The sequence below is a fragment of the Gemmatimonas sp. UBA7669 genome (assembly GCF_002483225.1).
GTDB lineage: Bacteria > Gemmatimonadota > Gemmatimonadetes > Gemmatimonadales > Gemmatimonadaceae > Gemmatimonas.
Genome location: NZ_DLHL01000014.1, coordinates 1 through 57,671 on the forward strand (window position 1 = coordinate 1; position 57,671 = coordinate 57,671).

The window sequence follows — 57,671 nt, forward strand, 5'->3', positions numbered from 1 at the left end:
CCTCTTGACAGACATAGAAGCATCGTCGCTGTCGAAGCGGTCACGCACCCAGTTCACATAACCCATCTCCTGAACGAAGAACGTACGGTCACATCCGCGCACCCCGCCCTGGCAATCGAGAAACACTCGCAGGGACTGCTGCAGCAGACTGTCCGGGAGCACCTCGACGGCGGGGGCGCCTGGTCTCCCGCCCGGCCCGCCCGGCCCAGCCGGTCGTCCGGTGGCGGCAGGTCCACCTGGTGGGCCACCCGGTGGTCCGGCCGGTTGGGCCAGCATGGCATTGGGAGCGAAGGCAAGCAGGCCCCCGACAAGGAGGACCGAATATGAAGAACGCATGCGGGGGATGATCAGAAATGGAGGGGTGACCGGTTCACGGCGTCCGGGGCACGTGCGAAACAGGATCCGGACGTGCACATACGCATGAGTGCATGGGACCGTTTGCGAGTTTCCGACACCCGCTGACGAAATCAGTCCATTTCATGTCAAATCAAAAGAAATCCACAATATGGAACGGGCGATGGGTCTCCGAAGAGGCCCACCGCCCGTGCGGGGCCGCGCCAATCTGGGCCGGCGCCAATCTGGCCCGGCGCCAATCTGGCCCGGCGCCTAGCGACGCTTCGTCGACTCGACCTTTGGCGGCGCCGCCACAAACTCGATCCGGTCGTTCTTGCCGAACTGGATAGCCAGCCCCGCCGCCCGGGTCAGCGCGTCCGTCGCTTCACCGCTCGACGTGAGCGGGATCCGCATGCTGACCGGTCGGTCGAGCAGGCTGCTGTCGGCGATGACGGCGTTCATGCCGAACCAGCGCACGAGTTCCGGGACCACCAGGCGCAGTGGCGTGGCGCTGAACACAATGCTGTCGCGCGTCCAGGCGAGTGCGACATCCCGCGCCCCCACGTCCAATGGCGTGATGGCCCCCGCCTCGGTGAAGCGGACGGCCTGACCCGCTTCGACCCGGTACGTGCTGCCGTTGGCGCGATGACGAATCTCTACGGCGCCCTCGGACACCGACAGCACGCTGCCCTCCTCACCCGGGAAGTGACGCACGCTGAACACCGTGCCCTGCGCGGTCAGCGTAAGCGCCCCGGCGCGTACCGCAAACGGCAACCCGCGCGGGTGCGATGCCGCCGGCGTTGGCGTGAAAGTGGCGGTGCCTTCGAGACTGATGGTGCGAAGCGTGTTGCCGAAGGCAGACGGGACGCGCAGCCGCGTGTCTGACCCCAACATGGCCCGGGTGCCGTCGCGCAGCGTAAGTGCGCCACGCTGGCCGTTGCCCGAGGTGAGTACCTGCGCGTCGGTGCTGTTCAGCGCGGCATCAAGGGCCGATTCACGGCTCATGCCGTCGAGCAGGCGTTGCCCGAAGTAGAGAACCACGGCGGCCACCAAGGCGAGTCCGGCATAGAGCATCCAGCGCGGACGATCCACCACACGCTCGACGTGTTCGCGGGCATGCGTACGCTGCGCTTCACGCGCCTCGCGCACAGCGGCTTCGTGATCAACCGGTGTGTGCAAAGCGTCCATGAGGGCCCGCACGGCACCGTCTACATCGGGAACACTCAAATGCGACGACGCGGTGGCACCGGGTCGATGATGCAACGCCGCATGCTTGCGCTGCTGCGCATGGGCCGCCTGTTTCACCGCCTCCTCGAGAAACGCGGAGATGGCGAGTGGACTTTCGAAACGCTCTCGTGCGGCCCACGTGTCCAGCATGGCCGTGTGCGCAATCTTGCCGCGATAGGCCGCGAGATCAGCGCCAAGCGCTTCTCTGGCCATGGCCAGCAGGCCGTCGTACTCCTGCCGGTAAAGCGCAATCAGCGCGTTTTCGTCGCCATGCGCGAATCGATCGACGAGCGCGGCGTCAGGGAGAGGGAGCACAACCGCCATGGAATCCTCCACGCCGCCACGCAGGCGGCCGCACGGTGCACACCAGCGGAATCCGCAGGCACGAGACTCCGCTTTCCTTTGACACTGCGATCCGTACCACGGATGCGCAAACGGGTTTCCCTGACAACCTCATGCGCGCTGTCTCCTGCCATACAGATCAGACCGGCGACTTCGGGAGAACTTCGCGGCATCTGCGGCTTCATGAATTGCGACCACATGTTGACCAGCTCGTGACAGGCCGTGCGGGATACCGTCACACGGCCGGGCGTACGTGACGCGTGCACGGCATTCCCCGTGTCCCCTTCACGTCGAACATCAGGTCAACCGATGCGCTCCACCTTTCTACGCACGTCGCTCCTCACCGCCATGAGCGGGCTGACGCTGGCCGCTTGCGGCGACGACAACGACAGCCTGGCCACGCCGACGCCGGCACCGACGCCGGTAGCCCTCAAGAATCAGTCGGTCACGCCGGCGCTGCTCAAGTCGCTCGTGCCGGGCGTGGAGATCTACAGCCTCATCAGCTCAGACGACCAGCTCGCCGGTTCGCCTTCGTTCGTGTTTGGCGGTTCGGCCGACGGTACGGGCTTCATGCGCAACAGCGACGGCTCGTTCACCGCACTGGTGAATCACGAAGACAACTTCGCGGTATCGCGCATTCGCTTCGACAAGGATCTCAAGCCCATCAGTGGCGACTACGTGGTGAACTCCACCGCTGGTCGCTACCGTCTCTGCTCGGCTACACTCGCCACCGTGGAAGAGCACGGCTTCAGCGCGTTCATCACCGCCGGCGAAAGCAGCGAAGAGTCGGAAATCCTTGCGGTTGATCCGTCGGGCCCGGCCAATACGCCCAAGTACCTCTCGGCCTTCGGTCGCTTCAACACCGAGAACGCCGTGCCGCTGCCCAAGGTGGCGTATCCGAACCGTACGGTCGTGCTGATCGGTGATGATGACTCGGGCGCCGAAGGTGGCCAGGTGGCCATGTATCTCTCGAACACCGTGGGAGATCTCGACAACGGCAACCTGTACGTGCTCGCGCGCACCGACAACAACACGCGTGAGCGCGACATGGTGGTGGGTCAGAGCTATCCGGTGCAGTTCCGTCAGATCCAGAACCAGAAGACGCTCACGGGTCGTCAGATCAATCAGGCCGGCGCGACGCTCAACGCCATTCGCTTTGCGCGCGTCGAAGACGTGGACTACCGCAAGGGCTCAGCGGAGAACAACCGCGAGATCTACTTCGTGGCCACGGGACAGAACAACACCGGCGTGAACGCAGACTACAGCCGTACCAAGTACGGCCGCGCGTATCGTTTGCGGCTGGACCCCGCGAATCCGCTGCAGGGCACCCTGGAGGTGATTGCGGACGGGGATGACAAGTCGCCAACCAACGCTGCGCGTCTCTTCCAGAACCTCGACAACGTGTACGTGGGCCAGAACTACGTCTACCTGCAGGAAGACGACAATGGCTACGGTGATGAGACGCACGACGCGTACATCTACCAGTACAACATCGCCACGCGTGAACTCAAGCCGGTGCTCGAGCTCGACCATCGACGCACGCAGGCCGACGCCGCGCTCTACAACGCGGTAAACGCCCGTCCCGCTGGCAAGGCGGGCTGGGAGTATGGTGCGATGATCGACGTGTCGTCGCAGCTTGGTCAGGACAACACCTTCATCGTGGCGCTGCAGCCGCACTCCTGGCGCGCCGACAAGTACCGCGGCGTGGATGGTGGTACGCTGCGTCCGAATGAAAATCAGGCCAGCATGCTCGTCGTCGTGAAGGGCCTGCCGCGCTGATCCAGGAGTCCTGAACCTGTACGCCGACCCGAGGCACAGCGCCCCGGGCCGGCGTCGTTCCCGAACATATGAAGACGCTTCGTCAAACATCGCCGCTGATCGCGGCGCTCCTGATCGCCAGCTGCGCGACACCGTCTCCCGACACTACGTCGGCCACCGACGCCGAGTTCGCACGTGCCACGCAGGTGGTGGGTATCTGGCGCACGCACCTCGACACGCTTGCACTGAGCGTGGCGCGGCTCGACTCTGCTGCGCAGGCTCTGCGCACCCCGGACGACGTTCCTGAGGCGCGTGCCGCGTTTGTCGAAGCCCGTCGTGCCTTCAAGCTGGTTGAAGTGGGCCTTGAGTACTACATGCCGTCCACGGCCAAGGAGATGAACGGGCCCGCGCTCCCTGAAGTGGAGGACGAAGAAGGACCCGAGGCGGTGTTTCCGCCCAAGGGATTTCAGGTCATTGAAGAGGTACTCTATGGCGACGACCCGGTGGCAGAACGTGAAGAGCTCATCACCGAGACTTCCACGCTGCGTCCGCTCGTGACGCGCGCACAAACCATGATGGCCGCGCAGCAAGCCACCGACGCGCATGTGTGGGATGCGGTCAAACTTGAGCTGGCGCGCATTGCCACGCTCGGTGTGGCGGGCTTCGATTCCCCGGCGGCAGGACTTGGCTTGTCCGAGGCGGATATGGCACTCGAGGGTGTGGTGCGCACGCTCGCGCCATATCGCAGTCGCGATAGCATCTGGGCGCATCTCGACTCGCTGCTGACTGACTCTCGTCGCATGCTCATGGCCACATCAGACCGGGATGCGTTCGACCACTTCACCTTTCTCGCGCAGCGCCTGGTGCCGCTGGGTCATGCGGTGCAACGCACACGACTTGCACTCAACATTGCGGTGCCAGCCGAGCGGCGGGCCTTTGCCATGGACGCGGCCACGGTGTTCGACAGCGCCGCGTTTGACGTGCTGGGTTTCGCGCCGCTCGATGCCGTTGCGGCAACACCCGAGCAGGTCGATCTGGGGGCGCAACTGTTTCGCGATACACGACTCTCCGGAAATGGCACCCGTTCGTGCAGCTCATGTCATCTGCCGGGCAAGGCCTTTGCCGATGGGCTGGTGTCCAATCAGGCGCGCGGTGGTGCGCCGCTTGCCCGCAACACACCCACGGTCATCAACAGCGGACTGCAGTTGGGCTCGTTCGCTGATCTGCGCACGACGTTTCTGGAAGATCAGGTGACTGACGTGATCGAGAGCGTGGATGAGTTGCACGGCAATCTCGGTACGATTGCCACGCGCCTCGCGGCCGATAGCACGCTGGCGGCCACGTTTCGAGCCGCGTTCGCCAGTAACCCTGCGCATGGCGTGTCTGTCGTCACGGCAGCTCGTATCCGCACGACGCTGGCAGCGTACCAGCGCAGCCTGTCGCGCCTCAACTCGCCGGTGGATCGTGCCCTGCGCGGTGAGGTGGACGCGCTGTCTGACGAGGAACGGCTGGGCTTCAACGTCTTCGTGGGCAAGGGCAAGTGTGCCACCTGTCACTTCCTGCCGCTCACCAATGGCACGGTGCCGCCCATGTATCAGAAGTCGGAGGTCGAAGTGCTGGGTGTTCCGTCTCGTGCGGTAGCAGCCAACGCCAAGGTTGATGCCGATGTCGGACGCTATCGCCTCACGCGCGCCGATCCGCACCGGTATGCCTTTCGCACGCCGTCCATTCGCAACGTGGCTCTCACCGCGCCGTACATGCACAACGGCGTATATCGCACGCTGGAAGAGGTCGTGGAGTTCTACGATCGCGGCGGCGGCGCGGGCATTGGCATCGCGCTTGACAACCAGACACTGCCTCCGGACAAGCTCAGGCTCACGCCACAGGAGAAGCGGGCACTGGTGACCTTCATGCGCGCGCTCACCGATATCGCGGGCACTTCGGCGCACTGAGCGGACGGCTGCCCGCCGTGCAGCGTGACCAGATCCTGCTGGCTAGATTGCCGGCATGGGTCTTTGTTCCTGCACTGAGCAACACGATGGCCGCCGCGTGGTACTCACCGGCGGCCCCGGCGCCGGCAAGTCTGCCGTGCTCGAACTCGCGCGCCTGTTCTTCTGCGACCATGTACGCCGACTGCCCGAGGCGGCCGGCATCGTGTTTGGCGGAAACTTCCCACGCAACGGTCGGGTGGATATCCGCCGAGCCGGCCAGCGCGCCATTTATCATGTGCAGCGCGAGCTAGAGGCCACCGTGCTTGTCGAAAACGCGGCCACGGTAGTCTGCGACCGCGGTACCCTGGACGGTGCCGTGTACTGGCTTGGCGAAGGTTCGCTGTGGGAAGAAGTGGGCAGCACTCGTGAAGAAGAGCTCGCGCGCTACTACGCGGTCATTCATCTGCGCACGCCCGCAGCGTCCGACTACAATCACGACAATCCGCTGCGCATTGAATCGCATGATGAAGCCCAGCAGATCGACCAGCGCATCAAGGAGGTCTGGGCCGGGCATCCGCGATACGTGGAAGTGCCAGCCACCGAGGATTTCCTCGCCAAGGCCGCACATGCACTCGCTCATCTGCGGGACTTCATGCCCGAGTGCTGTCGGGTTCGCAACGAGGCACGGCTGCGCTCGCTGGCGGTCTTTCAGTAGCAGAGCTCGTTGTCGGATGGTCGCGTACAGCGCCAATACCAGACGTCGTGTGGGGAAATGCCGCATGGCGCCGTGCGAACCAGCGTGGCACCATGAAGCATCCCCCGCACCCGACCTTGAGGTCAGGAGGCTGCCATGCCCGCATCACGCACCGCCGAAGATCTTCGCACCACCTACGAGGCCACGCGCGCCCCACTCGGCCCGCTACTCGTAGCCACCGATACCTCCACCGCGTCCGACGCGGCATTTCGTCTGGCGGACGCGATGAGTCGGCAGACGGGCGCGGCCGTGCAGGTGGTAAGCGCCGTGCCACCCAACGCCCTGCCAACCTACGGCTTCGAGGCGGTGGCCTTTCCTGGTCTGCCGGCCGAAGCACTCATGGCCGATCGTCGCACGGCGGTGGTGGCGCAGCTGGGGCACTCCGGGCCGGAGGACTGGGACTGGCCCATCACCGTGCGCGTCGGGGAGCCAGCCCGGGAGATCTCCGCGCTGGCACGCGCGCACGAAGCACGGCTGGTACTGGTGGGGCGCGGCAAGCATCCGCTCGTCGAGCGACTCTTCAGTGGCGAAACCGTGTTGCGACTTCTGCAGCAGGGCGACACGCCCGTGTTTGCGGTCGATGCGCGTCTAGAGCGCTTGCCACAGCGCGTCGTCATCGCCACGGACTTCAGCGTGTTCAGCATTTACGCAGCCCAGGTGGCGCTCGACTTTGTGGCTCCGCACGCGAGCATTGAGTTGGTGCATATCGCGCCGCGCCTAAGCGACACCGGTGCGGCCGTGAAAGACTTCGTGGCAGAGTACCGCGAGCAGGCGGCCGCCAGCTTTGCGGCGCTGCTCGATCGCATTCGTCGGCCCGGGCTGTCGTTTACCACGACCGTACTCGAAGGTCATGTCGGCAATACCCTCGTGGCTCATCTGCATGCGCAGCCGGCCGATGTTGTCGTCACGGCCACTCACGGCTACGGCTTCATGCGCCGCATGATGCTGGGCAGTGTGGCGGCCACGCTGGTACGGGAAGCGCCGTGTTCGGTGCTCTGCGTGCCGGGCAGTGCGCGCACACAGGCCGCTGCGCGGGCGCGTCAGGCTGTGCAGCGTGAGCACACGCACGTCTGGCCAGACGATACGCTGGCCGAGTCACTGGACGCGTTCACCCAGCGGCAGCAGGGGCGGCTGTGCTCGGTCGAGGTGCATCAGTACGACATTGGCGTGCAGCCGCTCGGTCATCATCTGCCGTTGCGTGGCATGACCTGGGAGGCAGACACGCGGAGTGTGGTCCTGACCTTCGGCGGCGAATCCGCCGGCAGCGCGCATCTCACGCATGCCATCGGCAACGTGGAGGAAATCGCACGGCTTACCGATCTGCACGGCGGAGACCACATGCTGCAGATCAAGTATCCGGCTGGTGAAACGCTGGTGATGCTCGAATAGCGGGCAACCACGTCCCGCTGGTCGTGACGGCCCCGTGGTTCATGACGGGCCGTCACGATCCGTGCGCGACGTCAGTCCAGCTTGGCGCGCGCTGCGGGACCGCCAAGGGCATGCGATCGCACGGAGTCCATGATGCGCGCCATGTCCGCTTCACAGCGGGCCCGTTCTTCGGGACTCCAGAGGTCGCGGTGCGAGGCCGCGCGAATGGTGGCCATCATCTCGTCCACCAGTTCACGCAGGCGCGGGTTGCGACGTCGATCGCCCTGTGGGAGCGGTGGCGTCGGCTGAGGGGAGGCTGGGAGGTCGCTCATGGCCAGAATGTCGGGCGCGCCGGGCCGGCTCACAAGGGGGCGGCGGTCGTTACTCGGGTGGCCGCGTAGGCGGATCGTCCCCCAGCACGCGCATGGCCGGCGTGTCGAGGTCGTCATACTGCCCGCTGCGTGCGCTCCAGACGAAGGCCAGCACGGCGCCGCCCACCACCAACAGGGCGAGCGGCAGGACCAGGAAAAGCACGCTCATGGTTGGGGTACCGGTTGGGGCTGCATCGCTGCAGGCGCGTTGGCTCTTGGTGTGGGGCGCGAAGAGCCACGACGCGGAAACGAGTGTCCATACCAACTGCCAAGCACCACGGTGATGGAGCTCAGCGGCATGAGCACGGCCGCAATGAGCGGCGAGAGAATCCCTGCCACCGCAAGCGACGCGCCCACGATGTTGTAGCCGATGCTGAGCGCGATGTTGCGCCGGATGACACGCAGCGTGTTGCGCGCGCCCTCGTGCAGCCCAACCAGTGCGGAGAGTCCGGGCTGTGTGAGATACACATCGGCCGTGGACAGACAGGCTTCCGCACCGCCATGCACACCCACGCCCACATGCGCCGCCGCAATGGCGGCCGCATCGTTGACGCCATCGCCCACCATGACCACCGTTCCTTCGGCCTTGAGCTGCTCCACCACGCGCAGCTTGTCTTCCGGTGATGCGCCGCCCGTCACCTCGCTGGTGGCAAAGCCAAGCGATTGACCGACGGCTGTAGCCACGTCGGGCGTGTCGCCGCTCAGCATGAGCGTGCGCCAGCCCAATGCGCGCAGACGCTGCAGCGAGGGCAAGGCGTCGGCGCGCACCTGGTCGCCCAATCCTGCTACCGCGACCAATACGCCATCGACGGCCACATGCACCGGCGTCAGCGTGGGCGCGAGTTCGGGCCAGACCATGTTGTGGGTAGGCGCCGCCTGCCTCACAAAGCGCGGCGAGCCCACCTGCACGCGATGACCGTTCACCACACCACGGAGACCACCGCCCACCACGTGCTCGGCATCCTGCACGGGGTGTACGGCCACATGAGGCCAGGCGCGACGGAATCCGTCAGCCAGCGGATGCGACGACCCGGCTTCGAGTGACAGCACGAGCTCGCGTACCCAGTCGGGACCGTGCCACGCAACCAAGGTGGTACGTCCCTCGGTGAGTGTACCCGTCTTGTCGAGCACGAGAATGCCGGGCTTGGCCAGCAGCTCAAGCGCGTCGCCCCCCTTGATGAGCATGCCGTTGCCTGCTGCGCGGCCCACCGCCACCGTGATGGCCAGCGGCGTCGCCAGCGCCAGTGCGCAGGGACAGGTCACGATGAGCAGCGCAATGGCGTCGTCGAGTGCGTGCGGCAGATTGAGCTGCGACTTGACCACAAAAATGGCCGCCGCCGCCACCAACACCACGGCCGTAAATACACCAGCCAGACGATTGGCCGTGAGTACAATGGGCGCACGCCGCGCTGCGCTCTGCTCCACCTGCTGCAGCAGGCGTGCAATGCGGCTATGTTCGCCGGCCTGCTCGACACGCACACGCACGGGCGCTTCCACATTGAGCGTTCCCGCGTACACACTGCCACCTGCTTCCACGCGCGTTGGGCGTGATTCCCCAGTCAGCAGCGCCGCATTCACCGTCGTGCGTCCGTCCAGCAACACGCCGTCGGCTGCAAAACTCTCACCGGCGCGCACGTCGAGAATCATGCCGGGCAACAGCGCCGACGCCGGAACCTCACGCAGCCGATCCTGCTCCACGATGCGCGCCGTGTCGGGCGCAATGGCGTGCAGCAGTTCGGCGGAGTCGGTGGCGAGACGTTGACCGCGCTGTTGCAGAAAGCGTCCCACCAGCAGCGCAAAAATGAGTAGTGCCAGACCATCGAAGTAGATGGGGCCGGTGCCGGTGATGGTGTTGATGGCCCCGCGGACGAGACCGGCCGCCAACGCAATGGCGATCGGCAAGTCCATGTGCAACGTGCGCGTGCGCAAGGCGGCCCACGCCCCACTGAAGAACACTCGACCCGGCCAGATGAAGGCGGGCAATGTGATGGCGAAGGTCATCCAGCGGAAGAACTGCTCGAAGCGCGCTTCCATACCGTTCACTTCGCCGGCATAAAGCGCGAGCGAGGTGAGCATGACATTGATGGCAATAGCGCCCGCAATGCCGATGCGTACGAGCATCGCGCGATCTTCGCGCCGACGCATGTCGGCCCGGGCCACGCCACGGAACGGATGGGGCGCATATCCCAACGCATCGAGCGTTCGGGCCACCTCGGAGAGCGCCACGGCCGACGGGTCCCACTCGACCACGGCCAGTGCACGGCGTACATCGAGTTCGCTGCGCAGCACGCCAGACTGCAGCAGCGGCACGCGCTCCACCAGCCATACACAGGAGGCGCAATGAATACCCTCCAGGTAGAGCTCCGTGCGCGCGCGTCCGCCGGGCAGCGACTTCACATACAGCTCGGCAAACGTTGGATGGTCAAACTCTTCATAGCTGCGGCCACTGCCGCGCACCGGGCCCTCGCGACGCTCGGCAAACCCGTAGTACGCGGCGAGACCGTGCGTGTGCAGAATGCCGAAGGCCGTTTCGCAGCCCGTGCAGCAGAACTGCCGTTCGCGCGCCTGGTCCACGAGGCCACTGGGCACTTCGAGTCCGCAGTGCGCACAGGCTACCGTCGTGGCATGCGTCGAGGTCTGCGTCGTGGCAGGCGTCGTGACCGTGTGGGCCATCACGGCTTCAGTGGACATGCTGTACTCCAGGCAGGGCGGTTCCACTCAGGTGGCCGGCCACGGTGAGCAGCCCGATGACCAGCACCACCGCAGCACTGAGCACCGGCAGGCGCTGACGCAGTGGCGCCAGTACACGCTGCGCACCCACACCCACCGCCACCAGCGCCGGCACTGTTCCCAGCCAGAACACGAACATCGTCAGCATGGCCGTTGATACCTGACCGGTGCCACCGGCCGCCGCCACAAATACATACAGCCATCCACAGGGCAGCAGAGTAGTCAACAGCCCCGTGGCCAGCGCGCGCTGCGCCGGTGGCATGTGGCGCAACGGACGCAGCAGCGAACCAATGGCGCGTTGCCAGGCTTCCGGCGCCTGCATGCGCGACAACACCACACCCTGTCGTGCGGCGATGGTCGACAGCGCCCAGCCCACCATGAGTACTGCCGCCACGAGGGCGGCGGCACGTGAGACGCCAACCAGCACCCCGAGCCGTGTCACCTGCGCACCAAGCGCACCAGCCAGCGCGCCCAACGCCAGGTAGGACAGGAGACGGCCACCATTGTACCAGGCATGATGCATGCGGTTTGGCGACTCAGCGCCCTGCGTGTACAGACACACGAACCCGCCGCACATGCCGGCGCAGTGCACGCTGCCCACCAGACTGGCCAGAAAGATGCCCGAGGTGCTGAGGATCACGGCGCGGTGTCGGTCAACCGTGTCGAACGCACCGCCTGCACACGCTGGGCGTCCTGCCAGTGCGCATCACCCATGCGTGCATCGACACGCACCTCCCACTCGCCGGCGTGCCGCACGGGCAGGGTGGTGAGATACCGGCCCGGCGCGTCTTCCCGAAGCGTGGCGGTGAGCGTGTCGTTGGCGCGCGCGTTGAAGCGCGCCATGATGGCCACCTCCGCACCGCGCAGCGGCTCCGCGTTGGCGTTGGTCAGGACCACCTGCAACTCGGCGCTGTCCGACGCGGTGATGGGTGACAGGGTGCTGCGCACCTGCCAGCCCAGTGCCAGATTGCGACGCTCCTGCGCCATGGTGGAGTCATAGTGCACGGCCTTGCGATAGTAGTCGGGTTCCACCGAGAAGGCGGGGTCGTTGCCGGCGATGCGCATGACGACGAGGTTGCCCACGATCGTGGCGCCAAGGATGCAGGCAATGCCGATGGGCCAGCCGATGCCGGGCTTCATGGCGTAGCGCTCCGGTTGGAGGAGTTCGGGCCGAGTAAACGGTAGCGCAGCGTTTCGAGATACCCGCGCTCGTCGGAGAGTGTGATGGTGACCCAGCGTTCGCCGTTCACGAAGGCCGATGGAGGCAGCAGCACAAACACACTGGTTGTGCGCGTCTCACCGGCGTCAATGCGCAGCGGGTTTTCCGGCGCGACAATCGTAACCTGCGTGGAATCCAGCACCGGTGCGTTGGGCTCCAGTGGCGTGCCTACCAGCCCCGAGAACACGATGGGGTAGGCCATGTTCTCGCCGCGACGGTTGGTGACCTTGATACGCACCTGATTGGCAATGCGTCCGTCGGCTTCGGTGGTGAAGGGCCCATCGAGTCCGCGCAGCACCGTGAGGTCTGCCGCCGGCTTGCGCCACATGGTGATGGCAAGGCCGCCGAGGAGGATGGTGAGCACCGCGGGATACAGAATGGTGCGCAGGCGCAGCAGCTTGCGTGGCTGACCCGCAATGGCATCCTGGGAGGAATAGCGGATAAGCCCCTTGGGCTTGCCGATCTTCACCATGATGTCGTCACAGGCATCGATGCACTGCGTGCAGTGCACGCATTCCATCTGCAGGCCGTTGCGGATATCGATGCCGGTGGGGCAGGTCTGTACGCAGGCCTTGCAGTCGATGCAGTCGCCGGCGCTCGGATCGCGTGTGGCGCCGGCGTGCGCGCGCGGTTCACCGCGATTCACGTCGTAGGCTACGATGACCGACTGCCGATCAATGAGCGCCGCCTGCCAGCGACCGTACGGGCAGACGATGAGGCAAGTCTGCTCGCGGAAGTAGGTGAAGTTGAACCACACGATGCCGGTGAACAGCACCACGAAGAAGAACGCCGTGGGGTGATCGGCCGGACTGCCGGTAATCCAGGTGTAGAGCTGATCGGTGCCCACGAAGAACGCGAGCATGGTATGCGATACGAACAGCGCCAGCAGGAAGAACGTGACGTACTTGGCGAGACGACGTGGCGTGAACCACGCGCCCTGCTTGTCGAGCGCCCGCGAACCGGCGTAGCCGCCATCGAACCAGCGGCCGATGGGACGGAACAGGAACTCCAGATACACCGTCTGCGGACAGGCCCATCCGCACCACGCGCGTCCAAAGAGGGCGGTGAGCAGAAAAATGCCGATCACGCCCGCGCCGAGCGTGAACATGAACAGCAGCGTGTCGGTGGGAAGAAACGTGTAGCCCATCAACGTGAATTCGCGGCGCGGCAGGTCCATGAGAAACACGGGCTTGCCAAAGACGCGCAGATGTGGCGCCGCGAAGAAGATGGCCATGAGCAGGTAGGCCACGACCCGCCGACGCTGCCACCACGGGCCATGCGCGGGCTTGGGACGGATCCAGCGCCGCGATCCGTCCTCGTTGAGCGTCGGCAGGACACGCCGACCAGCCGTTGGCGGGACGCTGGTCACGGAGTGACCAACTCTCCCTGTGGCGCCTTCGGGTTGGCAGGCGTTGACCCCTTCAGCGACGCGACGTAGGCCACCACCGCCTGCAGCTGATCGGGCTTGAGTGACTTCTCCCAGGGCGGCATGCCCTTGGCCAGCACGCCCTGCGCCACCGTCTTGTAGATGGAGCCGATGTCACCGCCGTGCAGCCAGTAGGCGTCGGCGAGATTGGGGCCGATGATGCCACCACCATCGGGACCATGACAGGAGGCGCAGTACGACGTGTAGGTCTCCTTGCCCTCTTCGAGTGCTTCTTCGTCGTCGAGCAGGGCCATGAGCTGTTCCGGCGTGGCTCCACCGCCAGCCGGCGCCGGATTGGCCGCCGCGTACTCGCGCATGGTCTTCTCGTAGTCGGCAATCCAGCCGTCACCGGCGCCAATGGGGCCGATGTTGATCACGTAGATCACCGAGAACACGATGGTGAGGCCGAATGTCGTCAACCACCAGCGCGGCATCGGATTGTCGTACTCCTGAATGCCGTCGTAGGTATGGTCAAGCAACTTGTCCTTGGGCGCCTGCGGTGACTTCTGCTCGCGTGCCCCATCCGGCGTGGACGGGGTGGAGTTCGCATCGTTGGACGCGGACATGATCAGCGATCCTCGGGGGTGCGGGAAATGCGCGGCGTCACGGCGTGGTCATCCTCGAGCGGCAGACGCGAAGCGGCCTCGAGTTCCTGCCGCCGCGACGGCAGGAAGGTGCGCACCGTGATGGCGATGAACACACCGAGAAAGAGCACCAGCGCGACTTCGGTGTAGGCCGAGAGCTGGGCGTAGGACATGATGTCGGAGAGCTTCATCAGTGCGATCCTCCTGCCGTGCCGGTACCCGTGCCGGCGCCCGTGCCGCCCCCCGGCGTTTGTGCCGTGCGGTTGACCTGGATGTCACGGCCGAGTCGCTGCATGTAGGCCACCATGGCGATCATCTGCTTGTCCTCGAGGCCGGACGGGCCACCCTGCTCCACGATGGCAGCGGCAATGCGACGTGCCTGCTCGCGCGCCATGTCGGCCGCCTTGTTGACGGCGTCGCCATACGGCACACCCACCATGGCCATGGCATCCACGCGGGCCTGAATGCCCTCGAAATCCAGCGGCTTGGTGCTGAAGTGCGCGTAGGCCGGCATGATGGAGTTGGCCGTGACCGCCCGCGGATTCTCGAAGTGCCGCACGTGCCAGAGATCCGGATACTTGCCGCCCTCTCGCGCGAGGTCAGGGCCGATGCGACGCGAGCCCCAGAGGAAGGGATGCTCGTACACACTTTCGCCCGGCTTGCTGTACTCGCCAAAGCGTTCGGTTTCGTAGCGGAACGGCCTGATCATCTGCGAGTGGCAGTTGAAGCAGCCCTCGGCGATGTAGAGATCGCGGCCTGCCAGCTCCAGCGGCGTGTACGGTTTGACGCTGGCAATGGTCGGCACGTTCGACTTGATGAGGAACGTGGGCAGGATCTCGAACAGCGAGGCGACGATGACCGCGACGGTGGTCAGCACCGTGAAGAGCACCGGCGCGCGCTCCCACGCGCGATGCCACTGCACCTGATTGAAGCGGCCCCAAAGCGTTGCGGCCGGTACCACCGGATGTTCCTCGACATACTTCGGCGCGAGCGGCGCAGCCTCCACCACCGGCACTTCGTAGCGCGCCGGGCGACGCTGCCAGGTCTTCACGATGTTCCACGCGAAGATGAACATGCCCACGATGTACATGGACCCGCCCACCACACGCATCCAGTACATGGGCATCAGCTTGAGCACCGTCTCCACGAAGTCGGGATAGGCCAGTCGTCCCGTTTCGTCGAACGCGCGCCACATGAGACCCTGCGTGACACCGGCGCTGTAGATGGCCACGACGTAGAGCACGATGCCCACCGAGGCGATCCAGAAGTGCAGCTCCATGGCGCGCTTGCTGTAGATCTCCGTCTGGAAGAGACGCGGCAGCAGCCAATACACCATGCCGAAGGTCATGAAGCCGTTCCAGCCCAGCGCACCCGTGTGTACGTGCGCGATGATCCAGTCGGTGTAGTGCGCCAGCGCGTTGACACTCTTGATGGAGAGCATCGGGCCTTCGAAGGTGGACATGCCGTAGGCTGTCACGGCCACCACGAAGAACTTGAGAATCGGATCCTGCGCCACCTTGTGCCAGGCGCCGCGCAGCGTGAGCAGGCCGTTGATCATGCCGCCCCAGCTTGGCGCCCAGAGCATGACGCTAAACAGCATGCCCACCGTGCTCGCCCACTCGGGCAGCGCGGTGTAGTGCAGGTGATGCGGACCGGCCCAGATGTACATGAACACCAGCGACCAGAAGTGCAGGATGGACAGCTTGTAGCTGAACACCGGCCCCTCAGCGGCCTTGGGCATGAAGTAGTACATCAGCCCGAGGAACGGCGTGGTGAGAAAGAACGCCACGGCGTTGTGCCCGTACCACCACTGCATGAAGGCGTCCTGCACACCCGCATAGATGCTGTAGCTCTTGAACAACCCGGCGGGCACCGAGAGGTTGTTGAAGATGTGCAACAGCGCCACGGTCACGATGGACGCGATGTAGAACCAGATGGCCACGTAGATGTGGCGTTCCCGGCGCTTGATCAGCGTCATGAAGAAATTGACCGCGAAGGCCACCCAGACCACCGCAATGGCGATATCGATGGGCCATTCGAGCTCGGCATACTCCTTGGCCTGCGTGAAGCCAAGCGGCAATGTGAGTGCGGCGGCCACGATGATGGCCTGCCAGCCCCAGAAATGAAAACTGCTCAGGCCATCCGACCACATGCGGGCCTTGAGCAATCGTTGCGTGGAGTAGTACGCGCCGGTGAAGAAGGCATTGCCGGCAAAGGCGAAAATCACCGCGTTCGTGTGCAGCGGTCGCAAACGACCGAAGGACAGATACTCGGTGCTGAAATTGAAGATCGGGTTCGCCAGTTGCAGCGCGATGAGCAAACCCGCGAGCATGCCCACGATGCCCCAGATGAGCGTCGCGAACAGGAACTTGCGGACGACCGCGTCGTCGTACGAAAACCGATCGAGTGCGATACCGGACACCCGGTGCGCCGGAGGAACTGCAGCGGCGCTCGTGGCGGAGGACATCGAGGACCCTCGTGGAGTTGGGATTTGGTGGCAGTGGGGGGGAGTCTAGGTCAATGCAATGACTGGCTCCGTCAGGCCCCTGACTGATTTACGTCGGGGAAAACCCGATGGCTACATGGGATTGGAAAACTCACGCAACAAACACGGCGCGAACCCGCCTAAGCGGATCCGCGCCGTTTCACTGCGTCCTGACGTGCTGGTACGACGATTGCGGACTGAGTTTGTCGGACTTGTCGGTCAGGCTGCCCGCAATGTGTGGTGCACCCGACCACCAGATGAAGCTCCATCCACCTCGAACCGCCCGCTCTGCTCGCGCAGGGTCTGCGCCTGTGCCGTCAGTTCCTGCGCGGCACTCGCTGACTCCTCGGCACTGGCCGCCGCCTGCTGGACGGCCCCATTCAGCGCCACAATGGCGTCGCGCATCTGATGCATGCCCTGCTGCTGCGATACCGTCGCCTGATCGATCTGCGTCATCACGCCCTGTACCATGGCGATGCGGCCGCGCACGTCCTGCCACTGCTGCCCAACGTCCGAAGAGATCTGCACGCCGCCCTCTACCCGCTGCACGGCCTGTTCAATCAGCGACGACGTCGTGCGTGCCGCCTCGGCGCAGCGCATGGCCAGCGCACGCACCTCGTCGGCCACCACCGCGAAGCCGCGGCCCGCGTCGCCGGCTCGCGCTGCTTCTACTGACGCATTGAGCGCGAGGAGGTTGGTCTGGAAGGCGATCTCGTCGATGGTGCGCACAATGCGCGCCGTTTCGTTGGCAGCCTGACGGGTGGCCTGCATGGCTTCATCGAGGCGCTGCATGTGCGTGACACCGCGCTCCACCGCCTGCACCGCATCGGCTGATGCCGTGCGAGCCGAGCTCACCGCCTGGACGGTGTCGCCGCCCAACTGCGCCATGCTCTCAACGTTGGCGCTGATCTGCTCGAGTGCCGCGGCCTGACGGCTGGTGAGCTGAGCCAGCGTCTCCGAGCCATGCGCCACGTCGCCGGCTGCGGCATCGATTTGCGCCGAAGCCACACGGAATTCAGCCAACGCTTCGCGCATGGCACAGAGGGCTTCGTCGAGGCCGGCTGCCGTGTCGGCGTATTCACGGGCCACGCCGCTTCCCACGCTCTGCGTGAGGTCGCCCTGACGCATGGCGGCAATGACCGGCGTGAGGGCCGTGAGGAACTGCGTGGTGGCTTCCTGCGCCGCCTCGTTGCGCACGCGCAAGGCCTCCACGGCACGCGCGCTCTCCACCAGGCGATCGGACACCCCGCGGAACACGCCGTGCAAGCGGTCCTGGTTCTCCACGTGCATGACCCGACGGGCGGTCAACGCACAGCCCAGTTCCACCGCATGCGCGTCGAGCGTCTCGACGGCCGCGATCACCGTGCGCACGGCAGCGGCCACGCCATCGCCAGTGGGCACCACATCCAGACGTCCGTCACCGACGGCTTCCAGCGACTCGAACACCGCCTGCGTGCTGCGCGCTTCGGCTTCGAGACTGCGGGCCAGAAACACGAGGACGCCGGTCTCGAACACCACAAACAAGGCGTGCACCACAACGATGGCATGACCACCCGTGGTGTGATTGAGCAGATACACCGGCCAGCCAGCCACCTGCATGAAGTGAAACGCCACGTGATGCACCGCCACAAACGCTGCGGCCGCCACGGGCACACGCCAATCGCGATAGGCCAACAGGAAGGCCAGCGAGGCAAAGATGTGGAAGTGCAACTCGATCATGCCATGCGCCAGATGAATGAACAGCGCGGAGTACGACATGAACGCGAGTCCAACGAGAAACCGCGTGAGGGCACCGCCGGCGTGTTGCCGGGTGAGCCAGAATGCGCCGAGCGAAAGGGGCAGGCCCACGGCGACGGCGCTCGTCCAGAGGCCGTGCAGGGACGCGATATACAGTGCGACTGGAAAGTGGGCCAGCAGCACGAATCCAAGCAGGCGATCGGCTTCGATCCGGCTGCGTCGCAGGAAAGGCGAGTGAGAGGTCATGCTACGGAGTGTCGTCTCGACCCACTGCCGGCTTGAGTGCCTATCTCGTTGTTTTACAATCATTTCCCATGTGTACGGCAGACTTATTTTCCACACAACGCCCCCCTCTGCGTCAAGCGCTTGCTGGCACTATCTTTAGAAGATGACTGATCACTCTGCATTCGAAGCGGGACGCTCACGTCGCGACTTCCTGCGTGGCGCGGCGCTGGCGCTACTGGGTGGCGCAGGCGCGGCCGCCGTGGCTCGGCAGTTGACGGCGCAGACCGCCCAACCGCCGGTCCGAAACATGGTGGTGTACAAGGATCCCAACTGCGGCTGCTGCTCGCAGTGGATCGACCACGTACGCAAGGCGGGGTTCACGGTGGACGTAAAGGACACCAGTGACATGGACAGCATGAAGTCGGCCATCGGGCTGCCGGCGGCGCTGGCCTCGTGTCACACCGCCAAGGTGGGCCCGTACATCGTGGAAGGCCACGTGCCGGCCGATCTCATTGTGAAGCTGCTGCGTGAGAAGCCGGCAGCGCGTGGTCTGGCCGTACCCGGCATGCCGGTGGGTTCACCTGGCATGGAGATGGGCAACCGCAAGGACCCGTACGACGTCTTGCTGTTTGACGCGAAGGGCAAGACCACGGTGTACGCCAAGCGGTGAGCACGCCGGTGAGCGCGTTGTCGGGCGTGGTGGACCGCGAAGAGGACGTGCCTTCCCGAACTCCGCCGGCCTTTCGGGTTGGCGAAGTCACGGTTCACCACGCGGAAGAACGGGACATCCCGTCCATTGTCGCACTCAACAATCTCTTCGCGCCCGACGGCCTGACGCTCACCCGCAGCCCGGATTTCGTCACGCAGCACCTGCAGGATTACCAGGTGGTGCGTGACGAGACTGGCCGCATTCTCGGCCAGGTGGCGCTCGACGAGTACTCGCCCTCGCTGGTGGAACTGGTGTCGCTGGCCGTGGCCCCCGACCAGCAGAGCCGGGGGCTGGGGCAGGTGCTCATTACCGCCGCCGAGCATCTCGCACGCGAGCGTGGTCACGAGGAGCTGTTTGCGATCTCACTGGCGGAGGCGCTGTTTCTGCGCATGGGCTACACGCTCACCAGCATCGAGATCTATCCCGAGAAGATCGCGCGCTACCGCTCCATCTCGCGCTCCGAGCTCTCGATCGGTCGCAAGTTCTGCTTCACCAAGCGGCTGCGTCCGTAAGCGTGGCGGCGGGCGCCTCGATCGGCGCAGCACGAATGGCGTCCAACCCCACCACCTGCACGATGGCGGCGCGCGTCTGGCGGGCCAGCCGTTGACGGGCCTGCCGTCTGGCTGTGCGTGAGTCCACGACCGTGGCGGACATGGTCGGCAGCGCGGTGATGTCCACCCGCGCGTCCCGCAGGCGCACCAGACGGGTCAGACTGCCGAGCAGCGTTTCGCGTCCCGTCCACGACAGGACCCGCGCGTTGCCACGCGCCGATGCCGTGAGTGCCAGCGCTTGTACCGGCACGCCCGGCCAGACGGCGGCATCATAGAGTGCGCTGCGAAACGGCAGTACCGCGCGGCCATCGGTGGTGGTGCCTTCCGGGAAGAGCAGTACGCGCTGCCCCGCCGCCAGTCGCTCGCGCAGCAGCGGCAGACTGCGCAGCAAATCCCGTTTGCGGGTGCGGTCAATCCAGATCACGCCAATGGCCTCCGCACACCACCCCACCACGGGCCAGCGTCGCACTTCCCGCTTGGCCACGAAGCTGCAGTCGGTCGAGGCAAGCACCGCCACGATGTCGAGCCAACTGAAGTGGTTGGCTACGAGTAACGCGCCGCCGCTGGCAGGCTCGGCGCCCTGCCACTGCACCCGAATGCGCAGCACGCGCAGCACGAATCGACAGAGGGCGCGTACCCCACGCAGGGCCAACGGGTGCGGCAGCGCCGCGGCATCACCGGTGTGTTTGACGACAGGCATGGGACCTCAGCCGAAGAAGTGGCGGGCCGTGCGCGGATCAAGCTGTTCCTTGTCGAGCCAGACGACGTAGTCGGTGGTGCCAAAGGCATGATCAACGGCTGGTGGACTGCAGACCTTGGCGCCGAGACTGAGATAGCCGTCGAAGAGCGGTGGCAGGGCGCAGCGTGCGGCGTCAGCTGAAGGTCGGGTGCGTCCATCGTCGGGGAGGGCGCGCGCCTCGGGACGTGGCCGCACGCGCACCTGCTCATCAAAGGCCTCCCGCGCGTGCAGGGTCGCCCAGCTTTCCTCCGCCACACGGCGGTCGGTGCCAGGCAGCGAGCAGCAGCCAAAGAGGTGTCGCTTGTCGTTCCAGGTGAGATAGCGGGCAAGTCCCTGCCAGAGCAGGCGCAGGACCCGGCCATTGCGATGCGCCGCTGCCACCGCCGCTCGCCCCACTTCGACGGCCTCCGACAGCAGGCTCGCCGGTACTGCTCCGAGTTCAAAGAGCGTCGCACTGTAGAAGCCATGACGCGTGGCGGCCATGACTGCCGTCTGCAGACGATAGGTGCCCACCACCGCGCCACTGCTGCGCTCGACAATCATGAGGTGATGGAACCACGGGTCGCGCGGATCACAGTCGAGCCGCGCCGCGGTCATGTCGACGGCCTTGGTGAACACGTCGGCGCGCAAGCGTTGGACGGTCAGCAGGTCCGCGCGCGACCAGGCAAAGCGCAGCGTGTAGGCACCAACGTCAACCGTGCCGGGTGGGATGAGGTCGGCGTGGTGCGGAAAGACATCGCCATCGAGCGGGGAGGGCGCATGCACGGGCGTATGCGCGGGCACATGCCTGGTCTCGAGGACACGGGCGGGGTCGGCCATGACACCTCCGGAGCTAAGGACCGTCAACGAACCATCTGATGGCACTCGTCCGGGCGGAGTCGCTTGGACATACGAAGATCCGGGGAGTCAGTGACGTCCGACCACATGACGGGCAACAGCCATGTCACCCTCCCGCATCAACTGCCACCATGGCGGCTCTGGCCTCCGGCCCGTCGGCGGGCGAAGTTGGATGGATGTCCCCACCGTTTGTCGACCCCGCCCTGCCCAAGCGCATTGATCGCTGGCGCAGTCCGGCGCTGGGTTTCGAGATGCCCATCGTCAGCTACGGTTGGCGCGGCCAGCCCGTGCTGCTGTTTCCCACGGCGGCCGCCGACTTTCTGGAGAACGAGCGCTTCTGGCTGGTGAAGGCCATCGAGCCGCTCCTGCAGCAGGGCCGCATTCGTGTGTTCTCCATCGACAGCATCAATCGCATTGCGTGGATGGATCGCGGGCTGCCGGTGCGCGAGAGTGCGCGGCGGCAGGCGCTGTACTCGCGCTACATCGAAGACGAAGTGGTGCCCTTCATCCGCCACGTATGCGGAGATGGTGGGGCACGTGCCATCACCACGGGTGCCAGCTTCGGCTGTTTTCATGCGGCCAACGCCTTCTTCCGACGCCCCGACCTGTTCGGCGGCACCATCGGCATGAGCGGCTTCTTCGATCTGTCGCACAGCTATCTGCACGGCTACTCGGACGACAACTGCTACTTCAACAATCCCATGTGGTATGTGGCCAATATCGAGGGGCATACCCTCGACCTGCTGCGTCATCACTCACGCATTGTGCTGGTGAGTGGGCAGGGTGCGTACGAGCGGCCGGAGTACACGCGGGAGTTTCATGAGTTGCTCGACCGGAAGGGCATCGGACACCGCTTCGAGTTGTGGGGGCATGACGTGAACCACGACTGGCCGTGGTGGCGGAAAATGCTTCCCTTTTATCTCAACGAAATAGGGGCGTAAGGTGGGGGGTGTAAGGTGAACAGCGGGAAGGGAGACCAACCAACAAACTGCGTAAGGTGAGGGGCGTAAGGTGAACAGCGGGAAGGGAGATGACTGCGGTCGGGGTCGGGGTCGGGGTCGGGCCGGCACGGTGGCAGGTCTTGCCATGTGCAGTGCGCTGCTGCTCGCGCTGATGCCCTCAGGCGCCGAGGCGCAGGGCGGTACGGGTCAGCGCTTCCGCGACTCCTCGCTCACGGCGCGCGTGGCGCACGTGCGTCGGCTGCTGCGCAGCACGCCGCTCGTCGATGGGCACAACGACCTGCCCTGGGCCATGCGCGAGGAGAAAGAGCGTCCGCTCGATGTGGTGGCCTACGATCTGCGCCGAACCACCAAGGGCATGACCGACATCGCGCGGCTCAGACGCGGCGGTGTGGGTGGGCAGTTCTGGTCGGTGTACGTGCCCGGCGAGATTCGCGACAGCGGCTATGCACGCGTGCAGCTCGAGCAGATCGACATCGCGCGCCGCACCATCGCGCGTTACCCAGACGTCTTCACGCCGGCCACCACGGCGGCCGAGGTGCGCAAGGCGTTTGCTGCCGGCCGCATTGGTTCGCTGCTGGGCATGGAAGGCGGGCACGCCATCGAGAACTCGCTGGGCGCGCTGCGCGCCTACCACGCACTCGGTGTGCGCTACATGACACTCACGCACAACGTCACGCTCGACTGGGCTGATGCCGCCGCCGATGCGGCGCGGCACGGTGGCCTCACCGAGTTCGGCAAGGAAGTCGTGCGCGAGATGAACCGTCTCGGCATGCTCGTCGATCTCTCGCATGTCTCGCCGGGCACCATGAGTGATGCGCTCGATGTCACCGAAGCGCCGGTCATCTTCTCGCACTCCAACGCTCGCGCCCGTACCGACGTCCCGCGGAATGTCCCCGACTCCATTCTCGCGCGGCTGCCGAAGAACGGCGGCGTAGTCATGGTGACCTTCGTGCCCGGTTTCGTGTCGCAGGCCGTGGCCGACTATGGCGCGCAGCTGGGACGGGTGCGCGATTCCGTGGCCCGGGCCGCGCCAGGGGACAACGACGCGCAGTTTCGCGCCGTGGCCGCGTGGCGCGCGTCTCATCCCAGTCCTGTTGCCACCATCGCCGACGTGGCGGATCATCTCGACCACATCAAACAGGTGGCCGGCGCCGCGCACGTGGGCCTCGGCGGAGACTTCGATGGCATCACCGAGACCGTCAAAGGTCTCGAAGACGTGTCCAAGTATCCCGACCTGCTCGCCGAGCTCGTGAAGCGCGGATGGACCGACGCTGAGCTGCGCGGTCTGCTTGGCGAGAATGTGCTGCGTGTGCTCACCCGTGCCGAAGCGGTGGCTACGCGACTGCAGAAGTCGCGTCCTGCCTCCACCCGCACCATCCAACAGCTCGACCGGAGAATCACCCCGTGACGCTCGATCGCCGTACGTTCCTCAAGACTTCTGCCGTCGTTGGCGGCGGACTCTCGCTCGGTCTCCCGGCGCTGGCCAATGCCTTTGGCAGCGATGGCGTTCGCGTTGCGGCCTATCGTCCCGAAACCGGCAGCGCGCAGCCCAAGCCGCAGCGCATTCTCATCCTCGGTGGCACGGGATTCATCGGGCCGTATCAGGTGCAGTACGCCCTCGATCGCAAGCACCAGGTTACGCTGTTCAACCGCGGCCAGACCAACTCGAATCTCTTCCCCGGCGTGCCGCGTCTCGTGGGTGATCGCAACGCGCCCGATGGTCATGCCGCACTCAAGTCGGGCACCTGGGACGTGGTCATCGACAACCCCACCACCAACCCCAAGTGGGTGCGCGGCGCCGGCGAAGCGCTCAAGGGTCGCGTGGGGCAGTACATCTTCGTCTCCACCATCTCGGTCTTCAGCGACTACTCGAAGCCGGGCATGGACGAGAACGGCCCACTCCACGAGCCCACCGACATCAACAAGGAATTCGATCGCAACGCGCAGTTCTACGGACCGAACAAGGTGCGCAGCGAGATGGAAGCGGTGGCGCAGTTCGGCAAGGACAAGGTCACCATCGTGCGCCCCGGGCTCATCGTGGGCCCCGGTGACCTCAGCGATCGCTTCTCCTACTGGCCCGTACGCATCGACAAGGGCGGCGAGATTCTCGCGCCCGGCACACCCAACGATCCGGTGCAGTACATCGATGCGCACGACCTGAGCGAGTGGATTGTCCGCCTCGGCGAGACGCGCACCACGGGTACCTTCAACGCCACGGGCCCCAAGTCGCCCACGACGATCGCTGAGATGTTGTACGGCATCAAGGCGGTGACGTCGAGCGATGCAAAGTTCACGTGGGTGCCCGCCGATTTCCTGGCGCAGCACCAGGTGCGTGCGTGGAGCGAGATGCCGGTGTGGCAGCCGGGGCAGGGACGCACGGCGGGCTTCATGGCCATCGACTGTCGCAAGGCCTATGCGGCCGGACTTACCTGTCGTCCATTGGCGGACACGGCCAAGGCCACACTCGACTGGTACAAGACTCGTCCGGCTGCTGAACAGGAGCGCGCGCGCGCCGGCATCGCGCCCGAGAAGGAGAAGGCGGTCCTGGCCGCGTGGCACGCGAAGAACGGCTGACCTCAGCCTCTCATCACACGGCCGTCCCCTCCGGCTCACCTCAGCAGATCCCTCCCGTGGCCCTTCGCATTCTCATTCTCGGCGGTACCGGCTTCATTGGTCCGCATCAGGTGCAGTACGCCTTGTCGCGCGGCCATCAGGTCACGCTGTTCAATCGCGGTCGCACCAACCCCGGTCTCTTCAAGAACGTCGAAACGCTGATTGGTGACCGCAACGCGCCCAACGGTTATGCGGCGCTGAAGGGGCGCACCTGGGATGTGGTGATCGACAATCCCGTGCAGGTGCCGCGCTGGGTGCGTGAAGCTGGGGCGGTGCTCGCGCCCAACGTTGGCAAGTATGTGTTCGTGAGCACGCTGTCCACCTATGCCAATCGCGGCAAGATCGGCATCACGGAAGCAGACACCGCGTTGCTCAACGAACCCGCGGCGCCCGATGCCACCGAGCGTGATGCCAGTTACGGGGCGCGCAAGGTGCGCGGCGAGATGGATGCCGTGGCCACGTTCGGTGAAAGCAAAACCCTCATCGTACGGCCCGGCCTCATTGTCGGGCCGGGTGATCTCACCGATCGCTTCTCGTATTGGCCCATTCGTGTGGAGCAGGGCGGCGAGATGCTGGCGCCCGGCACCCCCGACGATCCCGTGGCCTTTGTCGATCAGCGCGACTTGACCGAGTTCATGGTGCGGCTCTGCGAACAGAACGCCACTGGCACCTACAACGTGGTGGGCCCTGCCTCGGGACTCACCATGGCCGGCATGCTCTACGGCTGCAAAGCGGTGACGACGGCCGATACGCGCTTCACCTGGGTGGACGCCGACTTTCTACTCGAACGCAAGCTGCGGCCCTATGCCGATCTGCCGGTGTGGATGCCGCCGCGTGGCAACAGTGCCGGCTGGGCACGCATGGATGTGAGCAAGGCGGTCAAGGCCGGTCTCACCTTCCGTCCGCTTGCAGAAACGGCTCGCGACACCCTCACCTACTATCACGCGCAAACGCCCGAGCGACAGGCGGCACTCAAGGCGGGTCTTGCACCCGACCGCGAGAAGGCCGTGCTGGCCGAGTGGAAGGCGCGCTCCTGATCGGATGACAGGCCACGCATGAAGATTCTCGTACTCGGCGGCACGGGCTACATCGGCCCGCATCTCGTCAATCACGCGCTCGAGCGTGGACATGAAGTCACGCTGTTCAATCGCGGACGCACGAGGCCTGGACTGTTTCCCAAGGCCGAGCAGCTGATCGGCGATCGCAACGCGCCCGGCGGACACGACGTGCTCAAGGGGCGGCAGTGGGACGTGGTGTACGACCTGCCGGCCACCAATCCCCAGTGGGTGCTGGGCGCGACGGCGGTGCTCAAGGGCAATGCAAAGCAGTACGTGTACGTGAGCAGTACGGCCGCGTACAAGGACTTCTCGCGATCCTTCCCAGACGAAACGCATCCCGCACAGGATCCGGCACCGCTTGATGGGCCCGATGCAGCGAGCGCGCCCTATGGCAACAAGAAGGTCCGCTGCGAGCAAATCGTCCAGGCGGCCTTTGGCAGTGGCGCGACCATCGTGCGACCCGGTCTGATTGTGGGCCCTGGTGATCTCACCGACCGTTTCACCTACTGGCCGGTGCGCATCGAGAAGGGCGGCGAGATTCTTGCGCCGGGCAAACCCGATGATCCGGCGCAGTGGATCGATGCTCGTGATCTCACCGAATGGATGGTGCGACTGGGTGAGTCGCGCACGGGCGGTGTGTTCAACGCCGTGGGACCACGGACGGTGTGCGGCATTGGGGAGTTGCTCTACGGCATCAAGGCCTGCTACGCCAACGACGCGCAGTTCACCTGGGTGCCGGAGGCTTTCCTTACCGCCAACAAGGTGCGGTCGTGGGCTGAGATGCCGGTGTGGAGTTTCACGGGAGCGAGCACGGTGGCCTTCAGTACGTCGGTTATCGAGAAGGCCAAGGCGGCGGGACTCACCTTCCGTCCGCTGGCCACCACCGTGCGCGATGCCATGACCTGGTATCACGCGCGTCCTGCGGCCGAGCAGGAGCGACTGCGCGCGGGCATCGCCCCTGAGCGTGAGAAGGAAGTGCTGGCCGCGTGGCATGCCTCCCGCCGCGGGGCGCCGTGACCGGTCAGGCTTCACCCGTATCACGTCTGCTCAATCGGCTTGGCAGCATCGAACCCGGCGAGGAGCGCGCCACCGCCCTCGCCGCAGGTTACTTCTTCTGCGCACTGGCCAGCTATTTCATTCTGCGTGCGGTGCGTGACGCGGCCGGTGTGGCTGCCGGCACCGGCCAGTTGCCCTGGCTGTTCACCGGCACACTGATCACGACGCTGATCATGAATCCGGTGTACGCGCGCATCGTGTCGCGTGTTCCGGTGCGTCGCTTCATCCCCATTGTGTATCGGCTGTTCATTGCGCTGCTGCTCACATTTGCGGCCATCATCAAGTACGGGCCGGCGTCGTGGGAGCCGTATCTCGGGCCGTCCTTCTGGATTCTCACGAGCATCTACAGCCTGTTCATCCCCTCGGTGTTCTGGGGGTTCATGGCCGACACGTTTCATCCGGAGCAATCCAAGCGGCTCTTCGGGTTCATCAGTGTCGGTGGCACACTCGGTGCGCTCGCGGGCGCCTTCCTCACCTCGCAACTGGCCGAGCGCGTGGGCACGCCGGTGCTCATGCTCATGAGCGTGGTGTTGCTGGAGTGCGCGGTGCAGGCATCGCGACGATTTCCCCCCAGCTTTCGCGCCGATACACGTGCACGCGATGACGCGGATGAGCCGGTGGGTGGTTCGTCGTTCGCGGGCATCACGCATGTGCTGCGTTCGCCCTATCTGCTGGGCATTTGTCTGTACATGCTGATGTTCACCATCGGCACCACGGTGCTGTACTTCCAGCAGGCGGAGATCGTGGGGGCGCGCTACGCTGACCGGGAGTCGCGGACCGCGTTTCTGGCCACCATCGATATGGCCGTGCAGACGCTCACCATTCTGGCGCAGCTCTTTGTCACGGGCCGCGTGATCAAGTGGATTGGGGTGGGGCTCACCCTGGCCATCATGCCGGTGCTGAGTCTTGTGGGTTTCACGGCGCTTGGTACCTGGGGCACGCTGGCGGTGTTCGTGCTGTTTCAGGTGACACGACGCGCTGGCGAATACGCGTTCGGCCGTCCGGCGCGCGAGGTGCTGTTCACCGTCGTCTCACCCGAAGACAAGTACAAGGCCAAGAACTTCATTGACCTGTTTGTCTATCGCGGTGGTGATCAGATCGGGGCCTGGACCTACGCGGGCCTTACTGCCGCGGGACTCGCGGTGAGCAGCATTTCGTTGCTGGCCGCGCCGCTCAGTGCGGTGTGGCTGGTGGTGGCTATCTGGCTTGGGCGCGAGCAGGCGAGGCGGCAGCAGCAGGACGGTCTCGCCTGAGATCGCAGTCGGCCTAGTTGCGCCTCGCCGCACTGTCTGCCCATACGCGCAGCGGTGCATCGGCGCCGCGCCAACTGCGTTGCACCACGCGCCAGTGCACCAGAGCACTGTCACGCTGACCGGCACCTTCAAAGGCGCGTGCCAGCAGCACGCGTGACGTGGTGAAGTCGGCCACACTCGAGCGCAAATCGAATGGCGCGCGCAGTGCCCCGCGCGCGACGGGAATGGCCTCGGCATAGCGCCCACGCGCCAACAGCAAGCGCGCGAGATCAGCGTTGAGTCGTGGGAGACCAAACGCTGGCCAGTACATGGCCTGCTGCAGCGTGACAATGGCGCCGGCGGTGTCGCCGGCAGCGGCCAGTGCCATGCCGCGCGCCCACATGGCGGTGCGAGGATCCCGTCGTGTTGGCGCGCGCGTGCTCCACGCCTCCGAGGAGTCGGCCCAGCGCTTCGCCACATCGGCGCGCTGCGCGGCTGCGGCCACGCTGGCTGCCACGGCCCAGCGCTGCACATGGAGGCGAGCGTCCTGACCCGGATCGGCATCGCCCGCGGAGAATCGCGACAGCGAATCCCAGAGTGCCATGGAGCGGTTTCCATCGCCGCGCTGCTGCCACATGACCGCGCGTCGCCAATCGACCACACGGCCGACATTGTCACCGCGCTGCGCGCGTGGCACGGGACGCAGCCATTCCTGCGCGAGTCGCTCGGCGTCCGAAAGCCGTCCCTGCAGGTGCCGAAGAATGATGCGCAGGTCCATTACCGAACCCGTCGCAGCACCGCGGCGTGCCGCGTCGTCCAACGCGCGTTCTGCATCGTCCAGCTGCCCTGCATGCAGATGCACCACCACGGGGAAGAGCACATTGGCTGTTCCACCGTCTCCTGTGAGACGCGTAGCCCGCTGGTTGGCCTCAATGGCTTCACTCACCCGGTCCATGTGCAGCAGAAATGCGGCCAGCACGGTCCAGGCTCGCGCCGACTCCGGTTGTGCGCCCACCCATTCGCGCGCCGCCCGTTCCGCCGCACTGGCGCTGTCCAGCGACTGATACGCAAACACCAGCGACTCCATCGCATCACAGGCACGGCAGTACGGCGTGGCACTGCCCGACAGCGAATCCAGTGCGAGTACGCGCTTGAGCGACACGATCGCCGCCGGCGAATCGCCGTCCTGCAGGCGTGCCACCGCCTGATAGTACGCGCCGTCGGGTTCACCGGGATAGCGAATGGCCAGCGTGTCGGCGAGCGCCTGCAACTCGGGACGTGCGGTGGTGAACGCCCAATACGCCGTGATCATGAGCCGGTCGCGATCGCTGGCGCCACGGGCAAGGCGCACCACCCGCGCCAGCACTTCGTTGGGCTGGAAGACGCCTCGCAACGCCCGCGTCTGATACAGCTTGAACGCCGCCATGGCAAACAGCGAGTCCTCCTTCACCGCTGCCGACAGCAGTTGTTCGGCCGATGCCAGATCACTGCGCGAGAAAGCGCGCAGTCCCTCCTCATAGAATCGGTACGCCACGAGCGAGCGCGTGGGCATGCTGCTCGAATCACCCGCCAGACTCGGGCGACCGACAGCGCGCGCCAGTTCAGTGGTGGCCGAGGTCACCAGCGCAAAGAGATCATCGCCCTCAAAGCGCCACGCGCCGACAATGGCACCATTGTCCACCGACACGCGGCGCAGATCGAGCAGCATGCGTCCGTTGCCGAGGGGTTGAATGCCGCCCTCCAGCAGATCGGTTGCCCCCGCTTGATGCGCCGCTTCCCGCGAGACGTCGCGCGATTCACTGCCGCCAATGCGCGCATGGATCTCCAGCATGCGTGCGTTGCTCAGCACCTGCAGACCGTCAATGCGCGCCAGCGAGGTGGCCAGCAGATCGGTGAGTGCGCCGGCCGGTGCCGCCGGCTGCTCGCGGAAGTCCATGATGCGACCCACGGCAAAGAGTCGCAGCGAGTCGGCGGCTACTCCACTGCGCCGATGATGCAAATAGTCACGTACCTGAAACGCCGCTGCCACGACAGCAACCATGAGCACCACCAGCAACGCCAGCGAGCCACGACTGATGGCGAAGCTGCTCGCGCGCCATCCCTGGGAAGGAAGCGAGGCGTATTCGTTCGGTTGCGCTTCCGTGGGTCCAGCGACTGCGGTATCGGCAATGGTAGTATCAGGCCCCGACCCCGACCCCGACCCCGACTCCGACTCCGACTGCAGTACCTGCTCCTTGGCACCCGACACCACGGCTTCCGGCGCAATGGCTTCCTGCTGTTCGGCTATCGCAGTTTGCTTTTCTTTGAGTTGCTTTGCGTACGCCACCACCTCCCGATCCGGCGGCAGCTCCAACTCATCCTGGATGAGCGCCTCGTGAATGGCCGCCTGACGAATGGCCGTTGTCACATCGCCGTGCGCCACCAGGGCACGCATGAGCGCGAGCGTCGCACGTGAGTCGAGCGGATCCACCGCGGCCGCCTTGCGTCGCCACTGCACCGCATCGCCCGTACGCCCTGCACGCTCGGCTGCCTCTGACAACGCTTCCAGCGCGCGCAGATAGTCCCGCTCGAGAACCCGTCGCTCTTCTTCGGCCCAGCGCTCGAACGCCGGCGCACCGGCGAGATGAAACCCGCCGAGAAAGGGGCCCGTGTACAACGCCACCGCGTCGGCATGACGTCCCTGCTTCAGGTGCTCCGCGAACAGTCCCACGTCGTGCGGCAGCAACTCGCCATCGAGCTTGAGATCCTGCGTGCCGGTGATGACTGACTCGTCGCCGAGATCACGGCGCAGCGCATACAGCGCCTGCGCGAGCGCCTTGCGCCGACGCTCCTCGTCGGCTTCATCGGGCCAGAACAATTGCAGCAAACGGGTGCGCGACACGCCGCGGTCGCCCGCACGCGCCAGCACTGCCAGCAACGCCAGCCGCCGCTGCTGCGTGGCCGCGCCGCGCACCTCGCCTTCGTCGGATACCACGGCGCATCCGCCGAACGTGATGAATCGATACATGCCAATGGGTGGACGGGAGGTCGGGTGCTCGATGGCCCGACGGCTGTCCCATTCTCGTCTGGCGAACGCGGCAACGGAAGTCACCAGACCGGATGATTCCACCAGCACCTCGTGGGCCACGTCATTCATTCGGCCGCGGGACTCCGCGGGGCGTCCCGCGCCACCCGCGGCCAAACCCGTTGCAACAACGCCGCGCGCACCTCCATCGCGCCCAGTACCGCGGGCGGCGTGCGCTCGGGCAGTACGTCACGACAGGCCCAGCCCAGCGCCTCCATGGCCAGTCGCTGCGTGGCCTCGTCCACCCCGCTGGCCTGACCCCAGCGTGCGATGCCCACCGCCAGCGCCACACACATCGGGTCTTCAGGCTCGGCGCGAAGCAGCGTTACCAGCTTGTCGAACCAGGCCTGCCACCAGAGTTCGTCCTGCGGCAGCGCCACCGGCCGCACCAGCACGTCCTGCAGGGCCCACATGCGCGCACTGAACGCCGCGCACATGGGACCCGACAGGCTGTCCAGCCCTTCGCAGAGCCATTCACATTGGGCTTGAATGGACGACGTGGCATCGAGCTCCGCAGACATCTCAGGCCACACGGGCCGAATTGCCCGCTGCATCGCCCGCTGCCACCATGACGCCGGCCAGCGTTGTGTAGGCCGCTGCCCAGGCTTCACGCGCCGCTGGCGTGAAGTGCGCACCCAGCACCTCGGCAAAGGTCTCGAGCAGCGCCTGACCCACCACGTCGTAGTGCCAAGCCTCCACCCCGTATCCCGCGTGTCGCGCACCCAGCGCCTCGAGTGCGGGCACCAAACGTGGCAGCTCATCGAGACTCTTCACCACCACGGCCAGGGTCTGGCCAAGCTTTTCCGCCTGACCCGACAGGTCTCCGGCCGGAAACAGGGGCCGCAGGGCCGGGGCCAACGTGAACAATCGGTCGTAGAACAGCGGGGCCACCGCATCGGTGGTGGCCCCCATCAGGTTCCAGGTCGACCGGATCGTGGCGATCTGGTCGGCGGTCATCAGCGTTCCTTGTTGGTCGGCGTGAGACGCGCCACCAGCGACTCCAGCTGCGCCAACCGCTCGGCCATCTGCGCATTCTCCGCCCGCAGCGCCTGCGTCTCCGCCTTGAGCTGCTTCGTCCGGGTCTCGAGCGCCTTCACACCCGCCATGGCGACGCCATCGATATCCACCGTGCCAATGGCCGTTTCACTGTCGCCGAGACCAAACGCCTTACGGAAGGCCTGCGCCGTGGGGCCCATGTGCCGCACCGTGCTGTCCTCGGCCGTGTAGCGCCAGGTGTAGACAGGCAGCGACGCCAGCTTGCTCAGCACCTGCTCGCCGTCGACGGCACGGAAGTCGGACTTCTTGGTGGAATCGGAGGTGTTCGTCCAAGTGCCGCCGGTGCTGAGGTAGGCGCCGGTGCCGGTGTCGAGATAGCGACCAATGGGATTTGCGCCTGTCGGCGTGCCAGTTCCGAAGAAGATACGATCGGCTCGTACAACAAAATGTCCATTCTGTCGCGCAAACACAGGTGCACCGTCGCCGTACCCTGCGTCGATGACCACCGAGCTCGTGAAATTGTTGGTGTGGGCGAAACGACCGATCGCCACGCTGTGGTCACCCGATGCCACGCCTCGAATGCCAACCGAAAACTGACCAGACGCCAACCCGCCGAGTGAAATCCCATAAAGGCCGGTGGCGTCCCCGCTCAGGGAAATTGCGCCGGTGCCGCTGGCCGTGCCTTTCAGTGCCATGCTGCTCGGACCGGTCGCAGTGCCGTCGATGGTTATGGACTTTTCGCCTGAGGCCACCCCAGTCCCAAGAGCCAGTGAGTTGTCGCCCGTCGCTTGCGCGGTATTCCCCATGGCGATTGAGTTCACGCCGCTCGCCAGTGTCTCTACGCCGATGGAGGTCGCATAGCCGTTGGTGGCTTTCGCTACAGTCCCGGCCGCGAATGACGCATACCCTGAGGCTTCCGACTGATCACCAAAGGCCGTCGAGAAGGAGCCAATCTTGTTGTAAGCCCAGCCGCCAATGGTGTTCATGCCGGCGCGGAATGCGCCACGCTCACCAAGCCAGACGAGACCAGTTGATGAACCCGAGAATGTCGGGAGTGGCGTCGCTGCGCCGCCGTACTGAGACAGCACCGTGAACCCCTGCGCGCTCCGGTTCCCATTGGCCAGCAGATACTGCGTGTGATCATCATTGCCCAAACCCGTCAGCGCCCCGTGGGCGCTCACGCCAGCACCGCCGCCACCGCCCGCGCCATCCGTCCAGCTGAACGCCACATGCGTGGGCTGCAGGCAATTCTGCGGCGTGCTCGGCGCCTTGATGCGATACACCGTGCCCGACGCCGGCACGTAGCAGGCATGGAAGACCGTCTGTGCGCCGGCCGACTGCGGCGCGCCGAGCGTCACGGCCAGGGCGGCAGTCGCCGCGGCGAGGGTGGAAAGGAAGGGCCCGCGTCGGCGCGGGGCTGCAGGGATATGCGAAGCAGACATGCGTGAGGTCCTGAGAAAGGGTTGTCGGCGCGGCCGTCGTGGCCGAGTGGACGCTGACAAGGTCGAAAGCCCGCTCGCCTGCCCATCACTTGCGGTCAAATCGCCCGGGTGACCCGCAGGTGATGCGCAGGTGATCGCCCAGCGACCCCCCTTTCGACCTTATGGGCGTGCTCGTGAGCGCCAGACCGTCCCGGTCCCGCCGCGCGCGCATTCCGATCACGTCACCCCATACAGCTCGAGGGCTGCTTCCATGTCTTCCCCGCATTCCGGCGACGCCGCCGATTTCACTCCCCACACCGCACAACACCTTCAGAACCGCCGTTGGGCCGTGGCCCTGCTGCTCGTTTCCTCGGCGCTGGCCGCCTGCAGCGACAGCAACCCCACGGCTCCCGATGCATCAGTCGAATTGACCGATCACGCGCACAGCCAGGTTGCCACGAGCCTGGTGCCGGTGGTCGACGATGCAGCCGAACGGCTGCTCCTCGGCGAGCCGACCGAGTCGCCGCTGCGCTCGGCACTCGAAACGCTGCGGTCGGCGCTGGCCGCGCAGAAAGTAGACGCGGCCCTGCGCGCGGTGGCCGACGCCCAGTTGGCGCTCGAGTTCTCGCGTGCGGCACAGTCCATGGATGCCGCTGATCGCGACGCCCTGGTGCTGCAACTGGGCGTGGTGCACGCGCAGTTGGCGGCCGAGGCGCGCTGAGCATGCGTGTCGTCTTCCAGGCTCTGGTCGGCCGGGCCTTCACAGGCGCGCTGCGCCTGTGGGGGCTGGCCGGCCTCGGCGTCGCGCTGGCCAATCCGCTGACGGCGGGTGGCAATGTGGACGCGCAGACCATCACCCGCGACTTCAGTGTGTGCTTCACGAGTGGCGTGCAGTCCTGCACGCTGCTCACGCTCGCCACCACGGCCTTCTATATAGATGGCAGCACGCGCATCGGGACGGCGGTGGACGTGTATGTGAAGCACAATGAAGGCGCAGCACCGGATGCGGCGGCGGTGAGTGCGCTCACCGGCTTCTACTTCGCGTATGCCGGCGCCAGCGTCACACCGGTGGGCGGCGCCGATGTCTCCGACGAATCGGGTCTGGTCACGCCGCTCATCCTGCCCGAGGGCGACTACTCATCGCCCTTTCCACTCAATGCCGGCGGCTGGTCACAGTTGGCACGCAGCAGCACCAGCACGTCCGCTTCGCCCAGCTTCGACAACTACCTGTCGTTCAGCAACACGCTCACCGCGTATGACGAGCTGACGGGGCGCGTGAACACGCAGTACATCGGTGGCTGCGGCGCTGCGGCGGGTAGCGGCGCATTGGATGCGGTGTACACCACCGAGCTCTGGACCTGCGGTGAGGGCAACTACTGGTTCACCACCTTCACCGAGGCCTGGTTCGATGCCGACCTCGTGAACACGGTGGGCGTGAGCACCTACGCGCTGTTTGACGGCGCGGACTACGGTGTCGCGGCCTTCTGTGATCGCTATCTCGACACCAACACCAGCTTCGGTGATGCCGATGGCAGCTTCACCAACCTTGGTGACGTGTGTGCATCCAGCAATACCGGCGGCGACAATGGTGGTGGTGACAACGGCGGTGGTGACAACGGCGGTGGCGACAACGGTGGCGGCGACAACGGTGGCGGCGACAACGGCGGCGGCAACAACGGCGGTGGTACGCCGGTGCCCGAGCCCTCGTCGCTGTGGATGCTGCTGACTGCCGTGGTCATGATGCTCGGATCGCGCGCGCGTGTACTCGAGGCGCAGGCGCCATCCTGTGCACTCGTGCCGCGCATCATGCAGGCCGCGCGCATCCACCTCAAGGACAGCGCCCGCGTGCTGAAGGTCGATGAAGTGCCTGTGCCCACGCCTGCCGCCAAGCAGGTGCTGGTGCGTGTGCACGCGGCCAGTGTGAATCCGGTGGACTGGAAGCTGCAGGACGGCGGTGACCTGCCGCTGCTCTCCATTCCCGGCGGCGATTTTGCCGGAGTGGTTGTTGCCGTGGGCTCAGGCGTGACCGGCTATCGCTGCGGTGATGCGGTGGCCGGTACCGTGGACCAGGGCGCGCAGGGCGGCAGCTACGCCGAGTACGTGGTGGCGCCGCTCGAGGCCCTCGTGCGCAAGCCCGAGCGATTCAGCATGCAGGAGGCGGCCGCCTATCCCACGGTGGCCATTGCCGCGTGGCGCTTTCTCATTGCCGGCGCCCAGGTGCAGCGTGGCGAGCGGGTGCTGGTGCACGGCGCCGCCGGTGGTGTGGGCTCCATGGTGGTGCAGATGGCCAAGGCACGCGGCGCGTATGTCATCGGTACGGCCTCCGCGCGCAATCACGCCTATCTGCGCTCCTTGGGCGCCGATTCGCTCATTGACTACAGCACCACGCCGTTCGAAACCGTCGTGCGCAATGTGGACGTGGTCGTCGACGCGGTGGGCGGCGAAACGCTGGCGCGTTCCTACGGGGTGCTGCGCAAGGGCGGGCGTCTCGTGTCACCCGGCGGCGCGGTGGACATGGCGCGCTGCACAGCGGCCGGCATTGTATGTCCGGCGCGCGCGCCCTGGGATGTGCAACGCGGACTCGATTACGCTGCGCCCCTCATTGCCGCGCAGCAACTTCGCGTGCACGTGGACAGCGCCTACACGCTCGCCAGTATCATGGCCGCGCAGCAGCACAGCCGCAGCGGGCGCACGCGGGGCAAGGTGGTGGTGGACATGAACGCCGACGCGCACGCCGCAGCCATGCAGCCATTGGCCGCATATCTCGAGGGCCACGCCACCGGGAGCCGCAGCGCCTTCGAACGCGCCTTTGCGGCCGACGCCATGCTGGTGGGCATCAAGGACGGGCAGTACCGCCAGTGGCCCGCCAGCGAATACGTGCGCATCTCGTCGTCCGGACGCGCGCCGGCTGACGAGGCCCAGCGCCGGCGGCGTGTGGAGAGCCTGCGGGTGACGGGCACGGTGGCCACGGCCGTCCTCCGTCTCGAGTATCCGGACATGCTGGCCTGGGACCACATGACGCTCATTTCCCAGGGCGGCGAATGGCGCATTGCCGTCAAGGCGTACGACGCGCAGACTCCGGGGCGCTGATCGCACGGCTTCGCGTGCGACCGGCCTGCCACCCTCTATCGCACGCTGCCCATGTCCGGCGCATTGCTCCGCACCATCCTGCTGCTTACGGCGTCGAATGTGTTCATGACCTACGCCTGGTACGGCCACCTCCGCAATCAGAGCGACAAGCCCTGGGTGGTGGCCGCGCTCGTGAGCTGGGGCATCGCGCTCTTCGAGTACCTGCTGCAGGTACCGGCCAACCGGGCCGGCTTCACGGTGCTCACCCTGCCGCAGCTCAAGATGCTGCAGGAGGCCATCGCGTTGACGGTCTTTGTGCCCTTCGCCGTGTTCTACATGAAGCAGCCGGTGAAGCTGGATTTCCTCTGGGCCGGACTCTGCATCATGGGGGCCATGTATTTCATGTTCCGGGGCAGTGCCGCCGGGTGACGGGCATTTCTACTTGACAGCGTTAGGTGAATTGACAATATTCGCCAGATGACCACCTCCGCCATCCGCTCCGCCTCGCTGGCGCGCCGTGAGCGCCAGAAGGCCGAAACCCGCCAGTCCATTCTGGACGCGGCGCGGGAGCTGTTCGTGAGCGAGGGGGTCGAGGCCACCACCATGCGGGCCATTGCTGCCCGCATTGGCTACACACCCACCGCCATCTACCACCATTTCCGCGACAAGGACGCGCTCATTCAGGAGCTCTGCCTCGCGGACTTCTCGGCGTTGGGCCAGGCCATGCACAAGATCGGCCGCATCGAGGATCCGGTGGACCGGGTGCGCCGCATGGCATATGCCTACACCGATTTTGCGCTCGACAATACGAGCCAGTATCGGTTCATGTTCATGACACCACCAACACAGTCGTTGGCTGTAGCGCACGAAGAGCTCCACAAGCGTCCGGAAGAGGACGCTTATCTCTTCCTGCTCGACACCGTGACGGAAGGCATCAATCTCGGAGTATATCGTCCGGAGCTCAGCGACCCCGTGGAGCTGGCCCAGATCTTCTGGGGTGGCCTGCACGGCATCATTTCGCTCTGGCTGACACACTGTGGCAACCCGCACATCATTCTCCGCGACCCCCGCGAGACCATCCGGACGCAGTGTGATCTCATCATCCGAGGCGCGCTGCGAAACCCCACGCACTGAAGTCCCGTAGCACCACACAACTCGGCATTTCACTCCCAGGGCGCCTCGGCGCCCTTCTTCAGGATCCTTTACTTAACAGTGTTAGAGAAACGATCCGTGTTTACAAGCAAATCGATGTTCAGGCTGCGACGGCGCAGTCTCATGGGGGCCATGCTGCTCACGCCCCTCATCACCGTCGCAACGAACGCCGGCGCCCAAAGCATGAGCCGGGCGAGCAGCGCGGCCACAGCCGATAGCACTCGGCGCCTGCTCGACCGCTACATCGCCGAGGCGGTGCGCAGCAATCTCGCCCTCGCCCAGCAGCAGGTCGCCGTGCAGCGCGCGGAGGCCGGGGTCCAGGAAGCCAATGGTCGCTTTCTCCCCAGCCTCGGTCTCAACGCCCGCTACTCCGAGTTCAGCGGCGTCATCAACATCGGCGACTTCATCAACCCCACCTACGCCGCGCTCAACCAGATCCTCGGTCAGCAGCGCTTCCCCACGGACATCAACGCCACGCTGCCCTTCCGTCAGGAGACCAAGCTCGACCTGCAGATGCCGCTCTTCAACGGCGCGCTCTTTGGCGCCCGGGCGGCGGCGCGGGCCCAGCGGGATTTGGTAGGCAGCACCCGCGATGCGGCACTCCGCCAACTGGTGGCCGACGTGCAGTTGGCCTGGCTGCAGGTCGCCAGCGCCACGCGTGCCGTACAGACCCTCGAAGCCACCCTGCCCGTGCTCGACGAGAACCTGCGCGTGAGTGAACGCCTGGTCAGTGCAGGGCAGGCCACACCCGATGTCGTGCTGCGCGCGCGCGCCGAACGCAGTGATCTCGTGCAGCAACTCGACGACACCCGCAGACTGTGCGCGGCCGCCATTCGCGGCTTCAATTTGCTGCGCAATCAGGAGCCCGACGCGCCCATTGCCATGGGACTCGCAGGCGACACCGCGGCACTCGCGCAGCAAGAGCCTGCGGACACGTTGTTGCCACGCGCCGAACTGGTCGCGCATGCCCTGCGCCACCGCGAAGAACTGACGCAGGCCGGCAGTGGCGTGGCGTTGGCCCGTGCACAGCAGCGCGTGGCCGGCAGTGCGTTCCTGCCCAACCTCTCGCTCGGTGCCAGCTACGGCGTGCAGGGCGACCGCTACCGGTTCGATCGCAACAACGACGTGGCCCTCGCTTCGCTGGTGATGTCGTGGAACGTGTTCAACGGGAGACAGGACGACGCGCGCCGCCAACAGGCCAACGCACTCAAGCAGGAGGCCGAGCTGCGCCTGCGTGAAACCGAGCGCGGCATCGCCACGCAGGTGCACAACGCGGCCGACGCCGTGGACGTGGCACGCAGCAATGTCCGCAGCGCGCGCGATCGCTACGACGCGGCGCAGCGTGCCTTCACCCTGGTGGAGCGGCGCTACGGCGAAGGCCTCGCCACCCAGGTGGAGTTCCTGAGTGCGCGCGCCGCCTACACATCCGCTGCGCTCAATCAGGTCATCAGTCGCTTCACGCTCGACGCCCGTCTCGTGGAGCTCGAGCGCGTGGCGGCGCTTCGCACACTGCCGCGCTGAAACGCGCACGGCATCAGGCGTTTCCAGCAATTCGACAACCACTGCATCTCCCGACCCTCCACACACTCCGGACGAAGATGTCTCTTTCCCATTCACACCATCCCGCGCGCGCGGCCGCTCTGCTGGCCCTCGTGCTGTTCACTGCCTGCGCTGAAGCGAATGCCAACGCAAATGCCAACGCAAATGCCACAGCCGGCAACGACAGTGGTCGCACATCCGCCGCCAATACCACCGACGCGACGGCCGACCCGGTCAGCGTCACGCTCGCCTCGCCGGCTGACGATCTCAGTGCCGCAACCATTGTGGCCACCGGCACGTTTGCGTCGCGCGATGAAATTCCCCTCGGCTTCAAGATCGGCGGCGTCGTGCATCGGGTCCTCGTGGACGAAGGCGCCGTCGTGCAGCGCGGCCAGGTGCTGGCTGTGCTGGACCTCCGCGAAATCGACGCGGCTGTGGCCAAGGCGCAGGTCCAGGTGGACAAGGCTACACGTGATCAGGCCCGACTCCTGCGCCTCGTGGCCGACAGCGTGGCCACGACGGTGCAACTGCAGGACGCCACTTCGGCCCTCGATGCCGCGCGCGCCGATCTGACCAGTGCGCGGGTGAACCGCGAGTACGCCACCATCATCGCCCCCGAGGCGGGCACCATTCTGCAGCGTCAGGTCACACCCGGCGCGACTGTTTCGCCCGGTGGCTCCATGTTCGTGCTGGGCGGCGCGCGGCGTGGCCGCGTGCTGCGCGCCGGGCTGCCTGATCGTGACGCCCTGCGTGTGCAGGCCGGCGACAGCGCCACCGTGCACTTCGATGCGCTGCCAAGCCAACGCTTTGGCGGTCGGGTGGTGCTCATCGGGCGATCGGCCGATCCGCGCACGGGCACTTACAGCGTGGAGATCGCTTTGCGTGACGCTGAGCGCTTGCCCAGTGGACTCGTGGGTGAAGCCCGGGTGCATCTGCGTGATACGTTCCGCGGACGCGGGGCGGCCAGCGATCGTGGCATGACCCCACGCACGCTGCCGGCCGACGCCCTGCTCGAGGCCGACGGAGACTCGGCCACCATTTATGTGCTGCGCGACGCCGCCACGGTCAGCGCGGCGGGTGACAGCACCTGGACGGCTGCGCGTCAGCGCGTGGCGGTCCTGGGCATCGACGGCGACCGCGTGCAGGTGCAGGGTGTGACGGCCAACGCGCGCGTGGTCGCACGTGGCGCGCCCTACGTTACTCCGAGCACGCGACTGCGGGTGGTGGCCGCCAATCCGTCCACGCGGGACGCGCGCCCATGAACGGCCTCAGCAACCTCACACGCTTTGCCGTGGAGCGCTGGCAGTTCACGGTGCTGGTGTTCCTCATGTTCGTGGCACTTGGCGCATCGAGCTGGTTTGCCATTGCCCGCAGCGAAGACCCCAGCTTCCCGGTGCCCATCTACACGGTGGTGGCGGTGTACCCCGGTGCGTCACCGGAAGACATGGAACAGCTGGTCGCCGATCCGGTGGAGAAGCAGCTCAAGACACTGGAGAACGTGAAGGAACTGCGCAGCACGAGCAGCGACGGGCTCACGGTCATCCGTATTGAGTTTGACGCCGACGTGGATGCCGAGCGCAAGTACGATCAGGTGGTGCGCGAAGTGAACGCTTTGCGTCCTGAACTGCCGGCCGCTCTGCAACGACTCGAGGTGGAGCGCAACCAGAACTCCGATCTCACCGTGTTTCAGCTGGCGCTCGTGGCGCCGCAGTTGCCCTATGCACAGCTCGAGGATGCGGCGCGGGCACTGGAGGAGCGCGTCGAGCGCATTGCCGGTGTGAAGCGCGCTGAACGCTGGGCGGCCCCACCACGCGAGCTGCAGGTCACGCTTGATCTCGGACGCATGGCCCGATTCGGCATCACGCCGGCTCAGGTGCTGCAGGCGCTGGGCAGCGACAACACGCAAATTCCCGGCGGCTCGGTGGACGTGGGGACCCGTCGCTACAACGTGGCCACTCAGGGGCGCTATCGCAGCGTGCAGGACGTGCAGCGCTCTGTGGTGGCTGGCCGCGACGGTGCGGTGGTGCGGGTGCAGGATGTGGCCACGGTACAGTGGGCCGACGGGGACGCCGTGCACCTCGGCCGCTACAACGGGCAGCGTGCCATGTGGGTGTCGGTGGCAGTGCAGGAGGGGCAGAACATTTCCACCGTCAAGCAGCGCGTGTGGGCGGTGCTCGACACGGCGGAGCAAAGCCTGCCCCAGGGGGTCACCCTCGCGCGGGGCTTCGACCAGAGTGAGAACGTGGACTCACGTCTCTCGCGACTGGGCTGGGATTTTGTGATTGCCATCGTGCTCGTGCTGCTCACGCTGCTGCCACTGGGCACACGCGCCTCGGTGATCGTGATGATCTCCATTCCCACCTCGCTGGCCATGGCGGTCACACTGCTCTACGTGACGGGCTACTCCATCAATCAGTTGTCCATCGTGGGCTTCGTGATTGCGCTGGGACTGCTGGTCGATGACAGCATCGTGGTGGTGGAAAACATCGCGCGCTTCCTGCGCGAGGGCTACACCCGAACCCAGGCGGCCATCGAGGCCACCAAACAGATCGGCGTGGCCGTGCTCGGCGCCACCTTCACACTCATCTTTGCGTTTCTCCCGCTGATCTTCCTGCCGGGATTGTCGGGCAAGTACATCCGTGTGTTGCCCATGGCGGTGGTGTACGCCGTGCTGGCCTCGCTGGTGGTGTCACTCACCATCATTCCCTGGCTGGCCTCACGCCTCATGCCCCGCGATTCCGCCCCTGAAGGCAACGCCGTGTTGCAGTGGCTCGACCGCGGCATTCATCGCACCTACGCGCCGCTGCTGCAGCGCGCCATGCACAACCCGCGCACCACACTGGCACTGTCGGCGCTGCTGGTGGTGGGCGCGCTGGCGCTCGTGCCGGCGGTGGGTTTCTCGCTCTTCCCCAAGGCGGGCACGCCGCAGTATCACGTGGACATCACCACGCCGGAGGGCACGAGCCTGGCCGAAACCGACCGCGCCGTGCGTCATGCCGAACAGGTGGTGCTGGCTCATCCGGGTACGCGGGCAGTGTTTGCCAACGTGGGCAAGGACAATCCCGAGGTGTACTACAACGTGTTCCAGCGCGCCGAGTCGCCCACGCGTGGGCAGCTCATCGTGCGCCTGCACGAGTACGACAACGTACGCACACCCATCGTGCTGGACTCACTGCGGGCGCGCATGGCGGAGTATCCCGGCGCCCGTATCGAGCTCAAGGAGTTCGAGAACGGTCCGCCCATCGACGCGCCCATCGCCATGCGTCTCGAAGGGCCAGATCTCGACACCCTGCAGCAGTTGGCGGCACAAGTGGAGGGCGTGTTTGCGGCCACGGCCGGCACGCAGTACGTGAACAATCCGGTCCGGTTGCGCCGCAGCGACCTGCGCGTGGTGGTGGATCGCCAGAAGGCGGGCCTGCTCGGGGTGCCGGGCGCCGAGGTGGAGCGGACGCTGCGCTTGGGTGTGGCCGGTCTCGAGGCCGGAAAGATGCGCGCCAGCAACGGCGAGGAGTATCCCATTCGTGTCGGCATTGCCCACGACGGACGACCGGCACCGCAGGATCTCGAGCGCATCCATGTGAGTTCGGTAGCCGGCGCCATGGTGCCGCTTTCGCAGATCACGACCACACGCTTTGTGTCTTCGCCCACGTCCATCGATCACCGGGACCGGCAGCGCGCGGTCACCGTGACCAGCTATGTGCGTGAGGGCTACAACACCGACGCGGTCACCAAGAACATTCTCTCGGCACTCGCCTCGCTCGACCTGCCCGATGGCTATCGCCTCGTGCCGGCCGGTGAGATTGAGAGTCGACAGGAGAGCTTTGGTGGCATTGGCGGAGCCATCATCGTGGCTGTGTTTGCCATCATGGCCATTCTCGTGCTCGAGTTCCGTGACTTCCGCACCACGCTGGTGGTGGCGAGCGTGATTCCGCTGGGTGTGGTGGGCGGCATCGTGGCGCTGCTGCTCAGTGGCTACACATTGAGTTTCACGGCCATGATTGGCTTCGTGGCGCTCGTGGGCATCGAGATCAAGACCAGCATTCTGCTGGTGGACTTCACCGATCAGTTGCGTGCCGAGGGTGTGCCGCTGGACGAAGCCATTCGCCGCGCGGGTGAAGTGCGTTTCCTGCCCATCGTGCTTACTTCGCTCACGGCCATTGGCGGTCTGCTGCCATTGGCGCTGCAGGGCTCGGGGCTCTACTCGCCGCTGGCCTGGGTGATCATTGGCGGTCTGGTGAGCAGCACGCTCATTGCGCGCCTGGTGACGCCGGTACTGTACAAGCTGCTGGCACCGCGTGATGCCAAGGCGGTGGCGACTGCGCCGTCGGTGGTGATGGGGGCGCCGGCGACGGCTTGACGGGCACCCTGCCAACGTCAATTCTTCGGATGCTACGTATCTCAGGGCCTCGCAGTTGAACGCAGGCGGGGCCCCGTGAGTGTAGTGAAATTCAGCGCGTGCAAGGCGGGGACTTCATGGCAACATCGGCGAAGCGAAAGAAGAGTCTGATCTTCATTGTGGTCACGCAGACACTGGGGATCATCGTCTCGTCGGCACTGGTGACGTGGATTTTGACGTGGACCGGTCGCCCATTCCCTGAGGTGCTTCCCATTGGCGTGCTGTTGGCTATCGGATCGTATGCGGTGAACTGGTTCGCTCAGCGGAAGTTCGCTAACCGCGAGTGACGCGGCGGGGCGCCACAGCGCCGCCGGCAAGAGCGCCCAATACGACGGCGAGCGAAAACAGTGGGGCTCCTGCAGAGATATACCAGCCGGCCATGAGCATCCACAGGCCGCCGACCAGGCCGCCTACCAGTGCGCCCACCGCCGGCATCGCGCCACCTCGTCCGAACCACGCTTCGCAGACCCGAACAATGCCGACGACCATAAGCGCCGGAATGGGTAGCAGTAAAGCCAGGAAGAGCCCATGCCCCAACATGTTCAGCGCGTGTTCGGCGAATTGCTCGAGTGACATGGTTGGGAAACGACCATACCATCCGGGGCCTGGGCGATCGCTGTACGGCAGATAACCGAACAGTGGGGCAACCATCAGAAACACGGTGATGCCTCCGGCCAGCACGGCCGTGAAGCGCAGTGCAGTCATGGCCGCGTCGAGTACCACGCGCAATGAATCGCCACACTTTTCACGGAAGGTGCTCATGACGCAACCAAGTTAGCGCGAGGAATCGGTGTCCGAACACCTGCGATGTGCGTTGACCGGTGTGCTCGGTCACACGGAGTGGGTCCACGCACTTGACTTGACGTTCGCCGCAGCAAAGCGTCGATTTGCGCCATGCCTCTCTGCACGACGCGACTGCCTGCCACGCCGCATGTGGCACTTGCCCTGTTGTTGCTGGCACGGCCCACTGGCTTGACGGCCCAGGCAACGGGTGGCGAAGCGGCCACCGGCACGCTGTCAGGCATGGTGCTGACCGATGTGGGCGAGAAGCCCATCGCAAATGCCGAGGTACGACTCAGCGGCAGCACGCGCGCGGTGCGCAGCGACTCGGCCGGTCGCTTTGAACTCAGTGGCCTGCCCACGGGCATGCAGCGTTTCGAAGTGCGGGCCATCGGCTTTCAACCTTTGCGTCAGTCCCTGGTAATTCCCGCCGGCCGCAGCATGGATGTCGACCTGCTGTTGGTAGCCGAGGTCCAGCAGTTGAACACCGTGCGCGTGGGCGCCGAGCCCGGCGTGGGGGTGCGCAAGCCCTGGTTGAGTGGTTTCGAGGAGCGCCGCAGCTATGGCATTGGCAGCTTCCTCACTGAGACCGAGCTGGAGAAGCAGGACCCCAGTCGCTGGGCAAGCGCGGTCGCGCAACATGTGCCCGGCCTGCAGCTGGTGAGTTACAACGGCCGCGCGTCCTTCGGCATCAATCGTGGGCTCATCAGCTTCAACAACATGCCGCGTGGTGATCGCATGGATCAGTCACAGGGCGCGCCGCGCAGTTGCTACGTGCAGGTCATCATCGACGATGTCGTGCGCTACGCCAGCCGGGTGGACGAGCCGCTGTTCGACGTCAGCAGCATTGATCCGGGCACGGTGGCGGCGGTGGAGTTCTACAGCGTGAGTCAGTTGCCTGCGCGGTTCAATCGCGGGGGCAACGCGCCGTGTGGGACGCTGGTCATCTGGAGAAAGTAGGCGACGCTGCCGACGCAACGGAGCACGCGACCACGCAAACAGCCGCGCACTACTCCGGCACCAGGCGCGTGCCCGAAAGCCGCTCCGCCAGACCGCGTGCCGGTGTACGCACCGCCAGCAAAATCGCGATCACCGCCAGCACGATGCCGAGCAACAGCACGGGCATCGTCCACGCGGGCGTGCTGCGGGCAGTCAGCCTCGCGATGCTGCCGACCATCAGCAGCATCCAGGGCGTCCAGGTCACCACTTGTCGTACGGTCAATCGCAACCGACCGGCCGGGCTGCCGGCGGCAGTGACCAGTTCCAGTCCCATCACTCGCAGGACCATGCCGCGGCGCACCGTCATCGCCGCGATCAGCGCGAACACCGCGCCGAGCCCGGACACCGCGGCGGCAGTGAAGAGGGCAATGAGCCACCGCACGTTCAGTACGCCGGGCGGACGACCCTTCCAGGTCGAGTCAACGAGCCGGTCGGCCTCGGCGAGCCGCGTGGCACTCACGATGGGATTGGCGCGCACGACCGAATCCGCCAGTGCCCACTCGCGTTTGGCGATGCCTGCGGTTCTCACGACAGCCGAGTCGCGGCCTTCGCGGTGACGCGTCACCGCTTCGCCAAGATGGCCCGCGATATACACGCCAACCAACTCGCGCGCGTCACGCTGGTCTGGGGCTCGACTCGCGGAATCATCAAGCCAGTCCACCAGTGGTTGCAGTCGATCAAGGTCCGCATCGCGTGGCGCCACCACCACGGCGCCATAGGACGACACGAAGCCCATGCCCAGCATTGGCGCGGTCGTGGCGACGGCAAGCAGCAGGCGACGCTGTGCGGTGAGTGGGGGACGGTTCGCACCGGCCGCGGTGAGCGCAGCATACAGCGCATCAAGTCGCGACGCGGGGTCCTCCATGGCTGTCAGCAGAGATCGCGCTCGCAGTGGCCAATCCGCGAGCGCCGTCCGGAGGGTCTGTTGCAGCAGTCGGGCCACACTGGCAGGGAGTGGCCCGGCATCCCCGGTGGCCGCCTCGCGAACGTGCACCGCGGCATCGTGCGTCGCGGCATCGTGACTCGCGGTGCTGTCCTCCATCGTGCCGTGTCCGACGCGAAACGGCAGCACCACGGCGTGCCCGTCATCGGTGATGAGTACATCGGCCGCCGACAGGCCAGTCACGGGAAGTCCGGCGTCCCGCCGGGCCCGCAGTTCGTCGAGCAGATCGGTGAGCCAGGCGTGCACGGCCCCCCATGATACGCCCGGAACGAGACGGGTGGCCAACGGCGCGCCGCTCACAGCGGCGTAGGCATCCCAGGCCTCATCGGCGCTGCGGCGTCCGCCAATCCAGCGCGCGCAGGTCGTGCGGCTGGCCTGGCGCTCAGCGTCGGAGAGTGGTGCGCTGCCAGGGGGGCGCCGCACGATCCATACAGGGCGCTGCAGGGCACCGTCACTCGCCAACAACACCATGCCGTCGGCGTCGATTGCGCCCGAAACCTCGTAGGCCCCAACGCGACCACTCATCGCATGGTGAAGCGGCAGCATCTGCACCTCGCCACCGAGCGCCCGGTCGCGCGCCACCGTGGACTGTTCGGTCACCACACGCGTACCGGAGATGCGGTCATGCTCCGCCAACCAGCCGTTGGCCTTCCGCGCACGCGCAAAGAGCAGCAGCAGGCCGCCGATGCTGATGGTCATCACGACGACGGCACCAGCGGTCTTGTCCATCGCCAGCGGCAGACTCGCGAGCACCGCAAGCAGGCCCGGCGCAACGACAAAGAGCCCACGGAGCGCTGCGCGCGCGATACCGGGCACAGCACCGTCCGCGCGAACCGTGCGCAGACCCAGCAAGCGCTTCGCGGGGGTCCAGCCGGTAAGCCCTTCGAGAATCGCGTAGATGAGGATCTCGAACGGCACGGCGGACAGGGCCTGCACCACCGCATAGCGCGGATCGTCAACCGTGAGCGCAACATTCACGCCGAGGGGCCGAAGCAATCCGAGAATCGGCAGTGTGAGCGTGCTGATGAGATAGTTGTCGATGACGCCGGCGGCCAATCGCCGCACGATGGGGGCCGGCGTGTGCTCGATGGGTCGGCAGGCCAACAGCGCAGCGCGCAGGGCGCCGTAGTCGGCGAACCGTTCGTCGCGATTGCGCGCCAGACACTTCATCACGATGGCGGCCAGTCCCGGCGGCACATCGCGGCGATACTGCACAAGCGGCGTGGGGGCGCCGCTCATGACCACCGCAATCAGCTTGACGGCGTTGTCCGCATCGAAGGGCAGCTTGCCGGTGAGCAGGTAGTACAAGGTCGCGCCCACCGCATAGATATCGGCGCGCACATCGAGCGCCTCACCCAGAAGCTGCTCGGGCGAGGAGAAGACGGGCGTGCCGAGAAAGAGCCCGGTCTGCGTCAGCCGCCCCTGTTCGACACTCTCGACCGGGCGGGACAGGCCGAAATCGCCGACCTTGATCGTGCCGTCGCTGCCGATGAAGCAGTTGGCCGGTTTGATGTCGCGATGCAGGATGCCGCGCCGATGCGCCGCCTCGAGTCCGTCAATGAGCTGCAAGGTGTCGTCGATGGCGTCAATCACCGACAGCGGACCCTGTACCTCGACCTTCTGCTCGAGCGTGCCCCCCTCGACCAGCTCCATGGCAATGGTCGGCCGCCCGTCGATTTCCTCGGTGCGATAGACGTAGACGGTGTTGGGATGATTCACCGACGCGGCCGTGCGCCCCTCGCGCAGAAAGCGCTCGCGATCCTCGGCGCGCTCAAGCCCGGCCGCAAGCACCTTGACGGCCACGAGGCGCCCGTCCTCGATCTGCTCGGCTGCGTACACGGCGCCCATGCCGCCGCGACCCAGCAGATGTTGGATGCGATAGCCGCCGAAGGTCTGACCGGGGGTGAGTTCCGCGCTCGTCACGTCGTGGTGGATGGGCAGGCGGGAGACGTCGCTGTTCCTCGTCCAAGCGAATCAATCGCGAAAGTCGGCATGGGGCAATATGTCGCACTGTGAATCGGCCAAGCCTTGCCCAGCGGCACGGTAACAACCCACAATTCGACGCTGCGCTTCCACGCTTTCGCCGTTTGTCCCTGCTTTCCCGACATGATTCGGTCTTCGATTTCTGCACTGCTGGTGTCCACTGCACTGGCGGCCCATGCGCAATCCAGCCGCCCGCAACAGACGGCTGTAGGCGCGATCGTCACGCTGCGACCGAGCGCGGAGGCGGTTCGTGTCGTCATCGATCTGCCGGTCGCGCGCGACACCGTTCGCTTTCGCGATCCGGCTGTTCCACGGGACGCGTGGACCATTGAAAGCCCGAACATTCGCTGGGTAGGCGGCGCATTGGTTGGCGAAGCGCCCATCAAGCGCGTGGTGCTCAGCGTGCGCCCCGATACCACGGAGAACGGCCGCGGCTATTTGTCGGCCATTCGGGTCGGTAACGGGTGGCAACTGCATGGTCCCGCGTTCGAAGTGGCACAGCATCCAACACGCGTGGTTCCCTCGCTAGCCGCCGACTGGATGCAGTGGCCCCAACGCAGGCTCACGCAAGGCTACTTCTACCTCGGACCACGCCAACAGCACCGACGCCAGTCGTCACACGAACTGATCGCGGGGGCCAGCGTTCCGACGCCGCTTCGCGCACTCGCTGACTCGGCACTCACCGCTGCGCTTCGCGATCACGCCAGGCGGTTTGGCACGACCTTGATAGACCGGCCAGCGATGATCATCACGCAGGATGGCCCGCCTGGTTCATTTTCGTTCCGCGGCGACGTGACTGATGGCGGTGTAATGTCGTTGCGTTTTGCGCGTGACTTCACGCTGGCTTCTTCGGCGACAACACGCGCGGACGTCTGGCTGTTCGTGGCACACGAGGCCGCGCACCTCTGGAACAGTCATCTGGCGCAAGCGGATGATGCGCACCCATTTCTGCATGAAGGCGGTGCGGAATATGCCGCGCTGCAATCGGCGGTCGCAGCAGGAGTGCTGTCACAGGACGCGCTGCATTCGCGTCTGTCGGATCGCCTCACCGAATGCCACCGTCAGATCGGTGTGCGGGACTCGTTGCAGCGCATCATGGCGCGCGGCGGGGCCGTGTACGACTGTGGTACGGTACTGCAGTGGCTTGGCGACCTCGATGGTGGTGCCGCAGGGGGATTCGAGTCTACCTGGCGTGCGCTGGTGGCGAATTCGCTGCGCCAACGCAGACCGTACCATTTGCAGGAGTTTCGTGCGTTGCAGCCAGCGGGTTCGCTCGCTGCGCAGTGGTTCGATGTATCGCCCGACCTGCGGTGGCGAACCCTGAATGAGCGCCTGGCGTCACGAGGGGTCAGGTGGGAGAACGCGCCCAGTTCTCAGGCTTATGTAGTATCGGCGCTGCTTCATCTCGCGCGGCAGGTGTGCGCGCGCGGATCTTCCATAGGCTTCGGTTTGGTCAACGGAAAACTGCGCTATGACCAGGAACCGGGTTGCGGCCCGATTGCTCATGGCCCCGTGATTGCGGCCATCGAGGATGTGGACCCGCTGAAGGATGGCGCGGAGCTGTTCGCTCGTGTCGAGGCACGCTGCCAGTCGGGCGCGCCCGTTCGGGTCCAGACCGACTCCGACGGCCGCAGCATTGAGCTGCCTTGCTCCGCGGCGCCGGCGCGGCCGGTGGCGTATCGCCTGACGAGCATGCCGTCGCTGGTTCGTGTGCCGTAGAGTCAGCGAACGCCCCTCAGATCCAGACGCGGCGGTCGCCCGTACCGAGTCCGATGATGGCGGTGCTCTGGTAGTCGAGAGCGCCGGCGGTTCGTTCGCCAATCGTCGTGGCGCGAGTGCTGCGGAGTACCATGAGTACGATCACATCAGCGGCGCTCACCGTGCCACCGGCGGTGAGTACTGCGACCATCCACGGTCCGCCGAGCGGTGTCACGCGTAGTATGGTGGCTGTTTCGCCGTCATAGGCGGGCACCAGCCTGCCGGGACCTGCTTCCATGCGGGCGATCAGGCGTTACTCCGCGGCGCTCGGCGACGGACCACCGAGTCGCCGGACGTGAGCAAGCGGTTTCGGTGACGAGACCACGACAGACCGACCGCTGTCGTACGGCGTCTGGCGCGCCCCCACATGCCAGGGGAGAAGCGCAGGAGCATGCGTCAGTGGAGGGTGGCGGTCAGCTGCTGCATCATGAAACGCCTTGGCGAACATTTCGCTGACAAGGGAAAGACCGTCCCCATAGACTTCGACAACGCGCCGAGCAGCGATATGAACGGCTATACGTACCCCCACACCATCGAGAACGGTGCCGGTGAGCGACTCACCTTTCTTCGCCTTGTTCCGGGCCGAACCGGCGACCGCCTGGAGGTCGAGAATGTGGTGAAGCCCGGTGAAGGACCGCCGATGCACACCCACCATCGTCAGGTGGAGGCGCTCACTGTTGAGGAGGGACGCATCGGCTACCAGCGACTCGGTGAGGCGCCGCAGTACGCCGGTCCCGGCGAGACGGTGGTGTTCAAGGCCGGCGAAGCGCACAAGTTCTGGAGCGCCGGCGACGTGGATTTGCGGTGTACCGGCTATATCGAGCCGGCTGACAACGTGGAGTACTTTCTCACGGCCTTGTTCGAGTCGCAGCGTCAACATGGCGGCGGTCGTCCAGGCCCACTCGATGCAGCCTATCTCGTGAGGCGATATCGCTCCGAGTTCAGCATGGCGGAGATCCCGGCAATGGTTCAGCGGTTCGTCTTTCCCGTGCTGGTGCTGATCGGAACCATGCTGGGCAGGTACCGGAAGTACGCTGACGCGCCGGAACCCATTCCGCGCTGATGCAACTCTACGATGCTAGATTGCGGCATGATCAATCTGCGTCGTGTCACGAGTCAATTCCTGTGTCCCGCTCTTGCTGTCATGGTGGGAGTCCTACCGTACACACTCCGCGCGCAGGAGAACGACAGCGCGCGTGGCTGGGTCATCGCCGGCGGTCTTGGGCTTGGCCTTGCGAACGTCCCTGAGTCCCGAACACCAGTCTACTTCGACGCGCTGCAGCAGACGGCGCGTGTCGCGCTGCAGCGCAACGTTGGCGCCGGGGTGAGCGCGGGCGTGTCGTTGACGACGACCGTTGGGACCGAGGGTGGCGATTGTGTGGGCATCGGTCCCTGCGCTCCGCGGTTCAGTCATCGCACTTTCAGTGGAACACTGACCTACGTGCGCGGCCAACGCCTTCGGTCGTGGAAGCCCATGGCAACCGTGGTCGCTGGGTTGGCGCAGATACCCGAGACCTGGGCATCCGGTCTCAACGCGCGGACTCCTGCCAAGAGCACCTGGCAGATCGGCGCGGCGATCGACTTTCCCGTACTCGTTGGACCGGGCACCGCGCTTTTGCTCGGCTGGGAGGGACACATCATCCCGGACGCTCCCGGCGGCGGAGTCGGCGTCAACACGCTGGTCATGACCTTGCGGCACAGCCTGTTTCGTCGTGTGGCATTCTGACAGTAGCATTGTCCATGCTCATCCTGAGATGCACCAAACCGCTGCTCGCAAAGCTCGCGAAGCACATACCATCCGCGAGCGGTGAGAGCACGGCTTCGACCACCCGTCTGGGCGACTGGTACGCGAAACATCTGAATATCGGGCGTCATCGCCTGATACTCAGCACCAACGAGGAGACGTTCCTCTCGGTCGTCGTGCCCGCCAAGGATATGCCGGCCTTACCCGCACGCATCAACGAGGCCGTCGGTCACGTCCTCCGTTTCATCGGTGTGCCAGAATTGACGGTTGAGAATGAGCTGCGCGAGATGCACGAGGTACGCGTTGGCCCCACCGCATCACGTCGGGTCCTCGGCTACATGAATGACCACGCCTATCAGGTTGAGGCCATGGTGGACTATGGCGGAGGTACGTTCGATCTGGCAAACTTGGCCGAGCGACTGTCCACCGTCCCGTGCGGGACGATGGACTTCAAGTCGCCGGCCAGACTTGCGCGGGAACTATTGGGCGTGCATGAGTAGCTGACAGCGTCACTTCGCTGTCCACTATTCTGGAACAGGCGCTTCGCCTGCGGCCTTACCAACGGTCTTGATGATGCGGTCCGTGTAGCGCGCCTGACGTTGGCCATCCACGACCGCGAAGTCGTAAGTGGAGAGGCGATTCTCGAAGCGGAAGCGATGCTCCGACAGTGGCACAAGCCTGATGGGCCGACCGCCTTCACGCGCGCTGTACAGCGACCCGTTCTCAAAGGTCACGATCCTTACCACGTCGTCAAAGCGATACGTACCCACCCAGCGCTTCAACTGTGACTCGTTGAGCACCAGGGCAGCCTTCTCCACGACGGGCGCACCCAGCACCTGCGACACCGCACGCAGATTGTTGGACTCCGGACCGCTGCCATCATCACGGTTGGTGAGCACGATGGCGTACACATCACGACTCGGCACGTAGACGCCCGACGTGGCGTATCCGTTGATTCCGCCCGTGTGCTCCACGGTGCCGGCGCCAGCCAGCTCGTTGATGGCCCAACCGTACCCGTAGTTGCTGAAGCGGCCGTCGCTCAGCCGATGATTGGTCCAAGCCAGCTGTTTGCTGCCCTCGGAGATGAGCGTGTTCTGTCTGACGGCACGATTCCAACGCAGCATGTCGTCAACGGTGGAGAGCAGCGAGCCGGCCGCGTAGGCAATGCTGGGGCTCAGGTAGTCCGGCTTCTCGAACGCGCCCTCGAACAGCTGATAGCCGCTGGCCCGGTTCGGTACGATGGCATAGTTGCTTGCGTACGTCGAATGTGCCATGCCGAGCGGTTCGAAGATGCGCTTCTGGATGAAGTCACCGTACGGCATGCCGGACAGCTGCTCGATGATCATGCCCAGCAGCAGATAGCCCGTGTTGCTGTACGCGTACTGCGATCCGGGCGCGAACTCCAGCGGCAACGGTTTCACATACTCGGCAATCTGCGTGGGCGTCAGGTCTTCCCGCGTCTTCTCGCGGAAGGCGTGAAGGTTGGTGTAGCTCGTCAGCCCTGAGGAATGGTTGAGCAGATGATGCACCGTGATTTCATCGCCACGGGTGAACCCCGCAACGTACTTGGAGAGCGGATCCTGCAGATTGAGCTTGCCCTGCTCCATCAGCATCAGGATCGCGACACTGGTGAACTGCTTCGTGATGGAGGCCAACTGCAGCACGTTCTCTGGTCTCATGGGTACACGCAGCTCAATGTCCGCCATGCCGAAGGCTTTGCGATAGAGCACGGCATCACCACGCGCAATAAGGACGGTCGCACCCGGAGCATTGGCCGGATAGGCCTTGCGAAAGATGACATCAAGCGCCGCTTCCTCCGTTGCGGAAAGGCCTCGGCGTGCCGTCGTCGGTGAGGCGGCGACGCCGCGTGTGGTGGCGGGCGTTTGTGCGAGTGCGATCGACGGAAGCAGCAGGGCGGCAACGGCCAGTGGTGTGCGAAACATGATGGCGGGCAGAAGGGACAGGCGGCGGTGCACGCGGGGAAAACACCGGCAGGTAAAAGGTATACGTTATTCAACCTGCGGTGTTTCACGCCGCCAACCGGTTCAGTAGATCCCGCCTGAGACCGTCAACACCTCACGCTGTGTCATCGTCTCACGCACCGGAATCATCCGTTCATCAACGAGTGGCTGATTGTGGATACGCTTCACGGTAATCCCGCGCATAGTCCACAAACGTGCGCGGTGCCCGATTCAGAATGCTCGGCACGGCATCGGTAATCCGCTCGGCGTACCCCGCCTTGAGGAACGACAGAATCACGAGCAGGAACTCGGCGTAGTCGGCCGGGAGACCGGCACTTAGCAACAGGGGACGCATGGTCTCCGGCGTCACATCTTCGAAGCGGATTGGCCGCTCCAGCGCCTCCGACAGCAGGGCCGCCACCTCGGTATGCGTGAGCGCCTCGCCACCGGTCAGATCGAAGGCGCGGTTGTTGAACTCACTGCGCTGCAGCAGCGCGGCCCCCACATCGGCAATGTCCCGCGCGTCAATAAAACTCGTACGCGCGTCACCCACCGGCAGCACGATGGCCTGTTGCGTGACAATGCCCTGCAACCAGTAGGTGTGGAAGTTCTGCATGAACCAGTTGGGGCGAATCACGTTCCACGCCACTCCACTGGCTTCGAGCGCGAGCTCCGCCTTGCGAAGTGGTGCCTCGGGATTGGCATCCGCGCCCATGGCACTCATCGCCACCAGTTTGCCCACGCCGAGCCGACGCGCGGCGTCGATAACGGGCATGAGCAACACATCTTGATTGGTGAAGCCCGGCGGCGCGAGCAGAAAGGCGCCGTCCGCCCCGCGCAGCGCCTCATCGATGCCACGCCCACTCACGAGGTCGAGATGCACCTGACCCGCGGCCGGCGTACGGCTGGTGGTGCGCCGAACCACATGCCCAGCCGCCTCGAGACCCCGCGCCAGCTCGCTCCCCACCGTGCCACTGGCCCCAAGCACCACAAATGTCGACATGAATCGTTCTCCCTGAGTGTGTGGGCACCCCGCATGGGTACCGGTCGACAGGGAACATGAAGTCATAGGCCTGGACGTAGAATGGCAGAAAGTCCTCAAACACTGTCCAATCGTCCGGAAGCTGGTATGTTCAGGATATGGATATCCTCACCGACCTGTTCCGCGAGTCCGGCCTGCGGCGCCGTCTGCTCGACCTGCGCGAGCTGCCTGCGCAGCGCGGGCTGCGCTTCCCCTGCGAGCGCAGCGTGGGCTTTCACGTGGTGGTGAGCGGCACGGCGTACATCCATGCCCCGGGTGAGAGCACACCCATCGAGCTGCAGGCCGGCGACGTGGCCGTCATGGCGCGTGGCTGTGAGCATGTGCTGACCACGGGGCCGCGTCTCAAGGGCCTGCCCGTCGACACCATTGAGCTGGACGGCGCACGACGTGCCACCCAGTCTGCCGAGACCACGCTGGTGAGCGGGGCCTATCAGCTGTGGAACACGCCGGTGCACCCCTTCTTCGCGCAACTGCCCGCGTGGTTTGTGCTGCGTGCTGAGCGGAGCTCAACGCTGAGTCCCGTGGCGCTCACCGTGGCCATGCTGGCCGATGAGGCGCGCAGCGATGCACTCGGGCGTGACACCGTGCTGCATGGTTTGCTCGATGTACTCTTCACGCAGTTGCTGCGGCTCATTGTCGAGGAGCAAGGGGACACCGGGGCGGGATTCAGTCACGCGATTCGCGACCCGCATATTCGGCAGGTCGTCACCCTGCTGCATCGGGAGTACGCGCAGGACTGGACCCTTGACGGCCTGGCCCGCGCGGTGGGACTGTCGCGCTCGGTGCTGGCAGAGCGCTTTCGTGTCAACATGGGTGATACGCCGTTGGCCTACTTGCGCACCGTGCGACTGCAGCGGGCGATGCGCCTGCTTGCCGATGGCGCAGAAACCATCGAGCAGGTTGCTGTGGCCGTCGGGTATCAGGACGCCTTCGGATTCTCCAAGGCGTTCAAGAAGGCTGTGGGTGAATCACCGGGCGAGTTTCGCAAGCGCAATGCGGCGGAAGAAGGATTGCCATGGCGCCTGCCGGCCAGTGAGGCGGTGGGAACAGGCTGACGCGACACTTCACACTTCCATTGATGTCACGGCATATGCCAAAGAAGACCGAGTCCACTCACCCCAACGCATCGGCGTTTCCCAACGGCATGCCGGGTCCTGCGCTGCGGGCACTGGCGTCAGCAGGCATCCGTTCCATGCATGATCTGGCCGGCTGGAATGAGAAGGATCTTGCGGCGCTGCATGGGATGGGCCCCAAGGCGCTACAGGTGCTGCAGCGGGGGCTTGAGGAGAACAAGGTCGAATCGTGAAGACACCACCAACGAATCGTTGGCGGTATCTCGTGGCGCTACTCCTGCTCGCCGCCTGCACCGGCGAGCAATCAGCCGTGCTGCGCGTCGATCGCCAATTCATACTGTTTCCCGCCAGCGACTCGGTAGCGATTCACGACCGCACCATCGACTCCCTCACACGAATCGTGGACATTGTTCTGCATGACTCCAGTTTGGTGCTAACAGACTCCCGGCAACGGCGAGTCGCGCAGGTCGTTCCAGGCCGCGTTGGCAAGTTGCAGGGTCGCCGCGGCGACGGGCCGGGCGAGTTCCAGTTTCCTCTGCATTCGGATGCGCTGGGAGATCGGGTGGTGATCGGTGACATCGGCAACTCGCGTTTTCAGTTCTTCAACCGGGAGGGCGAGCTCATTGCCACACTCAAATCACCCGTCACCATTCACCACTTTGCACTGGAGTCCGACAGTACCCTGCTGGTGGCCATTGCCGACTCCGTGTGGTATCTCGCCCGCGTGACGATGCGCGGCGAGTGGCACCCCGTTGCGCGGCGCCCGGTGCGCCAACATGCGAAAGGCTCGCAAGCGCCCGCGGCACTCATGCGATACGACCATCTGATCGCCATGCTTGGCAACGGGTCTTTCGTCGTGTTCGATCAGGCGGATGGGATGCTGCGGGAATACGATGCACGCGGCGAGATGCTGCGCCAACGCAGCCTGCCACCCGACATCCTGAAACAGCTGGTGCAGGCTCGCGACGAAGACATGAAAGCGCTCTCGACACGCTTTGGCGGCGTGCTCACTGCGCCTCTCATCAAGGAACTCGCCGGAGATCATCGTGGACATGTGCTGCTGCTGCTCTCCGCCTCGCCGATTGGTGGGTTGTGGCTGGACCTCAATCGGAATCAGGCGGTCTCGCTCGCAACGGACGCGCCCAGACGCGGTGATCCGCTGCTCAGCGCCACTGCCGGGTCGGTATCGGGCGACAGCATCGCCATTGCCTCCTTCGACGGTAGCGTACGCGTCAGGCGCATCGCGGCTCCACGGTAGTACAATCCACGCCACCTACTTCAGCGCATTGAACGCCTCCAGCACCTTCAGCAGGTCCGCGCTCGAATAGCGATACTCGCCAGCGCCGGCACTCACCGCGCCGTCAAACGTCTTCCCGTCGCGCTTGACCTTGAGCACCATGCTGTACGGCGGTGCCAGTCGATATGGGCGGTACTGCGCACGGGCGCGCACCGCCCGCTCCACCCCAAGCCGAATGGAGTCCTGCGCCTCGGCAGGCGACATGCC

The 57,671-nt window shown here is 65.4% G+C and carries 51 protein-coding genes (1 of these 51 running past the window's edge); 27 read left to right on the forward strand and 24 right to left on the reverse strand.

Annotation, left to right across the window (positions count from 1 at the left end; translation table 11 throughout):
• Together B2747_RS04630 and B2747_RS04635 are read right to left on the reverse strand one after the other, a co-directional pair.
• Positions 1-336 (reverse strand): hypothetical protein (locus tag B2747_RS04630; protein WP_291157304.1); only part of this gene is annotated, 336 nt, incomplete at its 3' end.
• Between the two features lie 270 nt (positions 337-606).
• Positions 607-1,884, reverse strand: a complete 1,278-nt coding sequence (locus tag B2747_RS04635; RefSeq protein ID WP_291157306.1) for a FecR domain-containing protein — start codon at positions 1,882-1,884, stop codon at positions 607-609.
• Between the two features lie 327 nt (positions 1,885-2,211).
• On the opposite strand from B2747_RS04635, the gene B2747_RS04640 reads away from it, so the two are divergent.
• The 4 genes from B2747_RS04640 to B2747_RS04655 all read left to right on the forward strand — a co-directional run bounded on the left by B2747_RS04640 (position 2,212) and on the right by B2747_RS04655 (position 7,734).
• Positions 2,212-3,681, forward strand: a complete 1,470-nt coding sequence (locus tag B2747_RS04640) for an alkaline phosphatase PhoX (protein WP_291157307.1) — start codon at positions 2,212-2,214, stop codon at positions 3,679-3,681.
• Between the two features lie 68 nt (positions 3,682-3,749).
• Positions 3,750-5,612, forward strand: a complete 1,863-nt coding sequence (locus B2747_RS04645; protein WP_291157309.1) for a cytochrome c peroxidase — start codon at positions 3,750-3,752, stop codon at positions 5,610-5,612.
• A 55-nt stretch (positions 5,613-5,667) separates the two neighbouring features.
• Positions 5,668-6,306, forward strand: coding sequence for an ATP-binding protein (locus B2747_RS04650; RefSeq protein ID WP_291157311.1), 639 nt, complete (start codon positions 5,668-5,670; stop codon positions 6,304-6,306).
• A gap of 135 nt (positions 6,307-6,441) precedes the next feature.
• Entirely contained in the window at positions 6,442-7,734 is a 1,293-nt protein-coding gene (locus B2747_RS04655) for a universal stress protein (RefSeq protein WP_291157313.1), read from the forward strand.
• A gap of 71 nt (positions 7,735-7,805) precedes the next feature.
• On the opposite strand, the gene B2747_RS04660 is transcribed toward B2747_RS04655, so the two are convergent.
• From B2747_RS04660 to B2747_RS04705, 10 genes are all read right to left on the reverse strand, one after another.
• Positions 7,806-8,045 carry a hypothetical protein gene (locus B2747_RS04660; protein ID WP_291157314.1) on the reverse strand — a complete coding sequence of 80 codons (240 nt, stop codon included), beginning with the start codon at positions 8,043-8,045 and terminating at the stop codon, positions 7,806-7,808.
• Between the two features lie 49 nt (positions 8,046-8,094).
• Entirely contained in the window at positions 8,095-8,253 is a 159-nt protein-coding gene (ccoS, locus tag B2747_RS04665; RefSeq protein ID WP_291157315.1) for a cbb3-type cytochrome oxidase assembly protein CcoS, read from the reverse strand.
• The gene (locus B2747_RS04670) at positions 8,250-10,775 is read right to left on the reverse strand and encodes a heavy metal translocating P-type ATPase (RefSeq protein WP_291157317.1); all 2,526 of its coding nucleotides are present in this window, start codon (positions 10,773-10,775) and stop codon (positions 8,250-8,252) included. The genes ccoS and B2747_RS04670 overlap by 4 nt, the downstream gene beginning before the upstream one ends.
• On the reverse strand, positions 10,765-11,454 hold the full coding sequence (locus B2747_RS04675) for a sulfite exporter TauE/SafE family protein (protein ID WP_291157319.1): 690 nt from the start codon (positions 11,452-11,454) through the stop codon (positions 10,765-10,767). The genes B2747_RS04670 and B2747_RS04675 overlap by 11 nt, the downstream gene beginning before the upstream one ends.
• A complete protein-coding gene (locus B2747_RS04680; RefSeq protein WP_291157321.1) occupies positions 11,451-11,954 on the reverse strand; it encodes a FixH family protein in 504 nt (167 codons plus the stop codon). The genes B2747_RS04675 and B2747_RS04680 overlap by 4 nt, the downstream gene beginning before the upstream one ends.
• Complete coding sequence (ccoG, locus tag B2747_RS04685) at positions 11,951-13,402, reverse strand: cytochrome c oxidase accessory protein CcoG (protein WP_291157323.1); 1,452 nt, start codon at positions 13,400-13,402, stop codon at positions 11,951-11,953. The genes B2747_RS04680 and ccoG overlap by 4 nt, the downstream gene beginning before the upstream one ends.
• Positions 13,399-14,025: a cbb3-type cytochrome c oxidase N-terminal domain-containing protein gene (locus B2747_RS04690; protein ID WP_291157324.1), complete on the reverse strand. Its 627-nt coding sequence runs from the start codon at positions 14,023-14,025 to the stop codon at positions 13,399-13,401. Before B2747_RS04690 ends, ccoG begins: the two co-directional genes overlap by 4 nt.
• 2 nt (positions 14,026-14,027) lie before the next feature.
• Positions 14,028-14,234: a cbb3-type cytochrome oxidase subunit 3 gene (locus B2747_RS04695; RefSeq protein WP_291157326.1), complete on the reverse strand. Its 207-nt coding sequence runs from the start codon at positions 14,232-14,234 to the stop codon at positions 14,028-14,030.
• A complete protein-coding gene (ccoN, locus tag B2747_RS04700; protein ID WP_291157327.1) occupies positions 14,234-16,510 on the reverse strand; it encodes a cytochrome-c oxidase, cbb3-type subunit I in 2,277 nt (758 codons plus the stop codon). Before ccoN ends, B2747_RS04695 begins: the two co-directional genes overlap by 1 nt.
• Before the next feature lie 237 nt (positions 16,511-16,747).
• Positions 16,748-18,511, reverse strand: coding sequence for a methyl-accepting chemotaxis protein (locus B2747_RS04705; protein ID WP_291157329.1), 1,764 nt, complete (start codon positions 18,509-18,511; stop codon positions 16,748-16,750).
• Between the two features lie 142 nt (positions 18,512-18,653).
• Between B2747_RS04705 and B2747_RS04710 the strand changes: the two genes are divergently transcribed.
• Positions 18,654-19,160, forward strand: coding sequence for a DUF411 domain-containing protein (locus tag B2747_RS04710; protein ID WP_291157331.1), 507 nt, complete (start codon positions 18,654-18,656; stop codon positions 19,158-19,160).
• 8 nt (positions 19,161-19,168) lie between these two features.
• Complete coding sequence (locus B2747_RS04715; RefSeq protein ID WP_291157332.1) at positions 19,169-19,711, forward strand: GNAT family N-acetyltransferase; 543 nt, start codon at positions 19,169-19,171, stop codon at positions 19,709-19,711.
• Here B2747_RS04715 and B2747_RS04720 read toward each other — a convergent pair.
• Both B2747_RS04720 and B2747_RS04725 read right to left on the reverse strand, forming a co-directional pair.
• A complete protein-coding gene (locus tag B2747_RS04720) occupies positions 19,689-20,450 on the reverse strand; it encodes a lysophospholipid acyltransferase family protein (protein WP_291157334.1) in 762 nt (253 codons plus the stop codon). The genes B2747_RS04715 and B2747_RS04720 overlap by 23 nt on opposite strands.
• A gap of 6 nt (positions 20,451-20,456) precedes the next feature.
• Positions 20,457-21,308 (reverse strand): GNAT family N-acetyltransferase, encoded by an 852-nt coding sequence (locus tag B2747_RS04725; protein WP_291157336.1) that lies wholly within the window; start codon positions 21,306-21,308, stop codon positions 20,457-20,459.
• A 194-nt stretch (positions 21,309-21,502) separates the two neighbouring features.
• Between B2747_RS04725 and B2747_RS04730 the strand changes: the two genes are divergently transcribed.
• From B2747_RS04730 to B2747_RS04755, 6 genes are all read left to right on the forward strand, one after another.
• Positions 21,503-22,267 carry an esterase family protein gene (locus B2747_RS04730; RefSeq protein WP_291157338.1) on the forward strand — a complete coding sequence of 255 codons (765 nt, stop codon included), beginning with the start codon at positions 21,503-21,505 and terminating at the stop codon, positions 22,265-22,267.
• Positions 22,268-22,412: 145 nt separating this feature from the next.
• Positions 22,413-23,696, forward strand: a complete 1,284-nt coding sequence (locus B2747_RS04735) for a dipeptidase (protein ID WP_291157340.1) — start codon at positions 22,413-22,415, stop codon at positions 23,694-23,696.
• Positions 23,693-24,862 (forward strand): NAD-dependent epimerase/dehydratase family protein, encoded by a 1,170-nt coding sequence (locus B2747_RS04740; protein WP_291157342.1) that lies wholly within the window; start codon positions 23,693-23,695, stop codon positions 24,860-24,862. The genes B2747_RS04735 and B2747_RS04740 overlap by 4 nt, the downstream gene beginning before the upstream one ends.
• A gap of 56 nt (positions 24,863-24,918) precedes the next feature.
• Entirely contained in the window at positions 24,919-25,938 is a 1,020-nt protein-coding gene (locus B2747_RS04745) for an NAD-dependent epimerase/dehydratase family protein (protein WP_291157344.1), read from the forward strand.
• Between the two features lie 18 nt (positions 25,939-25,956).
• Entirely contained in the window at positions 25,957-26,976 is a 1,020-nt protein-coding gene (locus B2747_RS04750; protein WP_291157345.1) for an NAD-dependent epimerase/dehydratase family protein, read from the forward strand.
• The gene (locus B2747_RS04755) at positions 26,973-28,268 is read left to right on the forward strand and encodes an NTP/NDP exchange transporter (RefSeq protein WP_291157347.1); all 1,296 of its coding nucleotides are present in this window, start codon (positions 26,973-26,975) and stop codon (positions 28,266-28,268) included. The genes B2747_RS04750 and B2747_RS04755 overlap by 4 nt, the downstream gene beginning before the upstream one ends.
• Positions 28,269-28,281: 13 nt before the next feature.
• Here B2747_RS04755 and B2747_RS04760 read toward each other — a convergent pair whose 3' ends face one another.
• Genes B2747_RS04760 through B2747_RS04775 form a run of 4 tightly spaced genes read right to left on the reverse strand, consistent with a single transcriptional unit; the run spans position 28,282 to position 33,749 of the window.
• Positions 28,282-31,383, reverse strand: coding sequence for a BTAD domain-containing putative transcriptional regulator (locus tag B2747_RS04760; protein ID WP_291157349.1), 3,102 nt, complete (start codon positions 31,381-31,383; stop codon positions 28,282-28,284).
• Positions 31,380-31,832, reverse strand: coding sequence for a hypothetical protein (locus tag B2747_RS04765; RefSeq protein WP_291157350.1), 453 nt, complete (start codon positions 31,830-31,832; stop codon positions 31,380-31,382). Before B2747_RS04765 ends, B2747_RS04760 begins: the two co-directional genes overlap by 4 nt.
• 1 nt (position 31,833) lies before the next feature.
• On the reverse strand, positions 31,834-32,268 hold the full coding sequence (locus tag B2747_RS04770) for a globin domain-containing protein (RefSeq protein WP_291157351.1): 435 nt from the start codon (positions 32,266-32,268) through the stop codon (positions 31,834-31,836).
• Positions 32,268-33,749, reverse strand: coding sequence for a tail fiber domain-containing protein (locus B2747_RS04775; protein WP_291157353.1), 1,482 nt, complete (start codon positions 33,747-33,749; stop codon positions 32,268-32,270). The genes B2747_RS04770 and B2747_RS04775 overlap by 1 nt, the downstream gene beginning before the upstream one ends.
• A gap of 250 nt (positions 33,750-33,999) precedes the next feature.
• Here B2747_RS04775 and B2747_RS04780 point away from each other — a divergent pair, with 250 nt between their 5' ends.
• From B2747_RS04780 to B2747_RS04810, 7 genes are all read left to right on the forward strand, one after another.
• Positions 34,000-34,449: a hypothetical protein gene (locus B2747_RS04780; protein ID WP_291157355.1), complete on the forward strand. Its 450-nt coding sequence runs from the start codon at positions 34,000-34,002 to the stop codon at positions 34,447-34,449.
• Positions 34,450-34,451: 2 nt separating this feature from the next.
• Positions 34,452-36,818, forward strand: coding sequence for a nuclear transport factor 2 family protein (locus B2747_RS04785; RefSeq protein ID WP_291157356.1), 2,367 nt, complete (start codon positions 34,452-34,454; stop codon positions 36,816-36,818).
• Positions 36,819-36,869: 51 nt separating this feature from the next.
• A complete protein-coding gene (locus B2747_RS04790) occupies positions 36,870-37,226 on the forward strand; it encodes a DMT family protein (RefSeq protein ID WP_291157358.1) in 357 nt (118 codons plus the stop codon).
• A 48-nt stretch (positions 37,227-37,274) separates the two neighbouring features.
• Positions 37,275-37,931, forward strand: coding sequence for a TetR/AcrR family transcriptional regulator (locus B2747_RS04795; protein WP_291157359.1), 657 nt, complete (start codon positions 37,275-37,277; stop codon positions 37,929-37,931).
• 114 nt (positions 37,932-38,045) lie between these two features.
• Complete coding sequence (locus B2747_RS04800; protein ID WP_291157361.1) at positions 38,046-39,470, forward strand: TolC family protein; 1,425 nt, start codon at positions 38,046-38,048, stop codon at positions 39,468-39,470.
• Between the two features lie 77 nt (positions 39,471-39,547).
• Positions 39,548-40,750 carry an efflux RND transporter periplasmic adaptor subunit gene (locus B2747_RS04805; protein ID WP_291157363.1) on the forward strand — a complete coding sequence of 401 codons (1,203 nt, stop codon included), beginning with the start codon at positions 39,548-39,550 and terminating at the stop codon, positions 40,748-40,750.
• Positions 40,747-43,845, forward strand: coding sequence for an efflux RND transporter permease subunit (locus tag B2747_RS04810; protein ID WP_291157365.1), 3,099 nt, complete (start codon positions 40,747-40,749; stop codon positions 43,843-43,845). The genes B2747_RS04805 and B2747_RS04810 overlap by 4 nt, the downstream gene beginning before the upstream one ends.
• Positions 43,846-44,157: 312 nt before the next feature.
• On the opposite strand, the gene B2747_RS04815 is transcribed toward B2747_RS04810, so the two are convergent.
• Positions 44,158-44,646 (reverse strand): hypothetical protein, encoded by a 489-nt coding sequence (locus B2747_RS04815; protein WP_291157367.1) that lies wholly within the window; start codon positions 44,644-44,646, stop codon positions 44,158-44,160.
• A 132-nt stretch (positions 44,647-44,778) separates the two neighbouring features.
• Between B2747_RS04815 and B2747_RS04820 the strand changes: the two genes are divergently transcribed.
• A complete protein-coding gene (locus B2747_RS04820; RefSeq protein WP_291157368.1) occupies positions 44,779-45,624 on the forward strand; it encodes a carboxypeptidase-like regulatory domain-containing protein in 846 nt (281 codons plus the stop codon).
• Positions 45,625-45,673: 49 nt separating this feature from the next.
• On the opposite strand, the gene B2747_RS04825 is transcribed toward B2747_RS04820, so the two are convergent.
• Positions 45,674-48,529 (reverse strand): protein kinase domain-containing protein, encoded by a 2,856-nt coding sequence (locus B2747_RS04825; RefSeq protein WP_291157370.1) that lies wholly within the window; start codon positions 48,527-48,529, stop codon positions 45,674-45,676.
• Positions 48,530-48,712: 183 nt separating this feature from the next.
• On the opposite strand from B2747_RS04825, the gene B2747_RS04830 reads away from it, so the two are divergent.
• On the forward strand, positions 48,713-50,308 hold the full coding sequence (locus B2747_RS04830) for a hypothetical protein (protein WP_291157372.1): 1,596 nt from the start codon (positions 48,713-48,715) through the stop codon (positions 50,306-50,308).
• A gap of 16 nt (positions 50,309-50,324) precedes the next feature.
• Here the strand turns inward: B2747_RS04830 and B2747_RS04835 are convergent, their stop codons facing one another.
• Positions 50,325-50,585 carry a S41 family peptidase gene (locus tag B2747_RS04835; RefSeq protein WP_291157373.1) on the reverse strand — a complete coding sequence of 87 codons (261 nt, stop codon included), beginning with the start codon at positions 50,583-50,585 and terminating at the stop codon, positions 50,325-50,327.
• A gap of 267 nt (positions 50,586-50,852) precedes the next feature.
• Between B2747_RS04835 and B2747_RS04840 the strand changes: the two genes are divergently transcribed.
• From B2747_RS04840 to B2747_RS04850, 3 genes are all read left to right on the forward strand, one after another.
• Positions 50,853-51,410 carry a cupin domain-containing protein gene (locus tag B2747_RS04840; RefSeq protein WP_291157375.1) on the forward strand — a complete coding sequence of 186 codons (558 nt, stop codon included), beginning with the start codon at positions 50,853-50,855 and terminating at the stop codon, positions 51,408-51,410.
• An 81-nt stretch (positions 51,411-51,491) separates the two neighbouring features.
• Positions 51,492-52,073 (forward strand): hypothetical protein, encoded by a 582-nt coding sequence (locus B2747_RS04845; RefSeq protein ID WP_291157376.1) that lies wholly within the window; start codon positions 51,492-51,494, stop codon positions 52,071-52,073.
• Between the two features lie 14 nt (positions 52,074-52,087).
• Complete coding sequence (locus tag B2747_RS04850) at positions 52,088-52,591, forward strand: DUF6933 domain-containing protein (protein WP_414652177.1); 504 nt, start codon at positions 52,088-52,090, stop codon at positions 52,589-52,591.
• A gap of 24 nt (positions 52,592-52,615) precedes the next feature.
• Here B2747_RS04850 and B2747_RS04855 read toward each other — a convergent pair whose 3' ends face one another.
• Positions 52,616-54,034: a serine hydrolase domain-containing protein gene (locus tag B2747_RS04855; RefSeq protein ID WP_291157378.1), complete on the reverse strand. Its 1,419-nt coding sequence runs from the start codon at positions 54,032-54,034 to the stop codon at positions 52,616-52,618.
• Between the two features lie 175 nt (positions 54,035-54,209).
• On the reverse strand, positions 54,210-55,055 hold the full coding sequence (locus B2747_RS04860; protein ID WP_291157380.1) for an NAD(P)H-binding protein: 846 nt from the start codon (positions 55,053-55,055) through the stop codon (positions 54,210-54,212).
• A gap of 137 nt (positions 55,056-55,192) precedes the next feature.
• On the opposite strand from B2747_RS04860, the gene B2747_RS04865 reads away from it, so the two are divergent.
• The 3 genes from B2747_RS04865 to B2747_RS04875 are packed head-to-tail and all read left to right on the forward strand — an operon-like array spanning position 55,193 to position 57,425.
• Positions 55,193-56,149 (forward strand): AraC family transcriptional regulator, encoded by a 957-nt coding sequence (locus B2747_RS04865; RefSeq protein ID WP_291157382.1) that lies wholly within the window; start codon positions 55,193-55,195, stop codon positions 56,147-56,149.
• A gap of 35 nt (positions 56,150-56,184) precedes the next feature.
• Entirely contained in the window at positions 56,185-56,400 is a 216-nt protein-coding gene (locus tag B2747_RS04870; protein ID WP_291157383.1) for a helix-hairpin-helix domain-containing protein, read from the forward strand.
• Complete coding sequence (locus tag B2747_RS04875) at positions 56,397-57,425, forward strand: hypothetical protein (RefSeq protein WP_291157385.1); 1,029 nt, start codon at positions 56,397-56,399, stop codon at positions 57,423-57,425. The genes B2747_RS04870 and B2747_RS04875 overlap by 4 nt, the downstream gene beginning before the upstream one ends.
• A 15-nt stretch (positions 57,426-57,440) precedes the next feature.
• Here the strand turns inward: B2747_RS04875 and B2747_RS04880 are convergent, their stop codons facing one another.
• On the reverse strand, positions 57,441-57,671 hold the final stretch of the coding sequence (locus B2747_RS04880; RefSeq protein ID WP_291157387.1) for a M55 family metallopeptidase. It continues 681 nt past the right edge of the window; the window shows 231 of its 912 coding nt (coding positions 682-912); the start codon falls outside the window, past its right edge; it ends in the stop codon at positions 57,441-57,443.

What these genes read in the sequence shown, in the direction of transcription:
- B2747_RS04635 (WP_291157306.1), bottom strand. Translation starts at nt 1,884, where the DNA reads ATGGCGGTTGTGCTCCCTCTCCCTGACGCCGCGCTCGTCGATCGATTC.
- B2747_RS04640 (WP_291157307.1), top strand. Translation starts at nt 2,212, where the DNA reads ATGCGCTCCACCTTTCTACGCACGTCGCTCCTCACCGCCATGAGCGGG.
- B2747_RS04645 (WP_291157309.1), top strand. Translation starts at nt 3,750, where the DNA reads ATGAAGACGCTTCGTCAAACATCGCCGCTGATCGCGGCGCTCCTGATC.
- B2747_RS04650 (WP_291157311.1), top strand. Translation starts at nt 5,668, where the DNA reads ATGGGTCTTTGTTCCTGCACTGAGCAACACGATGGCCGCCGCGTGGTA.
- B2747_RS04655 (WP_291157313.1), top strand. Translation starts at nt 6,442, where the DNA reads ATGCCCGCATCACGCACCGCCGAAGATCTTCGCACCACCTACGAGGCC.
- B2747_RS04660 (WP_291157314.1), bottom strand. Translation starts at nt 8,045, where the DNA reads ATGAGCGACCTCCCAGCCTCCCCTCAGCCGACGCCACCGCTCCCACAG.
- ccoS (WP_291157315.1), bottom strand. Translation starts at nt 8,253, where the DNA reads ATGAGCGTGCTTTTCCTGGTCCTGCCGCTCGCCCTGTTGGTGGTGGGC.
- B2747_RS04670 (WP_291157317.1), bottom strand. Translation starts at nt 10,775, where the DNA reads ATGTCCACTGAAGCCGTGATGGCCCACACGGTCACGACGCCTGCCACG.
- B2747_RS04680 (WP_291157321.1), bottom strand. Translation starts at nt 11,954, where the DNA reads ATGAAGCCCGGCATCGGCTGGCCCATCGGCATTGCCTGCATCCTTGGC.
- B2747_RS04690 (WP_291157324.1), bottom strand. Translation starts at nt 14,025, where the DNA reads ATGTCCGCGTCCAACGATGCGAACTCCACCCCGTCCACGCCGGATGGG.
- B2747_RS04695 (WP_291157326.1), bottom strand. Translation starts at nt 14,234, where the DNA reads ATGAAGCTCTCCGACATCATGTCCTACGCCCAGCTCTCGGCCTACACC.
- ccoN (WP_291157327.1), bottom strand. Translation starts at nt 16,510, where the DNA reads ATGTCCTCCGCCACGAGCGCCGCTGCAGTTCCTCCGGCGCACCGGGTG.
- B2747_RS04705 (WP_291157329.1), bottom strand. Translation starts at nt 18,511, where the DNA reads ATGACCTCTCACTCGCCTTTCCTGCGACGCAGCCGGATCGAAGCCGAT.
- B2747_RS04710 (WP_291157331.1), top strand. Translation starts at nt 18,654, where the DNA reads ATGACTGATCACTCTGCATTCGAAGCGGGACGCTCACGTCGCGACTTC.
- B2747_RS04720 (WP_291157334.1), bottom strand. Translation starts at nt 20,450, where the DNA reads ATGCCTGTCGTCAAACACACCGGTGATGCCGCGGCGCTGCCGCACCCG.
- B2747_RS04725 (WP_291157336.1), bottom strand. Translation starts at nt 21,308, where the DNA reads ATGGCCGACCCCGCCCGTGTCCTCGAGACCAGGCATGTGCCCGCGCAT.
- B2747_RS04730 (WP_291157338.1), top strand. Translation starts at nt 21,503, where the DNA reads ATGTCCCCACCGTTTGTCGACCCCGCCCTGCCCAAGCGCATTGATCGC.
- B2747_RS04735 (WP_291157340.1), top strand. Translation starts at nt 22,413, where the DNA reads ATGTGCAGTGCGCTGCTGCTCGCGCTGATGCCCTCAGGCGCCGAGGCG.
- B2747_RS04750 (WP_291157345.1), top strand. Translation starts at nt 25,957, where the DNA reads ATGAAGATTCTCGTACTCGGCGGCACGGGCTACATCGGCCCGCATCTC.
- B2747_RS04760 (WP_291157349.1), bottom strand. Translation starts at nt 31,383, where the DNA reads ATGAATGACGTGGCCCACGAGGTGCTGGTGGAATCATCCGGTCTGGTG.
- B2747_RS04765 (WP_291157350.1), bottom strand. Translation starts at nt 31,832, where the DNA reads ATGTCTGCGGAGCTCGATGCCACGTCGTCCATTCAAGCCCAATGTGAA.
- B2747_RS04770 (WP_291157351.1), bottom strand. Translation starts at nt 32,268, where the DNA reads ATGACCGCCGACCAGATCGCCACGATCCGGTCGACCTGGAACCTGATG.
- B2747_RS04775 (WP_291157353.1), bottom strand. Translation starts at nt 33,749, where the DNA reads ATGTCTGCTTCGCATATCCCTGCAGCCCCGCGCCGACGCGGGCCCTTC.
- B2747_RS04780 (WP_291157355.1), top strand. Translation starts at nt 34,000, where the DNA reads ATGTCTTCCCCGCATTCCGGCGACGCCGCCGATTTCACTCCCCACACC.
- B2747_RS04785 (WP_291157356.1), top strand. Translation starts at nt 34,452, where the DNA reads ATGCGTGTCGTCTTCCAGGCTCTGGTCGGCCGGGCCTTCACAGGCGCG.
- B2747_RS04790 (WP_291157358.1), top strand. Translation starts at nt 36,870, where the DNA reads ATGTCCGGCGCATTGCTCCGCACCATCCTGCTGCTTACGGCGTCGAAT.
- B2747_RS04795 (WP_291157359.1), top strand. Translation starts at nt 37,275, where the DNA reads ATGACCACCTCCGCCATCCGCTCCGCCTCGCTGGCGCGCCGTGAGCGC.
- B2747_RS04800 (WP_291157361.1), top strand. Translation starts at nt 38,046, where the DNA reads ATGTTCAGGCTGCGACGGCGCAGTCTCATGGGGGCCATGCTGCTCACG.
- B2747_RS04805 (WP_291157363.1), top strand. Translation starts at nt 39,548, where the DNA reads ATGTCTCTTTCCCATTCACACCATCCCGCGCGCGCGGCCGCTCTGCTG.
- B2747_RS04810 (WP_291157365.1), top strand. Translation starts at nt 40,747, where the DNA reads ATGAACGGCCTCAGCAACCTCACACGCTTTGCCGTGGAGCGCTGGCAG.
- B2747_RS04815 (WP_291157367.1), bottom strand. Translation starts at nt 44,646, where the DNA reads ATGAGCACCTTCCGTGAAAAGTGTGGCGATTCATTGCGCGTGGTACTC.
- B2747_RS04820 (WP_291157368.1), top strand. Translation starts at nt 44,779, where the DNA reads ATGCCTCTCTGCACGACGCGACTGCCTGCCACGCCGCATGTGGCACTT.
- B2747_RS04830 (WP_291157372.1), top strand. Translation starts at nt 48,713, where the DNA reads ATGATTCGGTCTTCGATTTCTGCACTGCTGGTGTCCACTGCACTGGCG.
- B2747_RS04835 (WP_291157373.1), bottom strand. Translation starts at nt 50,585, where the DNA reads ATGGAAGCAGGTCCCGGCAGGCTGGTGCCCGCCTATGACGGCGAAACA.
- B2747_RS04840 (WP_291157375.1), top strand. Translation starts at nt 50,853, where the DNA reads ATGAACGGCTATACGTACCCCCACACCATCGAGAACGGTGCCGGTGAG.
- B2747_RS04845 (WP_291157376.1), top strand. Translation starts at nt 51,492, where the DNA reads ATGGTGGGAGTCCTACCGTACACACTCCGCGCGCAGGAGAACGACAGC.
- B2747_RS04850 (WP_414652177.1), top strand. Translation starts at nt 52,088, where the DNA reads ATGCTCATCCTGAGATGCACCAAACCGCTGCTCGCAAAGCTCGCGAAG.
- B2747_RS04855 (WP_291157378.1), bottom strand. Translation starts at nt 54,034, where the DNA reads ATGTTTCGCACACCACTGGCCGTTGCCGCCCTGCTGCTTCCGTCGATC.
- B2747_RS04860 (WP_291157380.1), bottom strand. Translation starts at nt 55,055, where the DNA reads ATGTCGACATTTGTGGTGCTTGGGGCCAGTGGCACGGTGGGGAGCGAG.
- B2747_RS04865 (WP_291157382.1), top strand. Translation starts at nt 55,193, where the DNA reads ATGGATATCCTCACCGACCTGTTCCGCGAGTCCGGCCTGCGGCGCCGT.
- B2747_RS04870 (WP_291157383.1), top strand. Translation starts at nt 56,185, where the DNA reads ATGCCAAAGAAGACCGAGTCCACTCACCCCAACGCATCGGCGTTTCCC.